The sequence below is a fragment of the Novosphingobium sp. PC22D genome (assembly GCF_002556635.1).
In the GTDB taxonomy this organism is placed as follows: Bacteria; Pseudomonadota; Alphaproteobacteria; order Sphingomonadales; family Sphingomonadaceae; genus Novosphingobium.
In genome coordinates this window covers 1-55,321 of record NZ_MWMO01000018.1, presented here as the reverse complement: position 1 = coordinate 55,321, position 55,321 = coordinate 1, and the positions used below count along the sequence as shown (strand labels likewise).

At 63.4% G+C, this 55,321-nt stretch carries 55 protein-coding genes, 1 tRNA gene and 1 pseudogene (1 of these 57 cut by a window edge); 36 read left to right on the top strand and 21 right to left on the bottom strand.

Going from position 1 to position 55,321, the window contains the following annotated elements; all coding sequences use genetic code 11:
- Together B2G71_RS20275 and B2G71_RS20270 are read left to right on the top strand one after the other, a co-directional pair.
- Positions 1-215, top strand: partial view of a potassium transporter Kup gene (locus tag B2G71_RS20275; RefSeq protein ID WP_098108485.1) — the final stretch only. Its footprint begins 1,750 nt before the window's first position; the window shows 215 of its 1,965 coding nt (coding positions 1,751-1,965); its start codon lies beyond the left edge, outside the window; the stop codon is at positions 213-215.
- A gap of 96 nt (positions 216-311) precedes the next feature.
- Entirely contained in the window at positions 312-1,082 is a 771-nt protein-coding gene (locus B2G71_RS20270; protein WP_098108484.1) for a class I SAM-dependent methyltransferase, read from the top strand.
- 13 nt (positions 1,083-1,095) lie between these two features.
- On the opposite strand, the gene B2G71_RS20265 is transcribed toward B2G71_RS20270, so the two are convergent.
- Positions 1,096-1,488, bottom strand: a complete 393-nt coding sequence (locus B2G71_RS20265; RefSeq protein ID WP_098108483.1) for a nuclear transport factor 2 family protein — start codon at positions 1,486-1,488, stop codon at positions 1,096-1,098.
- A gap of 107 nt (positions 1,489-1,595) precedes the next feature.
- Here B2G71_RS20265 and B2G71_RS20260 point away from each other — a divergent pair, with 107 nt between their 5' ends.
- Positions 1,596-2,552, top strand: a complete 957-nt coding sequence (locus B2G71_RS20260; protein WP_098108482.1) for a TIGR03557 family F420-dependent LLM class oxidoreductase — start codon at positions 1,596-1,598, stop codon at positions 2,550-2,552.
- An 8-nt stretch (positions 2,553-2,560) separates the two neighbouring features.
- Here the strand turns inward: B2G71_RS20260 and B2G71_RS20255 are convergent, their stop codons facing one another.
- The 6 genes from B2G71_RS20255 to B2G71_RS20230 all read right to left on the bottom strand — a co-directional run bounded on the left by B2G71_RS20255 (position 2,561) and on the right by B2G71_RS20230 (position 8,925).
- Positions 2,561-3,220 carry an inner membrane-spanning protein YciB gene (locus tag B2G71_RS20255; protein WP_098108481.1) on the bottom strand — a complete coding sequence of 220 codons (660 nt, stop codon included), beginning with the start codon at positions 3,218-3,220 and terminating at the stop codon, positions 2,561-2,563.
- The gene (gene ftsY, locus B2G71_RS20250) at positions 3,220-4,158 is read right to left on the bottom strand and encodes a signal recognition particle-docking protein FtsY (RefSeq protein WP_098108480.1); all 939 of its coding nucleotides are present in this window, start codon (positions 4,156-4,158) and stop codon (positions 3,220-3,222) included. The genes B2G71_RS20255 and ftsY overlap by 1 nt, the downstream gene beginning before the upstream one ends.
- Complete coding sequence (locus B2G71_RS20245) at positions 4,155-5,339, bottom strand: MiaB/RimO family radical SAM methylthiotransferase (protein ID WP_098108479.1); 1,185 nt, start codon at positions 5,337-5,339, stop codon at positions 4,155-4,157. The genes ftsY and B2G71_RS20245 overlap by 4 nt, the downstream gene beginning before the upstream one ends.
- Positions 5,336-6,154: a diaminopimelate epimerase gene (gene dapF / locus B2G71_RS20240; RefSeq protein WP_098108478.1), complete on the bottom strand. Its 819-nt coding sequence runs from the start codon at positions 6,152-6,154 to the stop codon at positions 5,336-5,338. Before dapF ends, B2G71_RS20245 begins: the two co-directional genes overlap by 4 nt.
- 59 nt (positions 6,155-6,213) lie before the next feature.
- Positions 6,214-7,896 (bottom strand): EAL domain-containing protein, encoded by a 1,683-nt coding sequence (locus B2G71_RS20235; protein WP_240530254.1) that lies wholly within the window; start codon positions 7,894-7,896, stop codon positions 6,214-6,216.
- A 93-nt stretch (positions 7,897-7,989) separates the two neighbouring features.
- Positions 7,990-8,925 (bottom strand): 2-oxoglutarate and iron-dependent oxygenase domain-containing protein, encoded by a 936-nt coding sequence (locus B2G71_RS20230; RefSeq protein WP_098108477.1) that lies wholly within the window; start codon positions 8,923-8,925, stop codon positions 7,990-7,992.
- A 62-nt stretch (positions 8,926-8,987) separates the two neighbouring features.
- On the opposite strand from B2G71_RS20230, the gene B2G71_RS20225 reads away from it, so the two are divergent.
- The 3 genes from B2G71_RS20225 to B2G71_RS20215 all read left to right on the top strand — a co-directional run bounded on the left by B2G71_RS20225 (position 8,988) and on the right by B2G71_RS20215 (position 10,105).
- Positions 8,988-9,401, top strand: a complete 414-nt coding sequence (locus B2G71_RS20225) for an EVE domain-containing protein (RefSeq protein WP_098108476.1) — start codon at positions 8,988-8,990, stop codon at positions 9,399-9,401.
- A gap of 98 nt (positions 9,402-9,499) precedes the next feature.
- Entirely contained in the window at positions 9,500-9,682 is a 183-nt protein-coding gene (locus tag B2G71_RS20220) for a CsbD family protein (RefSeq protein WP_098108475.1), read from the top strand.
- A 177-nt stretch (positions 9,683-9,859) separates the two neighbouring features.
- Positions 9,860-10,105: a hypothetical protein gene (locus B2G71_RS20215; RefSeq protein ID WP_098108474.1), complete on the top strand. Its 246-nt coding sequence runs from the start codon at positions 9,860-9,862 to the stop codon at positions 10,103-10,105.
- A 4-nt stretch (positions 10,106-10,109) separates the two neighbouring features.
- On the opposite strand, the gene B2G71_RS20210 is transcribed toward B2G71_RS20215, so the two are convergent.
- Positions 10,110-11,420, bottom strand: coding sequence for an MFS transporter (locus B2G71_RS20210; RefSeq protein WP_098108473.1), 1,311 nt, complete (start codon positions 11,418-11,420; stop codon positions 10,110-10,112).
- Between the two features lie 118 nt (positions 11,421-11,538).
- Here B2G71_RS20210 and pgsA point away from each other — a divergent pair, with 118 nt between their 5' ends.
- The 3 genes from pgsA (at position 11,539) to B2G71_RS20195 (ending at position 14,302) form a co-directional block, all read left to right on the top strand.
- Positions 11,539-12,132: a CDP-diacylglycerol--glycerol-3-phosphate 3-phosphatidyltransferase gene (gene pgsA, locus B2G71_RS20205; protein ID WP_098108516.1), complete on the top strand. Its 594-nt coding sequence runs from the start codon at positions 11,539-11,541 to the stop codon at positions 12,130-12,132.
- Between the two features lie 68 nt (positions 12,133-12,200).
- Positions 12,201-12,980 (top strand): energy transducer TonB, encoded by a 780-nt coding sequence (locus B2G71_RS20200; RefSeq protein ID WP_240530253.1) that lies wholly within the window; start codon positions 12,201-12,203, stop codon positions 12,978-12,980.
- Between the two features lie 122 nt (positions 12,981-13,102).
- Complete coding sequence (locus B2G71_RS20195; RefSeq protein ID WP_240530252.1) at positions 13,103-14,302, top strand: MFS transporter; 1,200 nt, start codon at positions 13,103-13,105, stop codon at positions 14,300-14,302.
- A 4-nt stretch (positions 14,303-14,306) separates the two neighbouring features.
- On the opposite strand, the gene B2G71_RS20190 is transcribed toward B2G71_RS20195, so the two are convergent.
- The 3 genes from B2G71_RS20190 to B2G71_RS20180 are packed head-to-tail and all read right to left on the bottom strand — an operon-like array spanning position 14,307 to position 17,925.
- Positions 14,307-15,203 (bottom strand): hydrogen peroxide-inducible genes activator, encoded by an 897-nt coding sequence (locus B2G71_RS20190; RefSeq protein ID WP_098108471.1) that lies wholly within the window; start codon positions 15,201-15,203, stop codon positions 14,307-14,309.
- A 9-nt stretch (positions 15,204-15,212) separates the two neighbouring features.
- Complete coding sequence (gene rnd / locus B2G71_RS20185; RefSeq protein WP_098108470.1) at positions 15,213-16,397, bottom strand: ribonuclease D; 1,185 nt, start codon at positions 16,395-16,397, stop codon at positions 15,213-15,215.
- 34 nt (positions 16,398-16,431) lie between these two features.
- Entirely contained in the window at positions 16,432-17,925 is a 1,494-nt protein-coding gene (locus B2G71_RS20180; RefSeq protein ID WP_098108469.1) for a hypothetical protein, read from the bottom strand.
- A 178-nt stretch (positions 17,926-18,103) separates the two neighbouring features.
- On the opposite strand from B2G71_RS20180, the gene aspS reads away from it, so the two are divergent.
- The 5 genes from aspS (at position 18,104) to mltG (ending at position 23,305) form a co-directional block, all read left to right on the top strand.
- Positions 18,104-19,933, top strand: coding sequence for an aspartate--tRNA ligase (gene aspS, locus B2G71_RS20175; protein ID WP_098108468.1), 1,830 nt, complete (start codon positions 18,104-18,106; stop codon positions 19,931-19,933).
- Positions 19,934-20,167: 234 nt separating this feature from the next.
- The gene (locus tag B2G71_RS20170; RefSeq protein WP_098108467.1) at positions 20,168-20,599 is read left to right on the top strand and encodes a VOC family protein; all 432 of its coding nucleotides are present in this window, start codon (positions 20,168-20,170) and stop codon (positions 20,597-20,599) included.
- A gap of 109 nt (positions 20,600-20,708) precedes the next feature.
- A complete protein-coding gene (locus B2G71_RS20165) occupies positions 20,709-20,945 on the top strand; it encodes an acyl carrier protein (protein ID WP_007679564.1) in 237 nt (78 codons plus the stop codon).
- A gap of 126 nt (positions 20,946-21,071) precedes the next feature.
- On the top strand, positions 21,072-22,331 hold the full coding sequence (gene fabF, locus B2G71_RS20160) for a beta-ketoacyl-ACP synthase II (protein WP_098108466.1): 1,260 nt from the start codon (positions 21,072-21,074) through the stop codon (positions 22,329-22,331).
- Positions 22,331-23,305 carry an endolytic transglycosylase MltG gene (gene mltG, locus B2G71_RS20155; protein ID WP_098108465.1) on the top strand — a complete coding sequence of 325 codons (975 nt, stop codon included), beginning with the start codon at positions 22,331-22,333 and terminating at the stop codon, positions 23,303-23,305. The genes fabF and mltG overlap by 1 nt, the downstream gene beginning before the upstream one ends.
- Positions 23,306-23,308: 3 nt before the next feature.
- Here mltG and B2G71_RS20150 read toward each other — a convergent pair whose 3' ends face one another.
- Positions 23,309-23,719 (bottom strand): sugar transporter, encoded by a 411-nt coding sequence (locus B2G71_RS20150; RefSeq protein WP_098108464.1) that lies wholly within the window; start codon positions 23,717-23,719, stop codon positions 23,309-23,311.
- Positions 23,720-23,809: 90 nt separating this feature from the next.
- On the opposite strand from B2G71_RS20150, the gene B2G71_RS20145 reads away from it, so the two are divergent.
- The 3 genes from B2G71_RS20145 to B2G71_RS20135 all read left to right on the top strand — a co-directional run bounded on the left by B2G71_RS20145 (position 23,810) and on the right by B2G71_RS20135 (position 25,935).
- Positions 23,810-24,337, top strand: a complete 528-nt coding sequence (locus B2G71_RS20145) for a 2'-5' RNA ligase family protein (RefSeq protein WP_098108463.1) — start codon at positions 23,810-23,812, stop codon at positions 24,335-24,337.
- Positions 24,338-24,426: 89 nt separating this feature from the next.
- Positions 24,427-24,503 (top strand) — tRNA-Met (locus tag B2G71_RS20140).
- A 178-nt stretch (positions 24,504-24,681) separates the two neighbouring features.
- Positions 24,682-25,935, top strand: coding sequence for an integrase arm-type DNA-binding domain-containing protein (locus B2G71_RS20135; RefSeq protein WP_054733036.1), 1,254 nt, complete (start codon positions 24,682-24,684; stop codon positions 25,933-25,935).
- Between the two features lie 15 nt (positions 25,936-25,950).
- Here the strand turns inward: B2G71_RS20135 and B2G71_RS24610 are convergent, their stop codons facing one another.
- On the bottom strand, positions 25,951-26,196 hold the full coding sequence (locus tag B2G71_RS24610) for a DUF5818 domain-containing protein (protein ID WP_234716087.1): 246 nt from the start codon (positions 26,194-26,196) through the stop codon (positions 25,951-25,953).
- Positions 26,162-26,731: a lytic transglycosylase domain-containing protein gene (locus tag B2G71_RS20130; protein WP_234716088.1), complete on the bottom strand. Its 570-nt coding sequence runs from the start codon at positions 26,729-26,731 to the stop codon at positions 26,162-26,164. The genes B2G71_RS24610 and B2G71_RS20130 overlap by 35 nt, the downstream gene beginning before the upstream one ends.
- 217 nt (positions 26,732-26,948) lie before the next feature.
- On the opposite strand from B2G71_RS20130, the gene B2G71_RS20125 reads away from it, so the two are divergent.
- The 8 genes and pseudogenes from B2G71_RS20125 (at position 26,949) to B2G71_RS20090 (ending at position 37,195) form a co-directional block, all read left to right on the top strand.
- Positions 26,949-27,857, top strand: a complete 909-nt coding sequence (locus B2G71_RS20125; RefSeq protein ID WP_098108514.1) for a toprim domain-containing protein — start codon at positions 26,949-26,951, stop codon at positions 27,855-27,857.
- Between the two features lie 103 nt (positions 27,858-27,960).
- Positions 27,961-30,876, top strand: a pseudogene (locus B2G71_RS20120) (strawberry notch-like NTP hydrolase domain-containing protein); the annotation flags it as partial.
- Between the two features lie 232 nt (positions 30,877-31,108).
- Positions 31,109-32,581: an IS21 family transposase gene (istA, locus tag B2G71_RS20115; protein ID WP_240530251.1), complete on the top strand. Its 1,473-nt coding sequence runs from the start codon at positions 31,109-31,111 to the stop codon at positions 32,579-32,581.
- On the top strand, positions 32,578-33,408 hold the full coding sequence (gene istB, locus B2G71_RS20110) for an IS21-like element helper ATPase IstB (RefSeq protein WP_098108461.1): 831 nt from the start codon (positions 32,578-32,580) through the stop codon (positions 33,406-33,408). The genes istA and istB overlap by 4 nt, the downstream gene beginning before the upstream one ends.
- The gene (locus tag B2G71_RS20105) at positions 33,405-34,832 is read left to right on the top strand and encodes a strawberry notch C-terminal domain-containing protein (protein WP_240530258.1); all 1,428 of its coding nucleotides are present in this window, start codon (positions 33,405-33,407) and stop codon (positions 34,830-34,832) included. Before istB ends, B2G71_RS20105 begins: the two co-directional genes overlap by 4 nt.
- A gap of 59 nt (positions 34,833-34,891) precedes the next feature.
- Positions 34,892-35,305, top strand: coding sequence for an MbcA/ParS/Xre antitoxin family protein (locus B2G71_RS20100; RefSeq protein ID WP_054733039.1), 414 nt, complete (start codon positions 34,892-34,894; stop codon positions 35,303-35,305).
- Positions 35,302-36,018, top strand: coding sequence for an RES family NAD+ phosphorylase (locus tag B2G71_RS20095; RefSeq protein WP_098108460.1), 717 nt, complete (start codon positions 35,302-35,304; stop codon positions 36,016-36,018). The genes B2G71_RS20100 and B2G71_RS20095 overlap by 4 nt, the downstream gene beginning before the upstream one ends.
- A 13-nt stretch (positions 36,019-36,031) precedes the next feature.
- Entirely contained in the window at positions 36,032-37,195 is a 1,164-nt protein-coding gene (locus B2G71_RS20090) for a hypothetical protein (RefSeq protein WP_054725397.1), read from the top strand.
- A gap of 6 nt (positions 37,196-37,201) precedes the next feature.
- Here B2G71_RS20090 and B2G71_RS20085 read toward each other — a convergent pair whose 3' ends face one another.
- Positions 37,202-37,984 carry a phage Gp37/Gp68 family protein gene (locus B2G71_RS20085; RefSeq protein ID WP_098108459.1) on the bottom strand — a complete coding sequence of 261 codons (783 nt, stop codon included), beginning with the start codon at positions 37,982-37,984 and terminating at the stop codon, positions 37,202-37,204.
- Between the two features lie 2 nt (positions 37,985-37,986).
- On the bottom strand, positions 37,987-39,102 hold the full coding sequence (locus B2G71_RS20080) for a three-Cys-motif partner protein TcmP (RefSeq protein ID WP_098108458.1): 1,116 nt from the start codon (positions 39,100-39,102) through the stop codon (positions 37,987-37,989).
- A gap of 276 nt (positions 39,103-39,378) precedes the next feature.
- On the opposite strand from B2G71_RS20080, the gene B2G71_RS20075 reads away from it, so the two are divergent.
- The 7 genes from B2G71_RS20075 (at position 39,379) to B2G71_RS20045 (ending at position 45,834) form a co-directional block, all read left to right on the top strand.
- Positions 39,379-41,367: a ParB/RepB/Spo0J family partition protein gene (locus tag B2G71_RS20075; RefSeq protein WP_054725404.1), complete on the top strand. Its 1,989-nt coding sequence runs from the start codon at positions 39,379-39,381 to the stop codon at positions 41,365-41,367.
- Positions 41,368-41,522: 155 nt separating this feature from the next.
- Positions 41,523-42,464 carry a zincin-like metallopeptidase domain-containing protein gene (locus B2G71_RS20070; RefSeq protein ID WP_098108457.1) on the top strand — a complete coding sequence of 314 codons (942 nt, stop codon included), beginning with the start codon at positions 41,523-41,525 and terminating at the stop codon, positions 42,462-42,464.
- 11 nt (positions 42,465-42,475) lie between these two features.
- On the top strand, positions 42,476-42,898 hold the full coding sequence (locus B2G71_RS20065) for a hypothetical protein (RefSeq protein WP_098108456.1): 423 nt from the start codon (positions 42,476-42,478) through the stop codon (positions 42,896-42,898).
- A 300-nt stretch (positions 42,899-43,198) separates the two neighbouring features.
- Complete coding sequence (locus B2G71_RS20060; RefSeq protein ID WP_098108455.1) at positions 43,199-44,152, top strand: DUF2493 domain-containing protein; 954 nt, start codon at positions 43,199-43,201, stop codon at positions 44,150-44,152.
- A 117-nt stretch (positions 44,153-44,269) separates the two neighbouring features.
- A complete protein-coding gene (locus tag B2G71_RS20055) occupies positions 44,270-44,707 on the top strand; it encodes a DUF6878 family protein (RefSeq protein WP_098108454.1) in 438 nt (145 codons plus the stop codon).
- 10 nt (positions 44,708-44,717) lie between these two features.
- Complete coding sequence (locus tag B2G71_RS20050; protein WP_098108453.1) at positions 44,718-45,146, top strand: hypothetical protein; 429 nt, start codon at positions 44,718-44,720, stop codon at positions 45,144-45,146.
- A gap of 298 nt (positions 45,147-45,444) precedes the next feature.
- Positions 45,445-45,834, top strand: a complete 390-nt coding sequence (locus B2G71_RS20045) for a single-stranded DNA-binding protein (protein WP_098108513.1) — start codon at positions 45,445-45,447, stop codon at positions 45,832-45,834.
- Positions 45,835-45,949: 115 nt separating this feature from the next.
- Here the strand turns inward: B2G71_RS20045 and B2G71_RS20040 are convergent, their stop codons facing one another.
- On the bottom strand, positions 45,950-46,234 hold the full coding sequence (locus B2G71_RS20040; protein WP_239987412.1) for a DUF6437 family protein: 285 nt from the start codon (positions 46,232-46,234) through the stop codon (positions 45,950-45,952).
- A gap of 272 nt (positions 46,235-46,506) precedes the next feature.
- Between B2G71_RS20040 and B2G71_RS20035 the strand changes: the two genes are divergently transcribed.
- Positions 46,507-46,743: a hypothetical protein gene (locus tag B2G71_RS20035; protein ID WP_013832744.1), complete on the top strand. Its 237-nt coding sequence runs from the start codon at positions 46,507-46,509 to the stop codon at positions 46,741-46,743.
- A gap of 102 nt (positions 46,744-46,845) precedes the next feature.
- On the opposite strand, the gene B2G71_RS20030 is transcribed toward B2G71_RS20035, so the two are convergent.
- Positions 46,846-47,040, bottom strand: a complete 195-nt coding sequence (locus tag B2G71_RS20030; RefSeq protein ID WP_054729007.1) for a hypothetical protein — start codon at positions 47,038-47,040, stop codon at positions 46,846-46,848.
- A gap of 435 nt (positions 47,041-47,475) precedes the next feature.
- Between B2G71_RS20030 and B2G71_RS20025 the strand changes: the two genes are divergently transcribed.
- From B2G71_RS20025 to mobF, 3 genes are read left to right on the top strand one after another with little or no spacing between them, the layout of a single operon-like run.
- Positions 47,476-47,799, top strand: coding sequence for a hypothetical protein (locus B2G71_RS20025; RefSeq protein WP_098108452.1), 324 nt, complete (start codon positions 47,476-47,478; stop codon positions 47,797-47,799).
- The gene (locus tag B2G71_RS20020) at positions 47,796-50,147 is read left to right on the top strand and encodes a type IV secretion system DNA-binding domain-containing protein (RefSeq protein WP_098108451.1); all 2,352 of its coding nucleotides are present in this window, start codon (positions 47,796-47,798) and stop codon (positions 50,145-50,147) included. Before B2G71_RS20025 ends, B2G71_RS20020 begins: the two co-directional genes overlap by 4 nt.
- 37 nt (positions 50,148-50,184) lie before the next feature.
- Positions 50,185-53,109, top strand: coding sequence for a MobF family relaxase (gene mobF, locus B2G71_RS20015; protein ID WP_098108450.1), 2,925 nt, complete (start codon positions 50,185-50,187; stop codon positions 53,107-53,109).
- A gap of 48 nt (positions 53,110-53,157) precedes the next feature.
- Here the strand turns inward: mobF and B2G71_RS24605 are convergent, their stop codons facing one another.
- From B2G71_RS24605 to B2G71_RS20000, 3 genes are all read right to left on the bottom strand, one after another.
- A complete protein-coding gene (locus B2G71_RS24605; protein WP_098108449.1) occupies positions 53,158-53,592 on the bottom strand; it encodes a hypothetical protein in 435 nt (144 codons plus the stop codon).
- 2 nt (positions 53,593-53,594) lie between these two features.
- A complete protein-coding gene (locus B2G71_RS20005; RefSeq protein ID WP_098108448.1) occupies positions 53,595-54,239 on the bottom strand; it encodes a S24 family peptidase in 645 nt (214 codons plus the stop codon).
- 204 nt (positions 54,240-54,443) lie between these two features.
- Positions 54,444-55,199, bottom strand: coding sequence for a PIN domain-containing protein (locus B2G71_RS20000; protein ID WP_098108447.1), 756 nt, complete (start codon positions 55,197-55,199; stop codon positions 54,444-54,446).
- Positions 55,200-55,321 lie beyond the last annotated feature (122 nt).

Here is a 55,321-nt window from a genome sequence, read left to right as displayed (position 1 = left end):
TCAAGCGCACCGAGATCTGCGGCGGGCCGTTCGAGATGATGAAGACCAGCTTCTTCCTTTCACGCCAGACGTTGCTGCCCTCGGCCAAGCCCGGCATGGCGATCTGGCGCGAGAAGCTGTTCGCATGGATGATGCGCAACGCGGCGAGCGCGATGGAATTCTTCCGCCTGCCGACGAACCGCGTGGTCGAACTGGGAAGCCAGCTCGAAATCTGAGCCAGCCGCCGACGAAGCGCTGATCGTCATCGACGGATGTCGTTGTCCGCCGCGGGGATTGGCCGCAAGGTGTCGCGATCCGGGAGGAGACCTCGCATGCGCCGTTTGCCCGCTCTTTCGATCACGATCCTGCTGGCTGTCGCCGGCCCGTCCGCTTTCGCCGGGACCGTCCCGCCGGACAGCTTCGTCTCGGCCCTCGCCGATCCGCGCCGCGACGAGCCGGCCCGAAAGCTCGACGACAGCCGCAAGCCAGCCGAGGTGCTCGCCTATCTCGGGCTCGAGGAAGGCATGCGCGCCGCCGACATCATGACGGGCAGCGGCTACTGGGCCGAGATCATGGCGTCGGTCGTCGGTCCCGAGGGTAAGGTGACGGCGTTCGAGCCGGAACAGTTCTACAAGAGCCCTGAAGAGCAGGTGAAGTGGAAGGCGATCGTCGCGGGCTGGCCGGAAGTCGAATGGGTGCGCTATCCGTTCGAGGCCTTTTCGGCCGCGCCCGGCAGCTTCGATTTCGCCATCATCAATCTGAGTTATCACGATCTCTACTGGGAATCGGAGAAATTCGGGATACCCCGCTCCGACCCGGACGCGTTCGTGAGCGCGCTTTTCGCCGCGATGCGCCCGGGCGGCATCGTCGGTATCGTCGATCATGTCGGCCTGCCGGGTGATACCCGCGCGATCGTGGACAAGCTCCACCGCATCGACCCGGCGACGGTGAAGCGCGACTTCGAAAGGGCCGGCTTCGTGCTCGAGGACGCCAGCGAATTGCTCGCCAATCCCGAGGACGATCACACCAAGCTGGTGTTCGATCCGGCGGTGCGTTTCAAGACCGACAGGTTCGTCTACCGGTTCCGCAAGCCCAAGGGCTGATACCGGTCCGGATTCAACTGGCGGCGGCGATGACCGCGAGCGGATTGAGATACTCGGTGTGCTCGATGATCACGCCATTGCGGATGCGCACGAAGATCACGTAGCTGTTCGCGTAGGGTCGGCCGCTGGCCATGGTCGTTCGCGCGTTCGCTGTGACGACGACAAGTTCGGGGTCCTCGGTGCGCAGGATCACCTTGTCGCTGAACACCAGCGGTTCGCGGCCCCGGGCGGACTGCGCCAGCGCCGCGCGCGCCGTCTCGCGTCCGGCGAATTCGGTCGGCAGGCCTTCGGGCATGAACGGCAGGCGCAGCACGAAGTCCTCGGCGACCCCGCCGGGATACTCGTCGAAGTCCCCTTGCGGCATGTGCTCGAGCCACTGGCTCACCTGTTCGACGATATCGGACACGGGGCTCTCCTGAACATTTGTCTCCTGACCCTAGGGGCAGGAGCGCGTTCGCGAACCATCTGCGTTTTCGCGCATTGCCTTAAGCAAGAACGAAAGCGGAGAACGTGATGACGAAATTCGGATACAAGCTCATGACCGAGGAGCACGGGCCCAAGGCGCTCGTCGAGAACGCCGTCCGGGCCGAGCAGGCGGGGTTCGATTTCGTCTCCATCTCGGACCACTTCCATCCCTGGCACGAAGCGCAGGGCCACTCGCCCTTCGCCTGGAGCGTGCTCGGCGCGATTGCCCACGCGACGACGAGGATCGGCATCACCACCGGGCTAACCTGCCCGATCATCCGCTATCACCCCGCCATCATCGCGCAGGCTGCCGCGACCATCGCCGTGATGAGCGAAAACCGCTTCAGCCTCGCCGTCGGGGCGGGCGAGCGGCTCAACGAACACGTCACCGGCGAGCTTTGGCCTTCCACGCCCGAGCGCCACGCGATGCTCGGCGAGGCTGTGGAGATCATGCGCATGCTCTGGTCGGGCGGGGTGCACAGCCATGTCGGCGAATTCTTCTCGCTCGATCATGCGCGTCTCTACGACTTGCCCGAAGAGCCGATCACGGTGACGCTGGGGGTAAGCGGCGCCAAGTCGGCAGCGCTTGCCGCCGAAGTCGCCGACGGAATCATGGCGACCAGTCCCGATGACGGGCTCATCGAAGCCTTCGCCAAGGCCAAGGGCAAGGCGGGGCCCGCCTACGGCGAGGCCGCGCTGTCTTATGCCGCACACGAGGATGCCGCGCTCAAGCAGGCGCACGAACGCTTTGCCTTCAGCGCCTTCGACTGGACGGTGAACAGCGAACTGCGCGATCCCGCCGGCTTCGATGCCGCGAGCAAGTTCGTGCGGCCCGAGGATATCGCCGCCAATGTGCCGTGCGGGCCCGATCCCGAAAAGCATCTCGAAGCGATCCGCCAGTGGGTCGATGCCGGTTACGACCACATCGTCCTGCTCGGCGTCGGGCCCGACCAGGAAGGCTTCATTGCGTTCTGCGAGAAGGACCTCTTTCCCAAGCTCAAGTAGGCTTCAGGTCAGTCGGCGGGCGGGTTCTGGACCATTTCCTTCTCGGCGGCCTCGCCCATGCCGTGCTTCAGCACCATCGGGATCTGCGAGAAGGTGAACACGAACGAGAGGGCGGTGAAGCCCCAGAGCTTGACCTGCAGCCAGGTCCCGAAGCTGACCGAATACATCAGCACGGTGTTGAGGATCGCGAGGAACACGAAGAACACCGCCCAGTTGCGCGAGAGCTTGAGCCAGCCTTCGTCGGTGAGCCCCTCGAACGCCGATTGCAGCAGATAGCGCAGCATCGGCTTGCCCTTGATGAGGCCGATGAACAGCACCGCGGCGAAGAGCAGGTAGATCGCGGTCGGTTTGATCTGGATGTAGAACGGATCGTTGAGCAGGACGGTCAGTCCGCCAAATCCGATGATCAGCACGGTCGAAAGCCAGACCATCGGCGAAACTCGGCCCAGCCGCCATTTCGAGACGATCAGCGCGATCACCGTCGCGACCATGAACGCGATCGTGCCCTTGGTCACCGCGAGCACGACGCCGAGGCCGTTGTTCTCGTCCTCGGGAGCGAAATGCCGATAGACCAGGAAGAACACGAGCAGCGGCCCGAAATCGACCAGCAGGTTGATCCACGAGGACTTGGGCTTCTCGCCCGCTGCGGGAGGCGTGGTTCCGCTCATCACGCGATCCCCACGATGACGCGCGCGACGAGGTCGGGGTCGAACGGGCGCAAGTCGTCGATCTTCTCGCCGACGCCGATGGCGTGGATTGGCAGGCCGTACTGCTCGGCCGCCGCGACCAGCACGCCGCCGCGCGCGGTGCCGTCGAGCTTCGTCATGACGAGTCCGGTCACGCCCGCCACTTCCTTGAAGATCTCGATCTGCGCCAGCGCGTTCTGGCCGTTGGTGGCATCGAGCACCAGCACCACGTCGTGCGGCGCTTCGGGATTGAGCCGGCCGAGCACGCGGCGGATCTTGGCCAGTTCCTCCATCAGCTCGCGCTTGTTCTGCAGGCGCCCGGCGGTGTCGACGATCAGCGCGTCGGTGCCGCGATCAGTCGCGGCCTTGACCGCGTCGAACACGATGCTTGCCGGATCGCCGCCCTCGGGGCCCTTCACGATGTCGACGCCGAGCCGCTCGGCCCAGACAGCGAGCTGGCCGATCGCGGCGGCGCGGAAGGTATCGCCCGCCGCCAGCATCACCGCGTAGTCCTGCTCCTGGAACAAGTGCGCCAGCTTGGCGATCGTGGTTGTCTTGCCCGAGCCGTTGACCCCGATCACGAGGATCACTTGCGGGCGCGGGAAGGCCACGATGTCGAGCGGCTTGGCGACCGGGCGCAGGATCTCGGCGATCTCGCGCGCGACCGCTTCCATCACCGCCCGCTCGTCGGCATCGTGGATGAAGCGTTCCTCGGCGATTTTCTCGCGAATCCGCGCGGCGGCGCGAGGGCCGAGGTCGGACATGATCAGCGCGTCCTCGAGGTCGTTGAGCTGACTCTCGTCGAGGCGCGACCCGCCGACGATCCCGGCGATGTTCTGCGAAAGGCGCTCGGAGGTCTTGCGGAAGCCTCCGAAGACTCGCTGCGTCCAGGCGTCGGTGGCGGGAGGTTCACTCGTCATTGCAGCATTCCTTCGACGACCGCGCGGGGCGTCAGATCGATCAGGGCCGCGCGCGCCGTGCCTTCGGGCAGGCGCACCGGCGCGAAGTTGGCGGCATGGCCGGTCCCGTCGCTCTCGGCAAGCACCGAAAGCGGCGTGCCGACGAGACCTTCGAGCCAGCGCATCCGTTCGGCGGCGACGGCGGCGCGCAGCTCTGCGGCACGCGCCTTTATGGTCGGGCGTGCCACTTGCGGCATGCGCGCGGCAGGCGTGCCCGCGCGCGGCGAATAGGGAAAGACGTGCCCGTGGACGATGCCGAGATCGGCGATCGCCGAAAGGTTGGCGGCATGCATGGCCTCGTCCTCGGTGGGAAAGCCCGCGATCAGGTCGGCGCCGACGGCGAGGTCGGGGCGGGCGGCGCGCAGTGTCTCGACAAGCGCCGCCGCGTCGCGCCGGGTGTGTCGGCGTTTCATGCGCTTGAGGATCATGTCGTCGCCCGATTGCAGCGAGAGATGCAGATGCGGCATGAGGCGCGGCTCGTGCGCCAGCAGGTCGAGCAGTTGCGCGTCGATCTCGGCGCCGTCGATCGACGAGAGGCGCAGGCGCGGCAGTTTCGGGAACCGGCGAAGGATCGCCGCGACGAGTTCGCCGAGGCGGGCATCCGCGCGCAGGTCCGGCCCCCAAGAGCTGAGGTCGACGCCGGTGAGCACCACTTCGCGCGCGCCCGCTTCGAGGTGCAGGCCGATCGTCTCCAGCACTTCGGCGACCGGCCGCGAGCGCGCCGGGCCGCGTCCCTGGGGAATGACGCAGAAGGTGCAGGCGTGGTCGCAGCCGTTCTGGACCGCGACGAAGGCACGCGAATAGGCACCGTCATGACCGGGCTGCGGGCGTGGCACTGGTGCCGGTACGTTCCAGACGCGCGGATCGAGCTTGGCCTGGTTGGGTACGAGGCCGTCGACTTCGGGCATCCGCGCGATCGCCTCGCGCTCGACTTCGGCGGCGCAGCCGGTGACGAGCAGCCGCGCGGCGGGCCGCTCACGCCGGGCGCGGCGGATCGTCTGGCGCGTCTGGCGCATGGCCTCGGCGGTCACCGCGCAGGAATTGACCACGACGAGATCGTCGTCCGGAGCGAGCAGGCCGCGCAGCGTCTCGCTTTCGGAGAGGTTGAGGCGGCATCCGAGCGAATGCACGGTCACGCTCAAGCCGTCGCTCCGTAGTCGGCGGGCTCGAAGGTTCCAGTGAAGCTGATCGTCGCGGGGCCGGTCATGCGGATATGCCCGTCGGCCTGCCAGGCGATCGACAGCGTTCCACCCGGAAGCGTGACCTCCACGTCGCGGTCGGCCAGGCCGCGCCGCATCGCGCCGATCGCGGTCGCGCAGGCGCCGGTGCCGCAGGCGCGGGTCTCGCCGGCGGCGCGCTCCCATACCCGCAGGACGATCGAACTGCGCGTGGTGACGCTGGCGACGTTGACGTTGACGCGGTCCGGGAACAGCGGATCGTGCTCGATCATCGGGCCGAGCGACGCCAGATCGATCGCCTTGGCGTCGGGCACGAAGAAGATCACGTGGGGATTGCCGACGTTGACGGCGGTGGGCGCGTCTAGCACGTCCCAGCCGACCGGCATCGTCAGCGTGTCCATGGCATAGGAGAGCGGAATCGCATCCCAGTCGAAGCGCGGCTTGCCCATGTCGACCGAGATGCCGCCTTCGTGCGGCTCGGTCCGCAGGATGCCGGCGATGGTCTCGATCCGCGCCTTGTCGCCGTGGAGCAGGCCGACGGCGCGCGTGGCGTTGCCGCAGGCCTCCACCTCGCCGCCGTCCGGGTTGAAGATGCGCATGCGCATGTCGGCGCGCTGGGACGGCTCGAGCAGGATGAGCTGGTCGCAGCCGATCCCGGTGCGGCGATCGGCAAGCGCCGCCGCGAACGCGCCGGTCATCGCCGGCACGGCTTGTGCGCGCGCGTCGATCACGACGAAGTCGTTGCCCAGGCCGTGCATCTTGGTGAAGGCGATCGCCATGGCCGCGATCTATGCGCTGGACGGGCGAACGTCCAGTCCGCCGGCGCGTGTTTCAGGTGTCAGCCGTTGCTGACCGCTCTTTGCGGCGGCATGGTCTCTTCGCGGCCGTGCCCCCCGGTTTCGGATTGTCGGGGGCGCGTGACCCGTCCCTTGCTCTCGAGCCAATCGCGCACGACGGTAGCCGGTTGCGGGCGTCCATAGAGATAGCCCTGACCCTTGAGCGGGCCATAGGGCAGCAAGTGCTCCAGCACTTCGCTGGTCTCGATGCCCTCGGCGGTGATCGGCAGCTTGAGACCTTGTCCGAGCATCGCGATCGAATGGACGATCGCGGCGCTGTCCTTGTTCTCGACGATGCTGCTGACGAAGCTGCGGTCGATCTTGATGCGGTCGAACGGCAGGCTGCGCAGTTGCGCGAGCGAGCTATAGCCGGTGCCGAAATCGTCGAGGCTGACGGTGATGCCCTGGTTCTTGAGGCTGGTGATCAGCGAGCGGACCTGCACCACGTTGTCGTGCAGGCAGCTTTCGGTGATCTCGATCTCGAGCCGATGCGGCGGAAAGCGCTTCTCGGTCAGCAGCCGCAGCAGCTTCTGGGCGAACCAGGGGTCGCGAAGCTGCACCGGCGAGACGTTGACCGCGAGGCTGAGCGCCGGGTCCCAATCGCGCGCATCGTCGAGCGCCTGGCTGATCACGCATTCGGACAAGTCTCCGATCGCGCCGATGTCCTCGGCGATCGGGATGAAGATGTCGGGCATGATCAGACCGAAATCGGGCGATTCCCAGCGCGCCAGCATTTCGTATCCGGTCAGCTCGCCGGTCTGGAGGTCGATCTGCTGTTCGTAGTACGGCACGAACTCGCCGCGCGGGATGCCGAGGCGGATGCCGGCCTCGATCTCGCAGCGGAAGCGCATTTCGTCGGCCATCGGTCCTTCGAACCAGTAGTAGCTGTTCCGGCCCTGCCGCTTGGCATGGTACATGGCGATGTCGGCCATCTCGAGCAGGCCGCGCGCGTCGCCTTTGATCGTGCCGCCCAGCTTGGAAATGTCGGAGCGCGCGATGCCGATCGAGGCGGTCACGTCGACTACGACGTTTCCGCAGTCGGTCGGCTGGGCGATGCGGTCGACGAGGCGCGAGGCGACGCGTTCGACGAGCGCGGGAAGATCCGACTTGAAAGTCACCGCCACGGCGAACTCGTCTCCGCCGATCCGGCCGACGATGGCGTCACCCGGCACGCAGCCGGAGATCCGCGTGGCGCACGCGCGCAAGAGGATATCGCCGGTCTGGTGGCCGTTGTAGTCGTTGACCTGCTTGAAGTTGTCGAGATCGATCATCAGCAGCGCGACCGCCGAGCCTTCCTCGGCCGCCTTGGCGATCCGCGCGTTGACGGCATCGTCGAAGCTGCGGCGGTTGAAGAAGCCGGTCATGGGATCGGTCTCGGCGAGCATGCGCGCCTGCTGTTCGGCCTGGCGCCGCAGCGTCACTTCCTCGGCGAGTTCGCGATAGCGGCTCCAGCCGAAGATGATCAGGGCGATGTTGAGCAGGAAGGCGCCGACCAGCGCGCTGTCGGGACCCTTGCCCCGGCCCAGGAACGAGTTCAGCACCTCGGGACCGACGGTGCCGCCGATACCGACGAACAGGATGATGGCGGCCGCGACGATGCAGATCGCGATGACGTCGCGGTCGGCATCTTCGTGGTCGATCAAACGGCCATCGTTGTGCTCGGCTCCTGCCGGGTGCCTGTCCAAGACGCGCCCCTTTCGATTGCGGAGATCGCAATATCTTACGGGGCTGAAATATTCGTTAAGTGCGGGTGGCCTTTCGGACAGGAAAAGAGGGGCTCAGGTCTTGAGCCCGATTTCGCGCAGCCGCTCCTGCAAGTAGTCGTCGGCCGTGATCCGCTCGGGATAACGATCGGGGTTTTCTTTCGTTATACACTGCGGCAGCGTCTCGAAGACGAAATCGCTGCGCAAGTGGACGAAGAAGGGCATCGAATAGCGGCTGTATCGCGCGCGTTCCCCGCTCGGGTTGCGCACCCGGTGCGTGGTCGAGGGCAGGACGTGGTTGGTCAGCCGCTGGAGCATGTCGCCGATGTTGACGACCAGGGCTCCCTCGGGCGGAGCGACCGAGAGCCACTGGCCGTTCTTGCCCAGCAGTTCGAGCCCGGCTTCCTCGGCGCCGAGCAGAAGGGTGATGAGATTGATGTCTTCATGCGCGCCGGCACGGATCGCGCCATCGGCATTTTCGGTGACGGGAGGGTAGTGCAGCAGCCGCATGACCGAGTTGCCGTCCTCGATCGCCGGATCGAACCAGTTTGCCGGCAGGCCGAGGTCGACGGCGATGGCGCGCAGCAGCTCTGCGCCGACCCGATCGAATGCGCCGTAAAGCGCGGTGAAGGTCTCGCGGAAACCCTCGGGCCGCTCGGGCCAGATGTTGGGCGGCATCGTTGTCGCGAGCGGATGGCCCGGCGGCAGGTCGCGCCCGACGTGCCAGAACTCCTTGAGGTCGGTCACGCTCGCGCCCTTGGCGATCTCGGTGCGGAACGGCGTATAGCCGCGCGCGCCGCCCTGGCCGGGGACGTGGTAGCGCATCTTTTCCTCGAGCGGCAACTCGTAGAACGCCTTGGTCAGACGCCAGGCCTCGGCGATCAGGCGCGCGTCGATACCGTGGTCGCGCACCATGGCGAAGCCGTTGCGGCGAAAGCTCGCGCCGATCTCGGCCGGCAGCGCGGCTTTGCCGTGCGCGAGGCTGAGGACGGGGATTTCGGCAAGTTCCATTCTGGCAATGTCCCGTTGGAATCGTCTATCGCGCCGCTCTAGTCAAAAATGAAGGGCGATGCATGGCAAAGAGCTACTGGCTGATGAAATCCGAGCCCGACGCCTATGGCTGGGATGATCTCGTCGAGCAGGGGGAGGGGACCTGGGACGGCGTTCGCAACCACCGCGCCGCGAACAATCTTCGCGCGATGAAGGAGGGTGACGAGGCATTCTTCTATCATTCCAATATTGGCCGCGAGATCGTCGGCATCATGACGATCAGCAAGGCGGACATGACCGACCCCACCGATCCCGAGGGGAAGTGGGCCGCGGTCAAGGTCAAGCCGGTGCGCAAGCTTGCCCGGCCGATTACGCTCAAGGAAATCAAGGGCGATCCGGGGCTGAAGGACATCGAACTCGTCAAGCTCTCGCGGCTCTCCGTCGCGGTGATCACGCCCGAGGAGTGGGACCACATCATCGGCCTGTCGAACAGTTAGAACGCCTTGTCGTCCCAGCGGAACCATCGGTCCGGGAAGATCGTTGGTATTGCAACGGTCCGGCGGATTTTTCGCTGGAAAGACAAGGAGATATTCTCATGGGTGAACTCAAGGACAAGGCCAAGGGCATCGCCAACGAAGTTGCCGGCAACGCCAAGCAGGCTGCGGGCCGTGCGGGCGACGATCCTTACCTCGACGCCGAAGGCCGCAAGCAGGAACGCAAGGGCGAAGCCCAGCAGGCCGCCGGCAAGGTCAAGGGTGCGCTCGGCGACAGCATCTGAGCGAACGCCGACGCAAGCGATCGCATCGCGATCGACGAAAGGCCGCTCCTTCCGGGGCGGCCTTTTCGTTTGCGCGTCCGGTTCCCGCGAAGACCTGGCCATGCGCGCCACGTCCCAATTCGGGATAAGGATGTTGCCGCGCTGGCAGGATGGTAAATAAAGTCTTAATCTGCGGGCATGAGCAGAAAACGCCGTGCCCTTGTTCTTTGCGACGAGACCGCCAAACACCACTACCTGCGGTCGCTTCCGCCCCATGTGCGCCGGGTCGGGGTGAGCGCCAGCGTCGCGAACAGCGCCGACGCGCGGGTGAGCGCTAGCGTCGCGAACAGCGCCGACGCGCGGGTGAGCGCGGCCAGCGACTGGCGCACGTTCCTGGCGGTCTATTGCGTGGGCTTCGTCGCCGTTTCGGCGTTCATCGTCTGACGCGTCAGGCGGCCTGCGCCGCGCGCTCCGCCTTGAACAGGCGATAGCCGAACCACGCCGAGATCAGGCAGCAACCCGCGACGACGAGAAGCTGCTTGACGACCGCGATCCCGATCAGGCTCAGCAGACCGGCGACGATCGCGCCGCCCGTCATCGCGCCCGAGTTGACGATGTTGTTCGCCGCAATGGTCCGCGCGGTCTGCGACTTGGGCACGAAGGTCGTCAGGAAGGCGTAGAGCGGCACGACGAACATCCCGCCCGAAACGGCGATGCCCAGCAGCGAGATCAGCAGCATCGGCGCGAGCGGATGCATGATGAAGCTCGTTACATCGAGCATCTGCGTCCCGTCCGCGACCGTCCAGGCGCTGCATACCGATTCGAAGACGAGGAGGAAGGCGCCCATCGCGATCACCGAGATCGGCGAATACCGCGCCGAGACCGCGCCCTTGAGCAAGGCGTTGATCGAGACCGAGCCGATCGCCACGCCCACCGAGAAGATCACCAGGAACAGGCTCGCGACTTCCTTGCTCGCGAAGAGCACGTTCTTGGCGAGAGGCGTGAACTGGACGAACAGGATCGTGCAGATCGCCCAGAACACGCTGATCGCGACGATCGCGAGGAACACCCGGCGATCGTGCATGGTGCTGTCGATGAGCCGGTAGGACGAGCGCAGGAAGTTGAAGTCGAGCGGCTCGATCTCGCCCTGCGGGGGCGCGGGCGGGACCTTGCGGGCGGTCAGCGCGCCGGCCGCGGCGACCAGCAGCACGACCACCGCCGCGTGTTCGACGCCGATCCAGCCGGCGACGATCGTTCCGGCGAGCACCGCGATATAGGTCCCGGCCTCGACCAGCCCGGTGCCCGCCAGGACTTCCTCGGATTTGAGGTGCTGCGGCAGGATCGCGTACTTGATCGGGCCGAAGAAGGTGGAATGCACGCCCATCGCGAAGAGGGCGAGCAACAGCAGCGGGATCGACAGGGTCTGGATCGCGACGCCTTGCCAGGCGAGCACGAGCCCGACGGCGCCGACCAGCATGATGAATATCTCGCAGACCTTCACGACGCGGATGATCCTGGCCTTGTCGCGCATGTCGGCCAGTTGCCCCGCCAGCGCGGAGAGCAGGAAGAAGGGCGTGACGAACACGCCGGACGCGATCGCGCTGAACCACATCTCCGCGCTCTCGGAGTTGTACACCGAGTAGACGACGAAGAAGACCATCGCGTTCTTGAACAGATTGTCGTTGAACGCGCCAAGAATCTGGGTGGTGAAAAGTGGCAGGAACCGTCGGGCGCGGATCAGCTGAGTCGAGGTCGTCATCAGTCCATTTCAAGCTGTCCGCCCATCCTCGCCGGACACTTAATGCCACCGCGCGGACGCACAAGCCCCGAGCGCGACTTTATTCCGTCGCGAAAAGAGGGCAATGGGGCCCTTCGACATGCTGACCCTGCCCAATCTGCTCACCCTGTCGCGGATATTCGCGGTGCCCTTGCTGGCCTTCCTCCTGTGGTGGCCCGACTGGGAGTTCGGTTACGGACTCGCCTTCGCGCTCTACTGCTCGATGGGCATCACCGACTACTTCGACGGCTATCTCGCGCGCTCGAGCGGCACCGTATCCAAGCTGGGTGTCTTTCTCGATCCGATCGCGGACAAGATCATGGTCGCGGCCGTGATCCTCGTCCTGACGGCGCAGGGCGTGCTGCGCGGGCCATACGTGGGGGACGCGCATGTCGTTGCCGGGCTCGTCATCCTGATCCGCGAGATCGCGGTTTCGGGGCTGCGGGAATTCCTCGGGCCGCTGCAGGTTTCCGTGCCCGTTTCCAAGCTCGCCAAGTGGAAGACGGCCTTCCAGATGATCTCGCTGGGGGCGCTGATCCTCGGCCGCGCGATGCCCTGGTGGAACGTCCCGGTCGACGAGATCCTGGTCAACGTTCCGCATACGATCGGCCTCACCACGCTTTGGGGGGCCGCGGCGCTGACCCTGATCACCGGCTGGGACTATCTGCGCGTCGGGCTCAAGCACATGGACTGAGCCGTCTTGCGGACGATGCGACAATGTCTCGATTGCCGCCCTGGGCCTAACGGACGTAAACGGGCCTCATGATTCGCGCTGAGACGTTGTCAGGGTCCGGCTACCGGCCAGGCTCACCGCGCCAACGCGCGGTCTCGATCGTGCTCTCGCTCGGCGTCATGGCGCTGCTGGCGCTGCTCGCGCTTCTCTTCCAGGCGCATGCTCCCATCGCCAAGCGGCTGCCGAACCTGACGACCTTCTCGACCAGCGACAGCGAATCGGCCGCCGCACCCAAGGCAGAGCAAAAGAAGCCCGAGGCCAAGCGGCCCAAGGTCGTGCAGAAAGAGGCCGAGCCGCCCAAGCTGCCGAAGGCCCCAAGGCTCAGCGACAAGACCGAAGTGCGCGAGGAAGGGCTCGATTCGATCCCCGGCTTCATCAAAATGGACCGCAAGCAGTTCGCCGCAGCGGACATCAGCAAGATGCAGGGCCCGCCCGATACCGGCGGGGGGGCGGGTTCGGACGGCAGTGGTCTTGCCATGCAGGGGCCCGGCGAGGGGCCGGGCGGTGTCCGTCTCTACAACGCCGACTGGTATCGCAAGCCCACCCACGCCCAGCTCGCGACCTACATGCCGCGCAACGGAGCGCGCACGGGTTGGGGCCTGATCGCCTGCCGCACGATCGAGGACTACCGGGTCGAGGACTGCCAGATCCTCGGCGAATCGCCGCGCGGATCGGGCTTCGGCCGCGCGGTGCAGGAGGCGGCCTGGCAGTTCCGCGTGGTTCCGCCAAAAGTGAACGCCAAGCCGCAGATCGGGGCTTGGGTGCGGATTCGGATCGACTATACCGAACGCGGGTCCGAGGCCGGCTAGCGGCGGCAGATTTCGTTGTGCAACTGCGATAAACCGGAGTGCGGCAGGGCTGGTATTCGCGCGGCTTCGCGCCCATCTGCGCTCGCATCGCTTTGTCGCAACGCAGCGTGAAGGGTTGTTTCTTGTCATCGCCGATCGCCCGACGGAGCCCCGGGCTCATCATCTTCGCCTTGTCGGTGGGCGCCTTCGCGATCGGCACGACCGAGTTCGCGGCGATGAGCCTCCTGCCGTTCTTCGCGGCCGATCTCGGTATCTCCGAGCCCGTGGCGGGGCACGTGATCAGCGCCTATGCGCTTGGCGTCGTGGTCGGCGCGCCGGTCATCGCGGTGCTTGCGGCGCGCCTCTCGCGCCGCACCCTGCTGATCAGCCTGATGGCCCTGTTCGCCGTCGGCAACGGCCTCTCCGGGATCGCGGGCAACTATCAGGGCCTGCTGGTCTACCGCTTCATCAGCGGCCTGCCGCACGGCGCCTATTTCGGCATCGCCTCGCTGGTCGTGGCATCGATGGTCCCGCTTGATCAGCGCGCGCAGGCGATCAGCCGCATGTTTCTCGGGCTCACGATCGCGACGATCATCGGCGTTCCGGCGGCCAATGCGCTCGGCCAGCTCCTGGGCTGGCGCGCGGGCTTCCTCACCGTCTCGGTGCTCGCGGTGGCGACGATGACGCTCGTGGCGATCGCGGCGCCGCATGACCGCCCCTCGAGGCACGCGAGCCCGCTGCGCGAACTGGGGGCGCTGCGCAATCCGCAGGTTCTGCTCACGCTGCTTTCGGGCGCGATCGGCTTCGGCGGCCTCTTCGCGGTCTACACTTACGTCGCTTCGACCCTGATCGAGGTGACCGGCGTTTCCGAAGCCTACGTGCCGCTCGTGCTCGGCGTGTTCGGCGTGGGCATGACGGTGGGCAACCTCGCCGCGGGCAAGGCGGCCGACCGCGCACTTGAGCGCACGGCGATCGCGGTCTTCGTCTGGGGGGCGGTGTCGCTGGCGCTGTTCCCGGTCATGGCGTGCAACGTCTGGACGCTCACTCTCGACATGCTGCTGATCGGCTGCGCGGGCGGACTCGGCCCGGTGCTGCAGACGCGGCTGATGGATGTCGCCGGCGATGCCCAGGCGCTTGCCGCCGCCGCGCATCACAGTGCCTTCAACCTTGCCAACGCGCTCGGGCCCTGGCTCGCCGGGCTCGCGATCGCGGCGGGCTACGGCTTCACCGCCAGCGGCTGGATCGGCACGGCGCTCTCGCTTGCGGGACTGGCCGTCTTCCTCGCGGCGCTCGGGCTCGAGCGGGCGGGCTCGCGCGCGCGTTCGCCGGCCGGAGGCTGCTGAAAGCTCAGCCGGCGCGCAGCTCGTCGGCCAGCATCCGGAATTCGTCCGCGCGCGGCGAATTCTTGCGCCAGACGAGCGCGATCTCGCGATTGGCGTTTTCGGAGACCAGCGGCCGTGCGACCACGTTCGTGCCGGTGAGAATACCGGCGTCGAGCGCCATCTCGGGCAGCATCGTCAGTCCCAGGCCATTGTCGACCATCTGCACCAGCGTATGCAGGCTTGTGCCGATCATCGTCGCGCTGGCGCGCAGCTCGGGCCGGTTGCAGGCCGCCAGCGCGTGGTCCTTGAGGCAGTGCCCGTCCTCGAGCAGCAGCAGCCGCGTCTCGTCGATCACTTCGGGCTGGACCTCGGCGGGCGGATCGCGCGGGTCGTCCTTGGGAAAGGCGACGAAGAACGCGTCGAGCTCGATCGTCTCCTTCTCGACCTCGCCGGTGGCGTAGGGCAGGGCGAGCAGCACGCAGTCGGCGCGGCCGTGATGGAGCGATTCGATCGCCGCCGCGCTCGGCTCCTCGCGCAGGAAGAGCTTGAGGTTGGGCCGCTCGCGCCGCAGCCGGGGCAACATGCGCGGCAGCAGAAACGGCGCGATCGTGGGGATCACGCTCATCCGCACTTCACCGGAGAGCGGCTTGCCGCTCGACTGGACGAGGTCGGAAAGCTCCTCGGTCTCGCGCAGGATGCGGTGCGCCTTCTCGACCACCGCGTTGCCCAGCGGGGTGAAGCGCACCGCGCGCTTGGTGCGTTCCACCAGCACGACGCCGAGCAGCGCCTCGAGATCGCGCAGGCCGGCCGAGAGGGTCGATTGCGACACGAAGCAGGCCTCGGCCGCGCGCCCGAAATGCTCGTGCTCGTGCAACGCGACGAGGTATTGCAATTGCTTGAGCGTAGGCTGGTAGACCGTCATGCGCCGGGGCTAGCCGCCGGCGCCCGCGTCGTCGACGTGCGTCATCTTGAGCTTGCCGTTCTCGACCGCGAAGGCGAGCTTGCCTTCGACGAGATCGAGTGCGTCGTGGCCGAAGACGTCGTAGCGCCAGCCTTGCAGAACGGGCAGGTCCTTGCGCACGCCCGCGGCCAGAAGCTCGAGGTCGTCGCTGCGCGCGAGCAGCCGGGCGGCGGCGTCGATCTCGCGGGCGCGGATCTTGAGCAGCAGCTTGAGCAGGTCGGCGACAAGCGCGCCTTCCTTGCCGAGCGGCGCGCCGCGCGGCGCGCGCGGCGGCATCTCGTTGTCGGACAGCGGCTTTGCCGCTTCCAGCGTCGCCATGAGCCGCTTGCCGATCTCGTTGTCCTTCCAGCCCTGCGAGAGCCCGCGGACCTTGGCGAGATCGGCCTGCTTCTTCGGCGGGTGATTGGCGAGGTCCGCCAGCGTCTCGTCGCGGGCGATGCGGCCGCGCGGGATGTTCTTGTCCTGCGCTTCCATCTCGCGCCAGTGGGCGATGGCCTTGAGCCGGCCCAGCATCGCCGCGTTGCGTCCCGATGCCTTGATCCGGCGCCAGGCCTGCGAGGGATCGTTGCGGTAGTTCTCCGGATCGGCGAGCTTTTCCATCTCCTGGTCGAGCCACTCGCCGCGGCCGGTCTTCATCAGCCGCTTGAGGATCTTGGGGAAGATCTTCGACAAGTGGGTGACGTCGCCGATGGCATACTCGATCTGGCGGTCGGTCAATGGCCGGCGCGACCAGTCGGTGAAGCGCGCGCCCTTGTCGATGGTCAGGCCGAGCCACGATTCGACCAGGTTCGAATAGCCGATCTGCTCCGACTGGCTGATCGCCATCATCGCGATCTGAGTGTCGAAGATCGGATGCGGCGTGCGGCCCGTCAGGTTGTAGATGATCTCGACGTCCTGCCCGCCGGCATGGAAGACCTTGAGCACCTCTTCGTTGCCGGTCAGCAAGTCGAGCAGCGGGCTGAGGTCGATCCCGCTGGCCATCGGATCGACGGCGGCGGCCTCTTCGGTGTTCGCGATCTGCACCAGGCACAGCTCGGGCCAGTAAGTGTTCTCTCGCATGAATTCGGTGTCGACGGCGACGAAGTCCGATTTCGCGAGACGCCCACACAACGAGGCCAGGTCATCGGTGCTTGTTATCAGCGGATGAATCTTCATGTGTCAGGCGCGTTACGCCTAACGCGAGGCCGATTCAACTTCGCGTTAGGAAGCGGCCGAAAAGCCGTTGGATCAGGCTTTCCTTTTCGACGTCCTGCGTCTGGGCGATGGACTCGGCAGTCACGAGCTTGTGGCGCAACTGCTTGCCGGTCACATGGATGCCCGGCGGAGGCAGGTGCCAGGCGAGATCGTCTTCGCTGTCCTCGCCATCCTCGATCAGCTCGGCCGGTTCGTCCGAGGCGGGGGCATCGTCCTGCCTGAGCTCGCGCAGCTCATCCTGCCACGACGTGTACTGCGCGCTTGACGCTTGATCCTGCTCGGAATTTTCAAAGTCGTCCGCAGGCCTGCCGGTTTCTGCAGCGTGTGACTGCGGAGGCGGGTCACCCCAGTCGATGGCGCCGAAATCGATCTCCTCGGGCTGCGCCGCGAAGCCGTATTCGTCTTCGTCTTCCTCGTCGTCGTCGTCCGCAGCCTCGTCCGAGTCGCTCAGTTGCAGGAAGCCTTCGGGCAAGGCCTGGTCCGGCGCGGTTTCGGCAGGCGCTTTTGCGATTTCGCCGCTCTCGGCTGCTGGGAGCGGCGGCTCGGCGCCACCGGTTTCGTCCGAATCGACTGCTGGTTCACGGTCGGGTCCGGCCGGCGCGATTTTCGCATCGGGATCGAGCGGTTCGGTTGGCGGCGGCAGATCTGGCTCGGCGGGAGGAGGCAACTCCGCTTCAATCGCATCGATATCCGCCGAGTCCGCCCAGTCCGCCGAGTCCGCCGATGTGGGCGTGGGCGGGGGGGCGACGTCCGCGACCGGCGGCACGCTCGCGGTCACGATGTCGAGCGCGGTGGCGACCGGCGCGTCGAAGCCGGGATAGCTGTCGACGCCCGCCACGAACACGGCGAGCGGGCGGCACATGTCCTCGCGGCGGATCGTTTCCCTGACGCCCGCGTGGATCAGCGCGGCGACGTAGGCGGCGCCGATCGCATAGGCCTGCGCGTCGGCTTCGCTCGTCGGGATTGCCGGGTCCGCGACTCGCGCGCCGAGATCGACGACCGCACCGTAAAGCGCGTGAATGCCGCGAACCGCGAGCGTCTCGTCGCAGGCGTCGGCCGAGCCCTGCCATTCGGCGCCGTAGGAGGAATACCCCTCCATCAAGGCGTCCCTGTCGCATTCCGAGAAGGGGAAGGCGCTGTCGGTGTAGAAACAGGTCTCGACGAAGGGATCGAGGCGCCCTTGCTCGTCGGGGCTCATGCCGATCGCGGCGGGGTCGGCGATCTCGATGCCGATTGCGGTAATCGGATAGCTGTCGCGATCGAGTTCGCGCATGCGATCCTTCAGGCTGCTCCAGCCCTCGATCGTGACGTCGGATGCGCGCGCTTCGAGGAAGGAGGCCGGCAGGGGGCCGTCCGCTCCGCAATAGGGCGCGAGCAGCCCGGCGAGGTGGGAAAGGGCGCGATCGACCTCGTCGTCACGCAGAAGCATCTCGATCTCGCGCAGGAATTCGCGTTCGCCGAGCTCTCCGATCGTGACTTCCGCAAGCATGTCCTACCCATCGCAGCATCTTGGTTGAGCAGAACTATCTCGCAATGGTTTATAGGACCTTACATGGCCCCGCCGGTGCCCGATACTCGGGGTGGTGGCGCTTGGACTGGAAATCCGCTTGCCAGTCGACTAGGGGGCTCGGCTTGCCGTTCAGCTCCATCGTGAAAAGCCGAAGCTCATGACTCATCCCTACCGTTCGCACACCTGTGGCGCCCTGACGGGTGCCGACGTCGGGCAGACCGTCCGCCTTTCCGGCTGGGTTCACCGCAAGCGCGACCATGGCGGCGTGCTCTTCGTCGACTTGCGCGACCACTACGGCATGACCCAGATCGTCGCGGACAGCGACAGCCCGGCGCTCGCGCTGTTCGAGACGCTGCGCGTCGAAAGCGTCGTCACGATCGACGGCGAGGTGAAGGCGCGCGACGCGGCGACCGTCAATCCGAACCTCGCCACCGGCGAGATCGAGGTTTTCGCGCGCTCGGCCACCGTGCTCGGCCGCGCCGAGGAACTGCCGATGCCGGTCGCGGGCGAGCAGGAGTACCCCGAGGACATCCGCCTGCGCTATCGCTTCCTCGACCTGCGCCGCGAGACGCTCCACGCCAACATCATGAAGCGCACGCAGATCATCCGCGAGACGCGCCGCCGCATGGAGGACATCGGCTTCACCGAGTTCTCGACCCCGATCCTCACCGCATCCTCGCCGGAGGGCGCGCGCGACTTCCTGGTGCCGAGCCGCATCCACCCGGGCAAGTTCTTCGCGCTGCCGCAGGCGCCGCAACAGTACAAGCAGCTCCTGATGGTCGCGGGTTTCGACCGCTACTTCCAGATCGCGCCGTGCTTCCGCGACGAAGACCCGCGCGCCGACCGCCTGCCGGGCGAGTTCTACCAGCTCGACCTGGAGATGAGCTTCGTCACCCAGGAAGAAGTCTGGGAGACGATGGAGCCGGTCATGGCCGGCATCTTCGAAACCTTCGCGGAGGGCCGCTCGGTCACGCCCGCGGGCGAGTTTCCGCGCATCCCCTATGCCAAGGCGATGCTCGACTACGGCACCGACAAGCCTGACCTCAGGAACCCGATCGTGATCCGCGACGTGACCGAGGCGTTCAAGGGATCGGGCTTCGGCCTGTTCGACAAGATCGTCGGCACCGGCGGTGTCGTGCGCCTGATCCCGGCGCCCAACACGGCGGACAAGAGCCGCAAGTTCTTCGACGAGATGAACGAGTGGGCGCGCTCCGAAGGCCATGCGGGGCTTGGCTACGCGACGCGCAAGGGCGGCGAATTCGGCGGTCCGATCGCCAAGAATCACGGTCCCGAGAAGATGGCGGCGCTGTTCGACGCGCTCGGTCTCGGTCCGGACGACGGTGCGTTCTTCGCGGCGGGCAAGGAAGAGCAGGCCGCCAAGCTGGCGGGTGCGGCGCGCTCCCGCGTGGGCGAACAGCTCGACCTGATCGAGAAGGACGCGTTCCGCTTCTGCTGGATCGTCGACTTCCCGTTCTTCGAGTGGGACGAGGAAAACAAGAAGCTCGACTTCGCGCACAACCCCTTTTCGATGCCGCAGGGCGGGCTGGAGGCGCTTCAGAACGAAGAGCCGCTCACGATCAAGGCCTATCAGTACGATATGGTCTGCAACGGCTACGAACTGGCCTCGGGCTCGATCCGTAACCAGCACCCTGACCTGATGGTCGCCGCGTTCGAGAAGGTCGGGCTCTCGCAGGCCGATGTCGAGGAGCGCTTCGGCGGCATGTACCGCGCGTTCCAGTATGGCGCCCCGCCGCACGGGGGCATGGCCGCCGGCGTCGATCGTATGGTCATGCTGCTGTGCGGCGTGCAGAACCTGCGCGAGATCACGCTGTTCCCGATGAACCAGCGCGCCGAGGACCTGCTGATGGGCGCGCCGAGCCCGGCGGAGGCGAAGCAGCTTCGCGAACTGCACTTGCGCGTGATCGAGCAGGCCAAGCCCGAGGCGGCGGCCAACCCCGCCAAGGTGGTCGCGCCCGACGCGGGGTAGGCGCGCGCAACCGGAAACGGCGGAGGCCCGCGAGGCAAGGTCTCGCTTGTCTCGCGGGCGGCCGAAGCGTATATTTCTGGGCGTCAGAAATGGGTAGGCCGGCTCTGGTTGAGTCGGTCGCCGTGCAGCCTTCGTAGTGTTGGAGGGCAGCGCGGTTCCAGGCGGCCTTCGGGTCAGCCCCATGGCCTTGGAACCGGATCGGCAGTCGATCCGGCAGGCAATGGAGTGTACCCCATGGACAAGTCTCTCATGCAGCAGATTTCGCTCGTCACCCTGGGCGTGGCCGATCCGGCGCGCGCCAAGCGATTCTACGCCGAAGGCTTCGGCTGGGCGCCGGTGTTCGAGATGGACGATCTCGCCTTCTACCAGATGAACGGCCTCGTGTTCGGCATCTGGGACAAGGCCCAGCTCGCCGAGGACATGCTGCGCCCCGCCGCGGCGCCCGGCTCGATCGCGCTGGCGCACAACGTCGCGAGCCGGGAGGCTGTCGACGCCGCGATCTCGCGGCTTCTGGCCGCGGGTGCGACGCTGCTGCGCGCCGCCGACGCGCCCCCGCACGGCGGCTATCGCGGCTATGTCGCCGATCCCGACGGGCATGCCTGGGAGATCGCCTGGAACCCCGCCTGGGCGATCGAAGAAAGCGGAGCGATTACTTTCGCGCTGTAATCGGGCTCGACGGGCCGGGCCAATCTTGCGCAGCGGACTTGCAACGGCCCTTCCCCCGCATTAGGGCGACTGGCAAGATTTCATCCTCCCATTGAGAAGGGGCCAATACATGAGCGATACCGCCGATCGGGTTAAGAAGATCGTGGTGGAACACCTGGGCGTGGAAGCCGAGAAAGTCACCGAAGACGCAAGCTTCATCGATGATCTGGGTGCGGACAGCCTCGACATCGTCGAACTGGTCATGGCTTTCGAAGAAGAATTCGGCGTCGAGATCCCCGATGACGCGGCTGAAAAGATCAGCACCGTCTCCGACGCGATCAAGTACATCGAAGAGAACAAGGGCTAACGAGCCCGGCTTTGCCGCTTTTCCCCGCGGCGGGAGGCCTCGCGGTTTTTCGCTGGGATAGCGGCAAGAATTTGGCGGGCTCGGCCTCGGGGGAGGCTCGGGCCTGTCGCGTTTCTGGAGATAGCAATGCGTCGCGTCGTCGTAACCGGCCTGGGACTCGTCACACCGCTCGGCGGTGATGTGGAGACGAGCTGGGCGAACATCCTCGCCAGCAAGAGCGGTGCGGGTCCGATCACGAAGTTCGACGCTTCGGACCAGAAATGCCGGATCGCCTGCGAGGTGAAGCCGGCCGATCACGAATACGGCTTCGATCCGAACAAGCGCGTCGATCCCAAGATCCAGCGCCAGGTCGATCCCTTCATCGTCTATGGCATCGATGCCGCGGGCCAAGCGCTCGAGGATGCCGGGCTGCTCGACATGGACGAGCAAACCAGACTGCGCGCGGGCTGCTCGATCGGTTCGGGTATCGGCGGCCTTCCGGGGATCGAGAGCGAGTCCCTCGTGCTCGCCGAGCGCGGCCCGGGCCGCGTGAGCCCGCACTTCGTCCATGGCCGGCTGATCAACCTCATCTCCGGCCAGGTTTCGATCAAGTACGGGCTCAAGGGGCCCAATCACGCGGTCGTCACCGCCTGCTCGACCGGCGCGCATTCGATCGGCGACGCCGCGCGCATGATTCGCGACGACGATGCCGACATCATGCTCGCGGGCGGGTCCGAAAGCACCATTTGCCCGATCGGCATTGCCGGCTTCGCGCAGGCGCGCGCGCTCAACTCGAGCTTCAACGACCGCCCCGAGCAGGCGAGCCGTCCCTACGACAAGGACCGCGACGGCTTCGTCATGGGCGAAGGCGCGGGAGTCGTCGTGGTCGAGGAATACGAGCATGCCAAGGCGCGCGGCGCGAAGATCTACGCCGAAGTCGTCGGCTACGGCCTCTCGGGCGATGCCTATCACGTCACCGCGCCTGATCCCGAGATGGACGGCGCCTTCCGTTCGATGAGCGCGGCGCTCAGAAAGGCCGGGCTCACGCCGGCCGACATCGACTACATCAATGCCCACGGCACTTCGACGATGGCCGATACGATCGAGCTGGGCGCGGTGCGCCGCCTGTTCGGTGATGCCATGGCCAAGGTCTCGATGAGTTCGACCAAGTCGGCCATCGGCCACCTGCTGGGCGGCGCCGGCGCGGTGGAATCGATCTTCTGCATCCTGGCGATGCGCGATCAGATCGTGCCGCCCACGCTCAATCTCGATAATCCGGACGAAGGCACCGACGGCGTCGATCTCGTGCCGCACGTGGCACGCAAGCGCGAGGTGCGCGCGGTGCTGAACAACAGCTTCGGCTTCGGCGGCACCAACGCCAGCCTGGTCATGCGAAAGATCGACTGATGTCGATGCGGCGCGGCTGCCTGCTGGCCGCGCTCCTGGCGCTGGCCATGGCGGTCGCGCTCGGCGTCTTCCTGAGGGGCTGGTTCGGCTCCGGGCCGCTCGAGAAGGATGCCTCGTTCATCGTCCCGTCCGGGGCGAGCCTTGGGGCCGTCTCGGAAAAGCTCGAGGACGAAGACGTGATCGTATCGGCGCGCGGCTTCCAGATTCGCGCACGCCTGTTCGGCGGCGGCGCGCCGATCAAGGCCGGCGAATTCCTCATTCCCGCACACGCCAGCGCGCGGCAAGTGCTCTCGATCATCCAGAGCGACGACGTGATCCGCCGCTTCGTCACCGTGCCCGAGGGCATGCCCTCGATCATGGTCCACGAACGGCTCATGGCGCAGCCGCAGCTTACTGGCGAGGTCGTCGTGCCCGAAGAGGGCTCGGTCCTTCCCGGCACCTATGATTTCGAACGCAGCGAGCCGCGCGCCGACCTGCTGCGCCGCATGCAGGCGGCGATGACCCGCACGCTCGACGAACTGTGGGCCAAGCGCGCCAAGACCATCGCCGTTTCGACCAAGGCCGAGGCGGTCGTGCTGGCCTCTATCGTCGAAAAGGAGACCGCCAAGCCGGCTGAGCGTCGCATGGTGGCCGGGCTCTATTCGAACCGGCTCAAGAAGGGCATGCTGCTCCAGGCCGATCCGACGATCATCTATCCGATAACCAAGGGCAAGCCGCTCGGCCGCCGCATCCGCCAGTCCGAGATCCAGGCGGTCAACGACTACAACACCTACACGATGGTCGGCCTGCCCAAGCACCCGATCACCAACCCGGGCAAGCAGTCGCTGGCGGCGGTGCTCAATCCGGCCAAGACCGAGGCGCTCTACATGGTCGCCGATGGAACCGGCGGCCATGCTTTCGCGAACACGCTCGAAGAGCACAACCGCAACGTGGAAAAGTGGTTCGCGATTCGTCGCAAGCGGGGCGAACTCTAGCGCCTAGCGCAAGGTGCCGTCCGCCGCCTTCCTGCTGGCGTACCAGACCGAAAAGGCGCCGACGGTGGCGATTACCAGCGGGAAGACGACCGTCGAGGCCCCCTTCTTCGCGATCAGGCCGTAGCCCAGGAAGCTCCACCCGAACTGCACAACAACGCCCGCGAGCGAGACCGCGAAAAGCACGGCGGCAACCTTGCGGCGCGCGAGCAGCGCCAGCGCGGCGGCGGTGCCCACCCAGACCGCCACGGCATAGGCCGACCAGGCCCAGGCCGGCATTGCGGCGAAAGCCTCGGCGGTGACGGGATCGCTTTCGGCGAGCGCGTCGAGATCCGCGCCCGCTTGCATGAGGTAGGCGGCGTCCCCCATGAGGTTCCACAAGAGCAGGACGATGGCGACGATCCAAAAAGTGCGCATGACGATGTTCCCCCAAAGACGCGCCCCGCGATACGGGTGCCATGGACCCGCTCGGTTGGCAATCGAGCGCGCGGAACGAGGAGAGGGGGCATGAGCCCGCCGCCCGGCACCTCCCAGGGCGCGCCGCTGCTCGTCTGTGCGCAGATGCCGGGCGATGTCTTCGCCTGGGCGGACGCTTTGCGGCGCGCGCATTTCCCGCCCGAGCGCAACAAGCTGCGCGCGCATGTCACGCTGTTTCACGCGCTGCCGCCGGGCATAGAGCCGGAACTGCGCGAACTGCTCGGCACGCTGGCCGCCGCACCGCCGCCCGATGCGCACGTCACCGGGCTGATGAAGCTCGGCGGCGGCACCGCGCTCGCGGTCGAATCGCCGGGCATGGTCGCGCTGCATGCCGAGATCGCGGAGCGGATGCACGGCTTGATGACCCGGCAGGACGCACAGCCGCTGCGCCTTCACGTCACGATCCAGAACAAGGTCACGAGCGCGGCCGCCAAGGCGCTTCAGGCCGAGCTCGGCCCCCGGCTCGATCACAAGCGTTTCCGCTTTCGCGGATTCGAGCTCTACGCCTACGAGGACGGGCTCTGGCGCTACATCCGCGACTTCCCGTTTCGCGGCTGAAAGGGGCGCGATAGGAGGTTGACCACGTCTGGCCCCGGCCCTAAAGGACGCCGCCTGCCCCGCCGAAAGGCCGGGGCCCGACGATGTGTGGCGGAGTAGCTCAGCTGGTTAGAGCAGCGGAATCATAATCCGCGTGTCGGGGGTTCAAGTCCCTCCTCCGCTACCATTCCTTGATCCGGAAGCTTCCACTAGCTTCCGCATTTTTCCAAAAATCGAAAGAAAAGCAGAGGTTTGCGGGTGATTCGCGTCCGCATGCGCCCATGGTCTTCCACATGCAGCCAGATTTGGTGTGGGGGTATTTTGGGGGTATTTTCGCGGAGTGTCGGAAAGGAGCGATACCCCCAATGCCTCTCACGGAGACTCAGGCCCGAAATTCCAAGCCAAGTGATCGCGCCTACAAGCTGGCCGACGGGGAGGGCCTATTCCTGTTCGTCCAGCCGAACGGATCAAAGTTGTGGCGGATGAAGTACCGCTTCGCAGGCAAGGAGAAGTTGCTCTCGTTCGGCGCTTACCCAGACCTCGGGATAGCTGCAGCGCGTGCCAAGCGCACAGCCGCAAAGGCGTTGCTAGCCGAGGGCAAGGATCCAATGAAATCCAAGGGGGAAGTGATCTCGCAGGAGGGTGCCACTTTCTTTGATGTCGCAAAGCGCTGGCATGAAAATCGAAAGAGCGCGTTGAATGCCGCGCACGCCGAACGCGTCTGGTCGCGCATGGAAAGGGACGTGTTTCCAGCCATCGGCGAGAAACTCGTTCATGAAATCACGGCGCCCGACGTCCTGGCAATGATACGCAAAATCGAAGCAAGAGGCGCGCTCGATATCAGCCGGCGTGCGAAGCAAGGGGTGGGGCAAGTCTTCCAGTTCGCAATCGCGTGTGGCCTGGCCTCGAATGATCCGACGACACATCTGCGTGGGGCGCTAAAGCCGCGACCACGAGTGAAGCATATGAGCCGTCTGCCGCTCAGCGAATTGCCCGCATTCATCGAGAAGCTGCATGCCTACCAGGAAGAGGGCGAACGGCGGTCCTCAATCACCCGTGACGCAGTTCTCTTTGCGCTCCTGACTTGGGTTCGAACGAAGGAGCTCCGCTTCGCCGCCAAATCCGAGTTCGAAGACCTCGGCGGCAAATCACCTGTCTGGCGCATACCGGCCGAGCGAATGAAGATGGGACGAGAGCATTTGGTGCCCCTCTCGCAGCAGGCAACGCACATCGCGAAATCTATGATAGCAGCAGCGCCTGGCGAGTTTCTCTTCCCGGGTAATGGCCCAAACATGCCGCTTTCAGAGAACACAATGATCTACGCGCTCTATCGCCTCGGATACCACAGTCGCCAAACCGTACACGGCTTCCGGGGCTTGGCGAGCACCTGGGCCAATGAGCAGTTGGTCGAGTTCGGCAAGCCGCCCATGTGGATCAGGAAATACCATGAGGATTGGGTCGAACTACAGCTCGCGCATTCGGAGAAAAACGACGTGCGTGGAGCTTACAATGCCGCTGAATACCTGGCTCCTCGGCGCCGGATGATGCAGGACTGGGCTGACTATCTGAGCGGCGGGAAGGTCATCGACATCAAGAAGGCAGGGAAGCGCGCAGCCTGATAACTATGGCTTCGATCAGACCGGTCCAATCCAGTCTGCGCGCAAACGATCTCGACCTGCGACAACCCCCTCGACAATCACCGCTGATCCGACGAATTCGCATTTGGGTTCTTCGCTCTCGATGATCCAGACGACGTCGTCTGTCGTGGTCAGGAACAACCCGCGTCTACCACGGCTCAAAACTCCCGAGACGCGTCTTCGATCCGCGCTCACAACACCCCCCCGTTCAAAAACGCCAATGGCGCAGCACTTCACGCACATAGGCCGGTGTCTCGCCATTGCGAGGAATACCGCCTGCGCGCTCGACGGCACCTGGACCTGCATTGTAGGCAGCGAGGGCCAGATGAACCACCCCGAACTTGTCCAGCATCTGGCGTAGGTATCGGGCCGCACCCAAGATGTTCGCCTTGGGATCGAAGCGATTTGAAACGCCAAGGTCCCGCGCTGTCCCTGGCATCAATTGCCCCAAGCCTGCGGCCCCGGCCTTGCTGATGGCCATCGGATTATATCGTGATTCCGTCCATACAAGAGCGTCGAGAAGGCCGCTTGGTAGCGAGTATTGAGCCTCAGCAGCGTAAACATGAGGAAGGTAGCTTGCCCGACGGAAGCCCGATGGCGCGCTGCTTTGGGGCTTTGGATATCGATAGGGCAGATAGGTTCGACCCGCATCGGTAGCCAGCGGCTCGGACGAGGCCGTTGGAGGCTTTCTCCAAATGCCATGTTCGACGAGAAGGAAGCCATCAGTCCCTTCTGCAACGCGGAAGCCATCGGTCGTCAACTCCGAGGCAACGGTCATCTGAGGGGGCTCCATCTCCTGCGCGTGAGCGGGGAGGACGGACCCAAATCCTGTCGTTGCCCCTGCAACTACTGCCCATTTCAGTCTCATTCCCAAATCCTTTGGTGGTCGAATCGGGAAAGAACATATATAGAACATATGATGTAGGAAAATGAAACGTCAGCGACGCAGAGCGGAGGCTGCGCGGGTGGAGGCACGTTACGATGGAGATGCCCCCATGCACCAACACCGATCATCCCAATTCCAAGGTCTGCAACTGGAAACCCGCGCGCGCAAGATAGTCGAGCAGCTGGGCGGTGCCTGGTCGCGTTCGCGCGGAATGTGCTGCTGTCCGGCCCACGACGACCGCACTCCTTCGCTAAGTATCACACTCGGAAAGCGCGCAATTCTTGTTCATTGCTTTGCCGGCTGCACGAACGAGGCGGTGATAGAAGCCATGGCCGGGCTCGGAATAAGAATTGCGGATCTGTTCGATGGCACGAGTGGTCCGATCGTGGCCGAACCGCGCGAGGAAGTCGCCAATCGCAATGCGCTGAGGCTCTGGCGTGAGGCGTCGACCATCGCTGGCAGCCCCGCCGAGAAGTACCTCGTGTCCAGAGGCATCACGATTTCTTCGCCGGAGCTGCGTTTCCACCCGCACATGCCGCTGGGGCCAAAGGGTGCTGTCCGGTTTCTACCCGCGATGGTGGCAGCCGTGCGCAATGATGCCGGAATTCTGGCGCTGCACCGCTCCTTCCTTGACCTCGACAAAACCAGCTTGGCTTCTTTCGATCAGCCCAGGCGTGCGTTAGGCAGCCCCGGTTCTGGGGCGGTGCGTTTCGCGTACCCGAATGGCGGACGCCTTGGCCTCGCAGAGGGAAACGAAACGGCCCTCTCAGCGATGCAAATGTTCAAGGTTCCCTGCTGGGCGACGCTAGGAAACGAACGCTTCGGCTTGGCCACAATCCCGGAATCGGTGCACCAGCTGTATCTCTTTGTCGACAATCATGCGGGCGGGCACCTTGCTGAAGAGCGTGCGCGAGAGGCCTACGCTTGCGAAGGGCGTCTGATTGTCACCAGGCGTCCGGAGCTAACCGGCGACGACTGGAATGATGTGCTCATGCGCTCAGTCCGAGCTGCGGTCTGAATGTCGGTGAGAGGAAAGCGGGCTTGGGGCCTTGTGAGGCCCCCGGGCGGATCCATCCGAACGGACACCCGGACAAACCCAGGGCCTCTTCAGGAGGTCTCTCATGTCACACGCAAATACCGCTTTCGCATTCTCCGATCCCGCCGAGCTGCCAGTGCTGGCAGCGGCGAGGGCGCTGGCCGCGCGGCTCGTTGCAGATCAAGCAATTTCACGGCTCACTGTGAATGCAACGATGGCCGATCACTTCGGCGGTAGCGACGCCGAAGGACGCTGGTCCGTACGCGATGCCCATGCGGCACTTGAATTGGCGCAGGTGTTGTTTCTGGCGCAGGCGACCGAATTCTCACCTGCAATGTCACCCAGCTTTGCCGATGAGGCTTTCACGCGCCTTGAAGGTCTGGTCCCGACCCAGTCCAACCGTAGCGACGAGCAGATCGAGTGGCAACAATTCGCGACGCCGCCCCGTCTGGCCTGGATGGCTGCAAAGGCATGCGCGATTTCTGCCGCTGAACTGGTTCTCGAACCGTCGGCCGGGACCGGGATGCTGGGCGTATGGGCAGCAAAGGCAGCTGCGCGTCTCGCTCTCAACGAGATATCGCCGCTGCGCCGCGAATGCCTGGGCGCCGTGTTCCCAGAGGCGACAGTCACGGGATTTGACGGGGAACTGATCGACGAACTTCTCAAGCCCGACGTGGGTCCGAGCGTGGTGCTGATGAACCCGCCCTATTCACACGGAATCGAAAGGGGCCACGATAGTCGCACTGGCGATCGGCACTTGCGTTCTGCCTGGAATCGCCTTCTGCCCGGTGGCCGCCTGGTCGCAGTGATGCCCGAATGGTTCGAGCTTCCGAAGTTTCTTGTCGGGATCGCCGGTCCCGTCTCGTTGCGCCTCAACGCGATGATCGAGCGCGGTTTCGTCAAGCAGGGCACCTCTATCGCAACCCGGCTCTTGGTTCTCGACAAGGCTGACGATGGTACCAGCCCGATCATCGCCCAGCCGGCAAACTTTGCCGAGCTTCATCTGCTGATCGATATGCTGCCTGACCGGGTAAGCCTGCCCGCCGAGCCCAGCATCGGCATCAAGCCAGCATTGCCGCTTCGGCTGGTTGCGAACAGGACGAAACCTGTTCCACTTAAGGTCCATCCAACCGCTGCGGCGCCGTCGATCCTGCCGCTTGATTTTACTCCGCTCGAAGCACCTGCGCCGATCGAAAGCCAGGTTGGGCATTATTTGCCCTACCGGCCGAGCCGGATCTCAATTGCAGATGCTGTCCCGCATCCGACCCCCCTGGTCGAATCCGTTGCGATGGGTTCGATAACCGCACCCGTGCCCGAAGTGGTGCCTCAGCTTCCGTCGCGCCTCATTGCTGGGGGCGTCCTATCCGCTGCGCAGGCCGAGACCCTGATCTATGCCGCAAGCGCGCATGCCCGCGATCTGCCGGGACGGTTTGAGCCCGACGACAAGGGCTGTGCCTTGAAGGCGAGCCCCGACGGGCACGCCTACCGCATGGGCTACTTTCTTGGTGACGGAACTGGTGCAGGGAAAGGACGGCAGGTCGCTTCCGTCATCCTCGACCGGTGGGTGAGGGGCGAACGGCGCCACATCTGGATTTCCAAGAACGAAGCTTTGCTCGAAGATGCCCGCCGCGACTGGACCGCGCTCGGAGGCCTTCCCATCGACGTCCAGCCCCTTGGCCAATGGAAGCTCGGTGTCCCGATCGGGATGCGCGAAGGCATACTCTTCGTGACTTATCCGACACTACGCTCGGGCCGCAGCGACGCGACACGGCTCGAGCAGATTCTCGAATGGGCAGGGGAGGACTTCGACGGGCTCATTGTCTTTGACGAAGCCCATGCGATGGCCAACGCCGCTGGCGGGGAAGGCTCACGTGGTAAGGTCAAAGGATCGGAACAGGGCATTGCCGGTGTTCGCATCCAGAATCTGCTGCCGCGCGCCCGCGTGCTCTACGCATCGGCGACCGGGGCATCCGACGTCAATAATCTCGCCTATGCCACCCGTCTTGGGCTGTGGGGTCCCGAGACGGCTTTTGCCAATCGCGAAGCCTTCGTCGCAGACATTCGCGATGGCGGTATCGCTGCAATGGAACTGGTCGCCCGTGATCTGAAGTCACTTGGACTGTACGCGGCGAGGGCACTTTCATTCGCCGGAGTTGAGTACGAGATTCTCGAGCATTGCCTGACCCCCGACCAGGTAGCGGTTTATGACGCGTATGCAGACGCTTGGGCAATCATACATGGCAACCTGCGCGAGGCACTCGAGGCAACCCGGATCGTCGACACTGATAGTGGCGAAACCCTCAATTCAGGTGCCAAATCAGCGGCGCTTTCGGTTTTTGAAGGCACCAAGCAGCGCTTCTTCGCGCAGCTCCTTCTATCGATGAAGTTGCCGAGCCTACTGCCCGCAATCGACGCGGCACTTGCGGACGGCAACGCGGTTGTCGTGCAACTCGTCTCGACCGCCGAAGCCATGCTCAACCGCCGCCTCGCTGATCTCTCCGATGCGGAACGCGAAGCACTCGAAATCGATCTCTCCCCTCGCGAATACGTGGTCGATTACCTCACCAAAAGCTTCCCGGTTCGGCTGATGGCGGTGTTCACGGACGAGAATGGCAATGCCCGGTCCGAACCGATGAGTGATGAGAATGGTGCTCCTGTTCTCTGTCGTTCGGCGCTTGCCGCGCGCGACCGCATGATCGAGCAGCTCTGTGCCTTGCCGCCGATCGCGACGGCGCTCGATGCGATCATCGAACGGTTCGGTGTCGATCAGGTCGCCGAAGTCACCGGACGTACCCGCCGCCTGATCGTCGGACGCGATGGACGCCAGGTGCTCCAGTCGCGCTCTCCGCGCGCCAATGTCGCCGAAACGCGAGATTTTATGGACGGGACAAAGCGGATTCTGGTTTTCTCCGATGCCGGTGGCACCGGCCGCAGTTATCATGCCGACCTTGCGGCAAAGAACCAGATGCGCCGGGTCCACTTCCTGCTTGAGCCGGGTTGGCTGCGGCGCGACAATCAGGGTGCGAACAGCGCGACAATGAAGATGAGAAAGGCGTCGGTGTGTCTGTCGGGACGAGGGGCGTAGCCCCGAGGAGCGGCAGACACACCGACGCAAGCGTCTTTCTTTCCGGGAAGGGCGTGATGGTGATCGCGATCTGCCAGGCCTGCCTTCCCTTGGAAGGGGAGAAGCGGTGCCTGGGAGCCACATCAACGATCATCAGGTGAGATTATATATGAAGATGAGACAGACGATGTCGCCGCGCAGTGCGGCGGCGTGCGCTGCGTTCAGCACGGCGACGGCCTATAGGCTGGAGGCGGATATGCGGCTTCCCTCGCAGAAGAAGGCGCCGCGCGGCCGCCGGCGTCCTGATCCGCTGGCGGGGATCTTCGACGAGGAGATCGTGCCGTTGCTGGAGGCGGCGCCGGGGATCCGGGCGGTTGCGGTGTTCGAGGAGCTGCAGCGCCGTCATCCCGAGCTTCCCGACGGGGTGCGGCGGACGATGGAACGCCGGATCCGCAGTTGGCGGGCGCTGCGGGGACCGGATCGCGACGTGATCTTCCGCCAGGTGCATGAGCCTGGACGGATGGGGCTGTCGGATTTTACCGACATGGCAGACCTGGGCGTTCGAGTGGCGGGGGTGAAGCTCGACCACCGGCTGTATCACTTCCGGCTTTCCTGTTCGGGGTTCGAACATGCCCATGTGATCCTGGGCGGCGAGAGCTATGTCGCGTTGGCGGAGGGGCTTCAGAATGCGCTGTGGGCGCTGGGCGGAGCGCCTCGCGAGCATCGCAGCGACAGCCTGTCGGCGGCGTTCCGCAATCTGGATGCATCGGCGCGCGAGGATCTGACCCGGCGCTACGACGCCTTGTGCCGCCATTACCGGATGGAGCCGACCCGCAATAACCGCGGCATCGCGCATGAAAATGGTACGATCGAGAGCGCGCATGGTCATCTGAAGGCGGCGGTGCGCGATGCGCTTTTGATGCGCGGATCGGCGGCCTTCGACGATCTGCCGGGATATCGGCGCTTCATCGACGAGCTCGTCGCCCGCAAGAATGCGCGCTGTACGAAGCGGATCGATGCCGAGCGGGCGGTGCTCCAGCCGCTGCCGAGCATGCGAACCAGCGATTATGAGGAGGTGCTCGTCATGGTGACCTCCTCGGGCGGGTTTACGCTGCGCAAGGTGTTCTACACCGTGCCGTCGCGGCTGATCGGTCACCGGCTCAGGGTGCGGCTTTATGATGACCGGCTCGACCTCTTCCTCGGCGGCACGCCGCTGTTCACCCTGCAGCGCGGCCGCGCTGACGCCAGCGGGAAGCATGGTCATGTCGTCGATTATCGCCACGTCATCCACGCGCTCCGGCGCAAACCAATGGCGCTTCTGAACCTTGTCTACCGCGACCAGCTCTTCCCGCGCGAGGCCTATCGACGCATGTTCGATCGGCTGCTCGAGCGGCTTGCCGAGCGCATGGCGTGCCGGACGATGGTCGACCTGCTCAGCCTCGCGCATGAGCGGGCCTGCGAAGCCGAACTTGCCGCTGTGCTGGAATCGCTGCTGGCGACGCCGAGAGGCATGCCGGACATGGCGGCCTTGCGTGGGCGGTTCGCGCCCGATCCCGCGTCACTGCCCGAAGTGGTGGTCGAGCTTGCCCCGCTCTCCGCCTATGAAGCGCTGCTCGACGCTCGCGCGGAGGAAATGGCATGAGCATCGACGCCACGAAGCTGACGCTGATGCTGAATGAGCTGCGGCTGCCGACAATCAAGCAACTCTGGCCGACGTTCGCCGAACGGTCCGATAAGGAAGGATGGCCGGCGGCGCGGTTCCTGAGCGCGATCACCGAACTTGAGATCGCCGAACGCGACCGGCGCCGGATCGAGCGCCATCTTGCCGAGGCGAAATTACTGCCTGGCAAGACGCTCGACGCGTTCGACTTCGATGCGGTGCCGATGATATCGAAAGCGCAGGTCATGGCGATCTGCGCCGGCGATGGCTGGCTTGAAAAGGGCGCGAACCTCATCCTGTTCGGCCCACCCGGCGGGGGCAAATCGCATCTGTCGTCGGCGATCGGGCTCGCGCTCGTTGAAAAGGGCTGGCGCGTCCTGTTCACCCGGACATCGGACCTCGTTCAAAAGCTGCAGGTCGCGCGCCGCGAGCTTGCACTGGAAAACGCGATCAATCGCCTCGACCGGTTCGATCTGCTGATCCTCGACGACCTTGCCTATGTCGCCAGGGACCAGGCGGAAACCTCGGTCCTGTTCGAACTGATCAGCACGCGGTACGAACGACGCTCGCTGCTCATTACCGCCAATCAGCCGTTCGGCGAGTGGAACCGCGTCTTCCCCGATCCCGCCATGACGCTCGCCGCCGTCGACCGCCTCGTTCACCATGCCACCATCTTCGAGATGAACGTTGAAAGTTATCGCCGGCGCGCAGCCATCGATCGAAAACAGCATGGCGCGGGGCGTCCCGCCAAGGTCGCGACAATCAAAAATACCGGCGTGTCGCTCCCCGACAATCAACCCGACACATAGCCCTTGTCAGCGACAATCAGACACACCAATACAGCACCGTCGCGGTCAGCGCTTCTCATCCTGATCGTCGCCACCTTCTCACCCAGATCGTCGCGCTACAGGGTTGGCGGGCCGATGCCGCAATTCAGGGCCTTGGCCGTACCAACCGCACCAATCAGGCGTCGGCCCCATTGTTCCGCCCGGTGACCACCGACGTGCGTGGCGAACGTCGGTTTATATCGACCATTGCACGTCGGCTCGACAGTCTCGGGGCACTGACCCGAGGGCAGCGCCAGACAGGTGGGCAGAACCTCTTCGATCCTGCCGATAATCTTGAGAGCACCTACGCCAAGGAGGCGCTTCATCGCTGGTTCGGCCTGTTGTTCGCAGGCAAGCTGGAAGCCGTTACGCTTTCTCGGTTTGAGGAATTGAGCGGGCTCAGGGTCGAAGGGCCCGACGGCGGGATGGTCGATGACCTGCCAACAATCCAGCGCTGGCTCAATCGCATCCTCGCGTTGCCGATTGCTTTGCAAAACGGCATATTTGACGAGTTTCTCGGCCTCGTCGAAGCGCGGATCGATGCAGCACGCCAGGCCGGCACGCTCGACATTGGGGTCGAGACTATTGCGGTAGAGCATTACGAGGTGCTGACCGACACGCTACTGCGCACCGATGCGCTGTCGGGTGCGACTACGCATCTCCTCGAACTCGAGATCGCCCGCGCGCTTAAGCCTTTGCGTCTCGAACGCCTCGACGAGCTCTACGGCTTGTCAGGTGCGCGTCAGCAACTTCTGCGTAATGCGCGCTCAGGCCGGATCGGGTTGCTTGTCCCGGCTCGCAGTCTGCTCACCGACGAAGGTATGCGTGTGGCCCGCTTCGAGCTAGTTCGTCCCTTGAAGCACGGACACATCACTGCCGATCAACTCGAGGAGAGCAACTGGGAAACAGTGGATCCAACCGAATTTCAGCGCCTCTGGCAGGCGGAGGTCGATGACGCCGCCTCAAATCACAAGCGTGAGCGACTGCATCTTGCAACCGGCCTGTTGCTCCCGGTGTGGGACAAACTCCCTTCCGACTATGTTCGCGTCAGCCGGATTTCGGCGCGAGACGGACGCTCGCTGTTAGGCCGGGAGGTTCCGCTCCATTGCGTGCCCGAACTATGCCAGGCGCTTGGGCTTGAAGACGAACATGCCTTTTCGGCAGAGCAAATCGTCGATGCGGTGAACGGGACCGGGCGGCCGATGCAAATCAAAAGCCGCGAAGCGCTCACGCTCAAGCGCAGCCTCGTCAACGGCGCGCAGCGGCTCGAACTGACTGGTTGGTCGGCGTCTCGCCTAGACTGGTACAAGGCACATGGGTGTTTCACCGAGATCATACGCTATCAAACGCGACTTTTCGTCCCGACGACGAGCGCAGTATCGGTCTTGGCGCGACTTGTGGGATGAGATTGTTATCTTGCCAAATGGCATTCAATGTGATATATACTGCCATATGGAGAATGCTCATGTTGGCACTGCAACCCGTTGATACCGTCCCCGATGCCTTCCGGCCCGATCCTATAACTCAGGAGGAAGCAGCGGCGATGTTCCGCGCCGTGCTGAACCTGTTTGGGAAATGGGAACTCACCGACGAGCAGGCAGCGACTTTGCTCGACATGCCGGTTCGCTCCTACCGGCGATGGAAGGCTGAGGGGCCGGGCCGTGTCTCGCGTGATGGTGCGGCGCGGCTCTCCAACCTGATGGGTATCCACAAGGCGCTGAGGATCATTTTTTCCGAAGCCCAACGTGGCTACGCCTGGATCAAGGCAGGTAACGCCGCCTTTGCCGGAGTGAGTGCGCTCGACGTCATGCTTGGCGGCGAGCTGACTGATATCATGCGGGTGCGTCGCTATCTTGATGCCGAACGTGGTGCCTGGTGATTGATCCCAAGGAGATTCCGGTTGCCCAGGTCGAGTGGAAAGGTGCTGTACGGATTATCCGCAGTGCCTTTCCACCGATTGACCTGTTCGAAGACATCGCAGACCCTGCAGATTGGCCGCTGCTGATCTCCGCCGAGCAAAAAACCAATCCTCGCATTATGGCGACGATCGGCAATCTCGATCTGGTGCCGGCTGATCGCCGGGTAGGCGGAAATGGCGCATCCTATCTGATGGCGCCGTTCACGCATGTTAGCACGGACCGGCCAAGTCGCTTCACCGATGGGACCTACGGCGTGCTATACGCGGGGGATACATTCGAAACAGCGCTGTTCGAAACAATCCATCATCATGCCCGCTTCATGACTCGCACTGCCGAAGCGCCAGGTTGGATCTCGCAGTTCCGTGAAATCGTATTGTCAGTAAACGCCGACCTTCGTGATCTCAGGGGCATTGAGCCAGAGGATCCTGCGCTTGATCCCGACAGCTATGTCGCATCGCAAAGCCTCGCTGCAACGCTCAGGGCGAATGGCGCGGAAGGTCTGGTCTATCCGAGCATCCGGCATCAGAACGGCGAATGTGTTGGGCTGTTTTACCCCGACCGCGCGTCAGACCCTATTCAAGGGCGTCACCTAGACTATCACTGGGATGGTACGGGGGTCGACCTAGTTCGAAATGCGGGAACAGGTGCCGTGTTTCGAGTGGTATCTACCTGAAAGGTGGGCAACATTGAACAGCGAGCAAATCGAAACTGTCCGAACCCGCGCCCAGAAGGCGATTTCTCCACTAGAACCAGCAGATTTCAGCATGCGAGCGCCGAAGGGATTTCTCTTCAACGCAAAGCGCACCGATGCCGGGCGGACGCTGCCACCATATTATCTGGTCTACTTTCTTCTTGTCGACTTGCTGGGTTTCACGAATCTAGGTCAGTTCGAAAAGGTAGCCTGGTCAGTCCCGGTGGAATATGATGGGCGGCCCTTCCTTGTGGAACACCGCAAATTTGGATTGGGCGTCTTCGCTGCCAATGTTCCAGAAGACGAAGAAGCGGCTGCCGAAATTGTCAGATTGATCCACAAGGCCACCAAAGCGGCGCAGCCTTATTTCGATTGGAGGGCTGAGCAGGCAGCAAAGGCCTCCCAACTCAATGTCGTCAACCGCTCGCCCGATCTGTTCGAACGGCTAAATTTCTACCTCGATCTTTATGACGACAGGCAACAGCAAGCGGAGGGCCGGAAGGACGAGCGGATTGTCAACCATCTTAGCGATATGAGCTATACGGTAGCCTTTCCGGCAGTCGAGCTCAATCGGGAGGCCAAATGGCTGGGGCTCTCTGCCATCGAATGCTTCTTTAGCTGGACTGAGCATGTCTTCATCCACATCGCCATCCTTCGCGGTAACTGCGCGACAGGGGAGGATGTCACCAAGCTCGCAAAGGCGGAATGGGCCGAAAAGTTCAAAGCAGCGCTGGATATCACCGACCCCACCACAAAACAATTTTACGATCAGCTGGCCATAGTCCGGCGTCAGCTTCGAAACTTCGTTGCCCACGGGGCGTTCGGGAAAGACGGCGAGGCGTTCCACTTCCACTCGAAGGCTGGGGCTGTACCGATGCTTCTGCCTCATCCGCGTGACCGTGCCGCTTTGAAGTTTGGACAGGGTGTCGATTTCGTGGCCGCTGAGGCTATCGCACTTATCCGGGATTTTATCGATCATCTTTGGTCAGGCTCACTCGAGCCCGCAAAGATACACATTCAGGACTTTGGTCTGCCTCTCAACCTGACCAAGGTCGTTAACGGCGACTATGCACGCGCCATGGCTTCAGTCGACGCCATGGAGAGCTATGCCGATTATCAAGTGCACTTGAACGATCGCTACGCCAACATGGATTTTTGATCGATCCTAGACGAAAGCCGCCGCCAATGCCGCCTCGCTACGCAGCGGCTCCTTGGGAAATTCATCCCAAGTTTGGCCGTCAAGCATTCGACCAGCCTTCTTCTTGTTGACGCCGCCCCATTGCTTGAAATGGAAGGCCACACCAGCGCTCTGGCACTGGTCGCGAATCGATCGCACCCAGCTAGGGTTCATCGGTCTTGCACCTGGCCCGCTTTCGCCGCCTGCAATAACCCAATCGATTCCCTGGAGGTTCATGTTCTCAAGCGGCCCAAGCAGGGGCTCTAAGCTCAAAAATTTGATGGCCGCTTTTGTGCGGCGCAGGTGGTCGATGCGATAAAGGTAGTCTGCATTTTCAACGCTTACACCCATCCATACATTTGCTGGCCAGTCCAGCTTACGAGCGAGCTCTTCGAGCCGTTCCGCGCGCTTGGTAAGGATTTGATAGGTGTGCTGTGGAGTTGCCCTCATGGTTTCGAACACGCGCTGCACAAATTTCACGGGCACGGCCTCATGAAACAAGTCGGACATTGAGTTCACGAAAATCATGCGGCCCGTGCGCCATGTGGCGGGCAGCCTAAAGCTTTCCTCGTCAATCCGCACAACGCCGTTCCACTTCGGTCGTCCACCAGACATTCTGGTGGTGCCTGCGTACTTGGGCTGGCCCATGGCTTCGAGCCGTCGCGCCATCCGCATGGCATAGCAATTAGTGCAGCCAGGCGAGACCACATTGCAGCCTGCGACGGGGTTCCATGTCGCCTCTGTCCATTCGATTGATGAATTCGTCGCCATGCTCAGCACCCTTCCTTGAACTGGACCTTCACATGGTCGGGGTAGGTATCCTTGCGACGCTTCCCTTTAGTCGAATACGCCGAGACCCTCTCTGCGGCTTCAAGCGCACTAAGCGCCTCGCGGTAATTCCTTTTGATGTATGGCTTGCCTACGCTGTGTCGCTCATAGATTTCCGTGAGTGACAGGGTTTGTCCCGCGAAATCTTCCAGCAGCATCTCTTTCAGCTTAGACATGGGTTGGACCAGCGAAAACAAAAGCGGCATCGACGCATCAGCAGGTGAATATGTGAGCGACGGGACACCTTCGTCGAGAGTTGAGCTCTCAGCCGCCATAATGTCCTTCATAATCTCATAGCCCTTGAAGTGCTTTGAGACGAAAATCAGCTTATGAGATGTGCGCGTGCCTTCGCTGTTACGGAATGTGAAGGGCAGCACATACTTGCCACCAAGCGACTGAATCTCATTGGCCAGCTCTTCGAGAATGGCAGCCTCTCGCAATTCCGGCGTTAAACCGGGGAGCCTCGCGCGAAGCGTGTCCGCGCGCTCTTCTCCGAACAGCGCATCCATATGCTTTTTTACGCCGGGATTGTTGATCCCCGCATTGATCCGATTGTAATTGAAGAAGAATACACAATCGCAACCCCAATCTTTGATGACGCCCTGGACAATCCTAAGAGAGAGGCCTTTGTAACCGAAAGGATCGACAAACGAGAACGAAGGGACGAGGCGCGTTTCGTTAAAATACGTCGCGGCATCATCATCTACCTCACCACAAGTCACGACGGGTTTATATTTGAGTTTTTCTAGACCCGGGAGGCTATCGATTTCTGTTTGGAGCGTCGAAGTTTTGTCACCATCTGCGTCGTTGAAATAGGCGGTGAGCATTTGTGACATTAGCGGATGATTGATGGCCGTTTGCAATACGAGAAGGGGCGTCGCCGCCGCACCATCCTTGTAGCGGCCTGGGCCGGCATAAAGGTCCATGTAAGCGATCTTTCCGCCGCGCTTCGCAACCGTGGGCATGACGACCTGTGCCCAAGTAGAGAAGTACTTGTTCACGATGCGGGCTTTGACCTCGGATTGATCAGTCCTCTCTTCGAAGAACTTCTGGTTTGCCATGCTTTTTCGCCGCCTGTCGATTGATCATCCATCCAGTAGAACAAAATGCGAACCAATACAATTCGTTTGGCTTGCCATGGGGAAGGTAGTTTCCGTGATGCAACAGCATCGGTTCGATCCTTGGGCCGTGTTCCCTTCTTCCATAATTTCGTTTGGCCGCAGAACGTCACCTGTCTGACCGGCCACGGTGAAGAGAGAGGGAAGGGGGCTTGCTTCTGACTGAGCCGAAGGAGCGTCGATGGTCGATGCCTGTGCTCGCAATCAGGAGTATGTCCCATGATCAAGTCGATCCCGTTGACCAAGTTGGTCCAGTCTCCTCGCAATGTGCGCCGCCACGGTGACCCAGCTGCAGATTCCGAACTGAAAGCGAGCATTGCAGCCCATGGGCTGTTGCAGAACCTCATCGTTCGGCCTGCGGCTCGTGGCAAATTCGAGGTCGAAGCCGGAGAGCGCCGCCGCTGCGCCTTGCTGGCGCTTGCCGAAGAGAGAGTCCTGCCGAAGGGCTACGAGGTTACCTGCCTCGTGCTTGAGGACGATGCGGAAATCGCAGTCGAAACGAGCCTGGCCGAGAACTTCCATCGCCTCGCGATGAACCCCGCCGACGAAGCGCAGGCGTTCGCTGCCCTGATCGAGGCAGGCGCCTCGACGGAAGATGTCGCGCGCAGGTTCGGACTGACGGTCCGCTTCGTCGAAGGCCGGCTGCGTCTCGCGACCCTTGCGCCTGTCGTCTTCGATGCTCTGGCATCCGGTGAAATCACTCTCGATCTCGCCAAAGCTTTCGGCGCGACCTCCGACCAGGAGATTCAGGCTCGCGTCTATGAACAGGCGTCCTCGGGCTATTATGCGCCCAGCGCCGACAGCATCCGGCGCATGGTGCTCTCCGGCACGGTTCGCGGTAGCGATGCTCGGGCCCGTCTTGTCGGTCGCGACGCATATACCGCTGCAGGTGGCCGGATCGAACGCGAACTATTCGACGACGATGACAGCGAGTCCTGGGTTGATGTCGCGCTTCTCGAAACCCTCGCCTCGGAGGAGATGGAGAAACGCGCCAAGGCGCTCGCAGCAGAGCAGGGCCTTGCCTGGGTTAAGCCGACGCTTGACGCCTATGCCAGTCACGATCTTGTGGAAGGCCTCATTCGCCTTCCGGCCGAGCCGGCTCCGTTGACTGACGCCGAACTGGCCCGCCTTGACGAACTCGATGCTTCCTACGACGATCATGCGGCCATTCTCGAGGATGAAGACAGCGCAGAAGAAGCAATTGCTGCGGCCGAGGCGACGATCGAAGCGATCGAGCGCGAATGCCAGGACATTCGGGCAAAGCCCCCGGAGCTGGCGCCCGAACTGAAGGCCAATGCCGGAATGATCCTCGTTCTCTCGCGCGACGGGACACCGGTCCTCCAGCCGGTGTTCTACGGCGAGCGCGATATCGAAGTCGTTGGTGACGACGATGTCGTCGAAGTCGTGGCCAGTGTCGACAGTGATGGCAAACGCCGTGCAGCGCTTTCCAAGCGTCTGATCGACGAACTTGCGATGCAACGTCGTGACGTGCTCGCGCTCCACGTGGCATCGGATCCCGGCCTTTCGCTCGACATCATGGTCTTCACCCTCGCGGATGCCGACACCCACGACTGGCGGTCACGCGCGGCCACGACCCTGCGTGGCGGCGTCCCTGCGGGTCCGATTGTCGGGTTCGAAGCGAAGGATGCGCCGGCAAGCGCATCCCTTGCGGACCTGCGCTCTGGTCTCGATGAGAGCTGGCGATCTGGCGAAGACGCTTCGTCGCGCTTCAAGATGTTTCGGGCACTCGCTGATGAAAGCCGCGCAGCATGGCTCGGCTTTGTCGTCGCTCGCACGCTCGAGGCGAGCCTCAACATGGCAGGCGAACGCCAAATCGCGTTCCAGGATCATCTGGGCAGCGCGATCGGCATCGATATGGCGCAATGGTGGCGTCCGACCGCGGCAAACTACTTCGACCGCGTCTCGAAGCAGGTCATCCTCGATGCGCTCACCGATGTCGGCGGCCTGGAACTGTCCTCGCGCTTCGCATCGGTGAAAAAGGGCGATCTCGCGATGAGCGCCGAGCGCGTCTTCGCGGGGACCTACATCACCGAGGTCGAAGTTCGGGAAAGGGCCCTCGCCTGGGTGCCCGAGGTCATGCGCTTTGCCGACCTGCCGGAAATTCCTGCCGATAACGAAGCGCAAAGTCCCAACGCGGATTTCGTCGCCAACGACGACAATCAACCCCCGAGCGAGTTGGCCGCCTGACCTCCTCCTGACAGGAACGGCTACTCGCCACCGTGAAGCGGTCCTCCGGCACATGCCGGGGGGCCGCTTCCTTCATGGAAAGAGAGCGGAGGGGGCTCCGGGATCTCCGGCACTGACCGACGGAACTGTCGTCAGGCCATTTCAGGAGATCCAACATGGCCTATCGCAAGGGACAAAGCGGCGGAGTGTCGCCTGCGACCCGTATCACCCAAGAAATCATCGCCCGCCTCGAGTCCGGCACGAAGCCGTGGATCAAGCCATGGCGCGGTGTGCCAGTCTCGCGTCCATTGCGGGCGTGCGGCGTCCCTTATCGCGGCATGAATGTATTCTGGCTCTGGATGGTTGCCGATATGTGCGGTTACGCCTCGCCGTTCTGGATGACCTACAATCAGGCCAAAGAACTGGGCGCACAGGTGCGCAAGGGCGAAAAATCCACCATCGCCATATTCTACAAGAGCTACACCAAGGAAGTCGAAGCCCCCGACACCGGCGAAAAAACTGACGAAAGTCGTCGCGTGTTGAAGGCCTATCCGGTTTTCAATGCCGATCAGGTCGAAGGTCTTCCGGAACGTTTCCATCCCGCCGCGACGCTTGAGGTGGTGGAACCCGAGGGCCGTCAGGCTGAACTCGACTCATTCTTTGCCAATATTCCGGCCGTCCTGCGTCATCAGGGCGACGAAGCCTATTATGAGCCGGTAGCTGACCGGGTGACAATGCCGCCCGCGCATCTCTTCTCGGGCTTCGACCACTATTACGCGACGCTCGCGCACGAGCTGTCGCATTGGACCGGCCATGCCAGCCGCCTCGACCGTAATCTCAAGAATCGCTTTGGTTCTGCAGCTTACGCTGCCGAGGAACTCATTGCCGAACTTTCGAGCGCTATGCTTGGCGCTGAACTCGGTCTGCCAGTCACACACTTGGATAGCCATGCGAGCTATATCGAGCACTGGCTCAAGCTCCTGAAGCAGGATGACCGTGCCATTCTCACCGCTGCCGCAAAGGCGGAGGAAGCATCAAGGCTTCTGCTCAAACTCGGAGGACGTGCCTCTGCCGATGATGCCGACGAAGCGTCTGCCGACGCTGCATTGGCCGCCTGAAGGAGGGTGTCATGGGCCGATCAGTCAGTTGCCCCAGCGGGGCCGTTGTGGCCTTCACCGTGCTCGAAGTTGAAGACGACGACGACTGGGACTTCGAATATGAGTGGCTCCGCGAAGATCTGCGCGAGCGCGCAGGGCAGGTATTCCCTTCCCTGATCGCCCACGACGGTTGGCGGGGCCGCGAAGACCGCATCCTCATGCGCAATGCCTATGCAGATTTCGGCGTGTCGGTTTACGCCGGCCTGGTTGCGGTGTGGATTGTCGAGCGTGACGATGGCGCCTATTGGGATGCCGATTGGCGCACGGCCAGATCGCCCAGAGCACAGCGCTGGCTGTCCCAGATCGCCTCGCGCTTTGAAGCGTTGTTCGGCGACTTCGTCTGCCTCGGTCACATGTCGAACGGTGAGGGCGTCTACGCAAAACGGGTGGCCTGAATGCGCCAGTCACTTTGATCGTGGCGAGGTGCCTGTCCTCCCTAACGAAACTTGCTTTAGCACTCATGGCCTGAAGCCATGCGAGAAAGGCCCTGGGCCAGCCGCCAGTCTGCCGCAACCCGGCTTGCGCAGGCCCGAGTTGGCCCGGCCCTGTGGGCCGTTGGCCTGCCCGCGCCAGCCTGCCCAAGCGGGTTTCCCCTGTCGGGTGCGGAGACTGCCTCAAGCTGGCCCTGACGGGCTCTCGCTGGCGCAGCCATGAGCGGGAGCGTCAGCCTCACGCCAGTCAGGAGGACAATACCCATGCACTCATCATTTTCTGACCAACTTGCCGGCCTCGATCTTTCCGGTTTTTCGATTGGTCCTGCCCCTGTTTCCACCAATGACTTTCCGGTCCACGAGGCGGTCGTCCAGACTCTCGAAGCGGTTTGGTCCGATCTCTTTGCAATGGTCACGGGGACTGCGCTGGAGGCCGATGCCGAGGACCTCGGCTGGGCGTTCGTCAACATCTTCCACCGTTCCGCGACCCGCAAATCGACCGCCGTCGACCGCGCAACCGACGAAGTCCGAGCGCTCGTCGCCACTGCAGATGGATCCGAAATTCACACCCATGAACTCGAGACCCAGGTTGAGCGTGCGCAGTGTGCCGAAGGGGCTATGCTCGCTCTCGAAGAGATGCGCGAAGTGGCCGCTGGCCTCTATCTCAACGAGTTTGGCTCCTCGTGGAAGCCCGTGTCGAGTTCGCGCTTCAATCACAGCGCCATGCTGACTTCCGCGCTTGTGGAGGGCCGCGAGTTCGTCCGAGCCCGGTCCGAAGCCAAGCGCCGCGCCGCCATGCCAGAAGGTACGCCGGTGATCTTTGCCGGTGGCCGCACACGCCATCCAAACGAGCAGGACGCTCTCACTTTCGCCAACAACGTCTGGGCTACTCTGGACAAGGTTCACGACCGGGTTCCTGACATGGTTCTTGTCCACGGCGGTGATACCAAGGGCGTTGACCGTCTGGCATCTTCTTGGGCGGAACGACGCAACATCCCGCAAATCAGCTTCTCCCTCGACATGCGCCTGGGCGCGCGCGCAGGCTTCAAGCGCAACGAGCGTATGCTCTCGCTCGACCCCCGTTATGTCGTCGCCTTTCCCGGAAACGGGGTCCTGGAGCGCCTCGTCATCGAAGCCAAATCCCGTCGGATTACCGTCGTCGATCGCCGCGGTCCGCTTGGAACTTCTCCCAAGCGCGCGGCTCAGGATACCGACTGATGCGTCCGGCATCGCGCCAGCGCCATCGGCGCTGGCGCAGCCCTTTAGAGGAAAGAATTCGCCTGTTCTCGTGGGCAAGACGATCTGTCCTTGCCCCCACATTGCAGGAGAAATCTGATGACTGATTTTCAGGCGATCATGGCGGATTTTGCTGTCCGCCAGGCCGAGCGCGCGGCGCAGGCACAAAGTGAAATCCAACGGCTCAAGGCAGCTATCATTGCCCCGCTGCGCAATGCCGAAATTGCCCGCGTAGAAATCCGTTTCGATGGGTGCGGCGACAGCGGTGCAGTCGAAGAATGCGTCTTCTCTGACGCCGTCGGGGCGAGTGTTCCGTGTCCCGAAGTGACGATCGACTGTGCTGGAGAAGGCGGCGACCAGAGCCTCAATTCCACCCTCGAGCAACTGACTTACCTTGCTCTCGAACGCCATCATCCCGGATGGGAAATCAATGATGGTGCCTGCGGCGAACTGGTCATCGACGTGGCTACGCCGAGTTTCGTTCTGGACTGCCAGCTGCGTTACACGGCGACCGACGACCATTCGACTGATCTCTAGGAGAGGTGCGATGGCTCATTGCTACTATCACGCCCTATCGTCGGTCCGGAAATGGGGAGGGGTGGTGGAAGATTACCTGCCGCTCCACCAATGGTTTGACCAGTCGAAGACGATCTTTGCTGATCCGCGGCACCGGGCCCTTCGGCATCATGCCGAAGGCATCTTCATGCTCGAAACGCTGTTCGGTTCTACCATCGTCAACGCCGACAGCCGTGTCGTGCCCGTTCGCCTTGTAGGCGAGCAGCACGTCCGCGAGGACTTGGGTACGATTCCTTCCTTTGCGGATTGGGGGCGCCTAATCACCCCCCAAGACTGGATGCTGCGCGGACATCGTCTGGACGAGCCTATGCCGCTAGGCACTGTGGAGACTGGTGCTGGCGGCGCGTTTTCAGGACGTCATTCGTCGGCTTCGGGAGGAGCTTTCGTAGTCGAGATATGAGGTCGCCTTCGAGGCAGGCGAAGTCAGGGGGCACGTCGCATCCCGATAGTACGAAAAGTCATGGCTTGGCCTGTGCAATGCACTCGGGACCAACCCGGCCTGTAAGCAAACCTTTCCTGAAGCATCCCCGTCGAGACGCGCAACCCCGATCAGGTCCGGCCGAGTTGCCGGGCTGCGCCCGGCTGCCCGCACCACCCGAACCAGATCGAGGTTTCCCTTCGGTGCGCTTCGCCGTGGCCGCTTCCTAGTCGGGTTTGCAGCCGGGATGGACCCGGAATGCTCGATCAGGAGAAAGACCATGACCAATCTCGTTATCCTCGTTGGCCGCATCGCTCGCGACCCCGAAACCCGCACTACCCAGGGCGGCACCAGCATCACCTCGATCTCGGTCGTCACCGACCGTCCCGCCCGCAAGGACGGCAAGACCTACAAGGACGAAAACGGCTACACCGCCAAGGACAGCGAATTCCACCGCGTGACCTGCTTCAACGGTCTCGGCCAGAACGTCGCCAAGTACTGCACCAGGGGCCAGCTCGTGACGGTCGAGGGGCGCATCCACTATACGCAGTGGGAAGACCAGGACGGCACCAAGCGCTACGGCTGCGAGATCATCGCCGACAAGGTGGACTTCCTCACCAAAGGCCGGGCGTCGAACAATGAGGGTGCGCCCGACATCGACGAGGACTGAGTTCCTCCCGCATATGACAAGGCTCCGATGGTTCGCGCCATCGGGGCCTTTTTTGTGCTCGCTGCTTGGACGGCGGGGCGGGGCATCGAGCCCACACCCCGCCGCAGTTGAAGTGTCAGGCGGGGGAGAGCCGCTTGAGAGCATCGTCGATCCCGATGGTGAGAGATGCGCGGATGAGCTGCTTCAATTGCGCAGGTTCGATAGTCTCGGCTCCGCATTCGAGAAGAACCTTGCCCAGTTCGCCGGCTGCTTCATCTCGGAGCCTGGCCTCCTGTGCATCGAGTTCGTCGCGCTGTTCACGCAGTTTCTTGAGCGCATTACGCGCGCTCGGTTTGGACCTGGCCATCAGATTGTCCTTTCGCTGGCCGTTGGTCCCCTCCACGCGCGACAGTGCCAGCATGGGGCCATGTAGGAAAACGGTTTTTGCCGCGATGCCAGTGCTTTTCACGCTGACGTTGGAGAGGTCTCTCTCGCAGAAAGTCCAAGTGTGATGCGGGCTTTGGGGCCGCGTCAAGGACGGCGGGGCCCCACCATTTTTACCGGGCAAGCCCGGCAAAAATCGTTTCCCCCATCGCCGCTTCGCGGCCGCGCTATGCGCGGTCCCTGACCCGGCCCGTCACCCACATCCTCGCAGCTCCTGATGCGACGCATCGAACATCAGGAGGAAAGATCATGTACGCTTCACTGAACATCGCGCAGGGTTCATTCCAGGCAGATCAGGCAGCTTTCGTTGCCGCACTCGACAAGGCCCATGCCCGGTCCCTTCACAGCTACTTCACCCAATATGTCCTGACCGATGGTGAGGCAGGTTACATCGCGGTCGATGAGGGCGATTATGGCGCACTGCCCAAGGCCATGCTGGACCGGGTCATCGACACAGTGCCCGGAAAGCTGAGCGATGAATTCTGATGCCACACACAAGGAGGAAGTCCGTCAGGGCTTCCTCCTTTCTTTTTGCTCGGGTCCCGTATTGTCGCTCCCGTAGGTTTCGCGCGAGCATTCCCTGCAGCATCAGTCCTCGGCGTTAGACGCATCGAATTCCTCCAGCCGATCGGGCATGTCGAGCACCTTCATGGCCGCTGCTGAAATGGCCTCGGCCTTCGTCGGAAAGGCTTCTGCCGAACTGATCGACACGCCACTCGAATAGGTAACGGTTGCCTGGAAACCGTTGCCTTTGGGCGTCGCGCTCAGTGTTACATCTGCCATAGCCATGCTCCTGGTGGGGTGCCCGCGACACCATTCTTCCTGCTGGCGGACTCGATCGATCTTTAACACAATCGGCAATCGAGCGGCATGGTATTCATCCCTTGGTTTTGGGACTTCAAAACCGCCGATCCCGTGCTGGTCATGACACTGGAACCTACCATCTAAGCAGGGGACGGAAGAGCACACCGTACGCGACGGGTCGCAAGTTTCAAATAGCTGATATGAAACGTGAAAATGGCGATTTTTGCCTGATGTCGCAATGTGCTGCAAAGTGGCTACAGCGCTGAATTGTCTTGCCGCTGCATGACAAGGGCGGGGAAGGGCGCAGGAATGCGCCAGTCTTCTTGTTCTTGACTTGTTCTGCATATTCATGCATTGTCTGTTTCGCCTTTCGCAGCGTGTAACCGGGCTCCGCAACCACAAGGAGTCCGCGTCATGGCGCGGTCGATCAGTCTTCAGGTTCGTGTTTCCCCCGATCTCGCCGCGCGATTGCGCGCGCATTGCGCATCGCATGGCGTATCTCTCAGCGAGCGTATTCGTACGCTGATCCTCGACAGTCTCGATGGGTCCGGCACCGCGGAACGGGACCGGATGGTGCGCCGCACGTCCCGGCAAATGGTCTTCGTCATGATCGGCGTGGACGCACTCCTGGCGGGGCATCCCGACCCCGACCTGCGGGGGCGTTCGCACCAGGCTTATGCGCGCAAGTGTCGCGAACTCGGCATCGTCTCGGTGCCCGGCGAGGGAGACGAAGCATGAAGCGCAACCTCGTCAATTTCACCCGCGGCAGCCAGCTCCTGGGGCACTTCGGCTTCATGTTCGCCGCAGGGCTCAAGGGGCCCGTCATCATCGCGCTCGTGGTCCTGTCCTGGACGTCGTGGTGGATGATCTCCTCGCAGCTTTCCGACCATGAAACCTACCTTGCCTGGATGCGGATCTATGCCGGGACCTACACCTTCATGGAGTTCGATCCCGAAAAGCTGGTGGCGATCCGCACGGCGCTCGGCGGCTCGATCGAGATGCCGATCGCGATCGTCCACAAGTATCCCCCGGTGCTGCGTGCCTGGGACCACCTGACCGCCATTCTCGCATCGGCCCTGTGGCGCGCTTCGCTCGGACTCGTTCCGGCTTTCGCATTGTTCTACTGGTTCGCGGCAAGGTTCGGCAGCAAGTCGAAGGCGCGCAAACATGAGCGCGGCGCGCAGCTTGTCACGCTCCCCGAGCTCGCCCAGGAAATCGCGGCCTATAACCGCGAGGAGCGCGACCGCGAACGCGACGCCGCGCTGGGCTGGCGCTGGCGACTGACCGCACCTTCGGAACTTACCCGCGTCCTTCCCTACCGGCCCTCGCATCTGGCCGGCGTTGCCTATCCCTGGCGGCTCGAGCAGAGCCACGCGATGCTCATCGGGACCACCGGCATGGGCAAGACCGTCGCGATGGGCGAGATGGTCGAGGAAGCACGGGCGCGCGGGCAGCGCTGCGTGATCTTCGATCTGACAGGCGCCTATATCGAGCACTTCTTCGACGCATCGCGCGATGTCATACTGAACCCGCTCGATGCCCGCTGCCCTGTCTGGAGCCTCTTTGCCGACTGCCGGACTGAGGGCGAATTCTGGTCGGCGGCCGAGGCGCTCGTGCCCCATGATGGAGGCGGTGAAGCCCAGTTCTGGGTCATCGCCGCGCGCGCGCTCTTCGTCGAATTCTGCCTCAAGCTCGTCGCGCAAGGACAGGGTTCGAATGCCGCACTCGCCGACCAGCTGATGACTGCCGATCTAGCCAAGGTCCACGCCATGATGCGCGGGACGATCGCCGATCCGCTGACCGCGCCCGAGGCGGCGCGCATGGCAGAATCGATCCGCGCGGTATTCAACGTGAACGCCAAGGCCCTCAAGCTCTTGTCACGCGAGGGCCGGACCTTCTCGATGCGAGACTGGATCGCCGAGGGTGACGAAACCGCCGGATCGTTCGTATTCATCTCGGCGCGCTACGTCGACATGAGCGTGTGCTCGCAGCTGCTCACGCTCTGGCTCGATACCGCGATGAATACGCTCATGGCGCTCGACCGTTCGAGCGAACTGCGCCTCTGGTTCTTCATCGATGAACTGGGCGCTCTTCATCGCCTGCCCGCACTCGAGAAGGGGCTGCAGACCGCCCGAAACTATGGCGGCGCAATCGTCACCGGGATCCATGCCTATGCCAAGCTCAAGGAAGTCTACGGCGAGAACATGGCGATGACCTTGTCCTCGCTTGCCCGCACCAAGCTCATTCTGGGAACCGCCGATCGCGAGACCGCCACCTGGTGCTCCGACTTCATCGGGCACCGCCAGGTCCGTGATATGGAAGAGGGTTATACCTACGGGTTCAACAACGCGCGCGATGCCGTGAGCCTCACCCCGCGCAAGCACATCGAGCCGCTGCTCTTGCCCGACCAGTTGATGAACCTCTCGCGGCTTCGGGGCTACATCAAGTTCCCCGATGGCTTCCCCGCCGCACCGATCCGGCTGACGCCAGTGTCGAGGCCGAAACTGGCCGAGCCCTTTATCGGGCGCGCGCAGGACCGGCCTTCAGCCCGTGCCGCTGACATCCCGGGTGCCGAAGAGGCCTCCGATCCTGCGAGGCCCGTCGAGGGCAATGCACATCCGGCTTCGAACGACGATGGCGTGGGCAAGCCGACGGTCCCGAAGCAGGCCGAATTCGACCTTCACAAGGCCCGTCCTGGGAAGGCCGAACAGACAGAGATTGAGGGTCAGGGGCGCGCGGACGATATCCATCCAAAGGACACGCGGATGGCTGACCCGAAGGCCTCAGGGCACACTGACGATTTCAGGCATGTGGAGGAGAATGCTACTGGCAAACCTGACCGGCCGCCGCTTGCGCCACGCGAACCAGGAAAGGCTTCTGCTAACCCCAAGGGCGAGGAACAGGTCCGCGAGGCACAACTTGCCAGGCGCTCCGATCTGCCGAAGTCAAGTCCGGGCGAGCAGCCCTGCGAGCGCGATCCCCGACGCGTTGCACAGCGCCGCATGCTCTTCGAGGATGGTTTGCCCGAGCAGGCCGATCGGGACGAAGCCGTCCGCGATCTCGGCGACTTCGAGATCGAGCCATGATCGGCGGGGTTCGTGGCAATGACAGGCAGCCGGGCCCATGCTTTCGGTAGCCAATGTCCGCACTGCGGGCGGCGCTGCGAACTACTTTGCCGCCGACAACTACTACACGCGCGCCGATGCCGACCGCTCGGGCGAATGGTTTGGCAAGGGGGCAACCTTGCAGGGCCTCAGGGGCCGGATCAACGCGCGTCAGTTCGAAGCCGTGTTGAAGGGCTGGCTCCCCGATGGGAGCCGGGTTGGAGCCGAGGGCAGGGCGCACCGGGCCGGTACCGACCTCACATTCTCGATGCCCAAGAGCTGGTCGATCCTGGCGCTGGTCGGCGGAGATCATCGTATTCTCGAAGCTTACAAGGATGCCGTGCGCGAGACGCTATCATGGGCGGAGAAAAACCTTGCGGAAACCCGCATGGAGGTGCGCGGTAAGGAGAAGGCAGTACGCACCGGCAATCTGATCGCCGGCCTCTTCCAGCACGACACCAACCGCAATCAGGAGCCCAACGCCCACATCCATGCCGTCGTCGCCAATGCCACGAGGGGCCGCGACGGCAAATGGCGCGCGCTGCGCAACGACAAGCTCTGGGAGCACAATACGCTCCTCAACGCCGTGACCATGGCCTGCTTTCGGCTGTCGGTCGAACGCCTGGGTTATGAGATCGCCGAGTTTGGCAAGCACGGCAATTTCGAGGCGGCGGGCGTGCCGAGGGACGTGCGCGACGCCTTCAGTTCGCGCCGCGCCGAAATCCTCGAGAAGCTCGAGACCATGCATTCGCGCAGCCTCGAAGCGCGCATGACCGCAAACCTCATGACCCGCGCGGACAAGGGGCGTGTTGAAGATCGTGATGCCCTGGCCGCGACGTGGCGCGACATGGCCAAAGGATTTGGTTTCGATCCCGGAAGCGTGATCGCGCGCGCCAATGCGCGCGCCGCGGATCGATTTGGCGAACAACCAGCGGTGCGCAGCCTGACGCAGGAACTTGGGACGCGCGCTCGCGCGCTGGGAAGCGCGCTGATGGAACGCCTGGGTCTTTCGCAAGGTGATCTTCTGGTGCCGCCCGACATGGGACGGCGTTCTCCCGAAGCGATTGCGGCGGTGCATGCTGTCGCCTCGGCCATCCGCCATCTGGGCGAGCGAGAAGCCGCGTTCGCGCGCACGGCGATCTACAAAGCCGCGCTCGATTTCGGGCTCCCGACGGCATTGCCGGAGGTCGAGAAGCGCGTCGACGAACTGCTCAAGCAGGGTTTGCTGGAGCGGGGCAGGGGAGCCGACCGCGATCTCGTGACCACGCCCGATGCGCTGGCCAGTGAACGCGGCATCTTCGAAGCGGTCGAGACCGGCCGAGGGGCGGTCCGCCCCCTCCTGGCTCCCGACATCGCCGGTGAGCGTCTGCAGGCGCTCTCGCAGATTCGTTATGGTCTCTCCTTGAACCCCGGACAGGAAGCGGCAGGACGCCTGCTTCTCGCGACCAGCAACCGGATCGTTGCGATCCAGGGGGTCGCAGGAGCCGGCAAGAGCACGGTGCTGAAGCCCGTCGCCGACATTGCGCGCGAGGAGGGAGGTGCCGTGCTCGGGCTCGCAGTGCAGAACACGCTCGTCCAGATGCTCGAGCGCGATACCGGCATCCCCGCGATGACGGTGGCGCGTTTTCTCAAGCAGTACGCGCCCTTGCTCGATGGATCGGACAAGGCTGCGCTCGCCAAGGCCCGGGCGGACATGCGCGGCACCATCGTCCTTCTCGATGAAGCCTCTACGGTCGGCAATGCCGACAAGGAGAAGCTGGTCCGGATCGCCAATACCCTTGAGCTGGGGCGGTTTGCCAGCATCGGCGATCGCAAGCAGCTCGGGGCCGTGGATGCCGGTAAACCCTTCGATGTGATGCAGAAGGCGGGCGTCGAGACCGCCACGATGAACCGCAATCTGCGTGCCCGCAACGATGCGCTGCGCTCAGCGCAGTCAGCCGCGCAGGGCGGTCACATCGAGGAAGCGCTGCGGTTCCTTGGATCGAATGTGGTCGAGGTCGAAAATGGCGCGGCGGTAGAGGCTGCAGCGGCATGGCTCAGTCTCTCGCCTGCCGAACGTGAAACGACGGCGATCTACGCCTCAGGGCGAAAGCTGCGGAGCGAAGTCAATGCCGCAGTTCAGACAGGTCTCAAAGCGAACGGCGAACTGGGTACCAACCCGCTCAAGCTCGAAACGCTCGCACAAGTCAACCTGACGCATGAAGAGCTGCGATACGCGAAGAGTTACGCGGTCGGAACGGTTGTCGAGTTCGACAGGCAACTGCGTGCACAAGGGCTGCAGAGAGGCCTCCAAACCGTCGCCGCGAGCGATCCGGCTTCCGGGATCGTCCGGCTCGTGGACAGGAGAGGCAAGGAACGCGAATTTCGGCCCGCTCGGATGCGAACGCAGAAAAACCGCGATCCGCTGCGCGTCTACGAGATCAAGCCCCTCGAAATCCATGAAGGCGACCGGATTCGCTGGACCTCGACCGACCACGATCGCGGTCTGCTCAATGCTGACCGGGCGCAAGTCTTGCGGATCGAGGGCGGGAAGGTGCTCATTCGCACCTCGCTCGGGATCGAGCAGCAGCTCGAAGCGGGGGATCCCATGCTGAGGCGCCTTGATCTCGCTTACGCACTCAACGCGCACATGGCGCAAGGGCTCACCTCGGATCGCGGCATTGCGGTCATGGACAGCCGCGAGCGCAACCTTGCAAACCAGCAGACCTTTCTCGTCACGATCACGCGCCTGCGCGATGGACTCACGCTTTACGTCGACAACGCCCAGAAGCTGGAAAAGGTAGTCGAGCGCAATCCCGGGATGAAGCGATCGGCGCTCGAAACCGTCGGGCTGCTGCGTGAGGCGGCGGCGAGCGGCCTCGCCAGGGGGCTGGGGCAAGGCCACGAGCGGCCGCTTCCCGAGCGCGAGCGTACGATCGTCAAGCCGTTCGAGATTGGCATCTGATCCGGGTGCATTTTGCCTGTCAGACGCGGCTGTCACTCTTGCGGCGGTTCACTTGCCGCATCGATGCTGGCCCCAGAAGCGCCGCCATTTGAGGACAGTGCCGCTTCTCACCATCATGCAGGAGAGGTCCTGTCCCCCGGGCAGCGTGCACCAGGCGCCCGTGCGGTTGCCCTTGGCAGGCCCGGTCGAGACGCAGCGAAGTCGTGGTCCATTGACGAGGACGTGTCCGGTTTCGGCTCGCCCCCTGGGCCCTCCCAGGATTGCAACGAGCGCATCACGCGCGGCCTCGGCGCTCGCCCTGGGGCAGGGCTGGTAGTCGCGGCAGGCGCCATCGATTTCTCGCGCGGCGATCCCGGATAACCGTACGTGGGGACCTTCCGCGCACCAGATAGGACCATCACCATCCCAGACGCGGATCGGTGTGCAGGTAAAGACCTGGCCTTCTTGTATGACCGCTACCGCGACTAGAAATGTAAACATCATGGCTATTGAAGCTGGCGTCCGAACCACAGGACGCGACCGACCACATCGACCGAACGCCGCTCAAGCCCGCGCCAGCTGGGATAAGCCTTGTTGTCACTCACCACTGAAATCCGCCGGCCTTGCGGCTCGATCGCAATCCGTTTGACGTTGAGCGCATCGTCCATGCGCAGCACATAGATACCGTCGCGAAGCCGCGCGTGACCATCGGCCTGGTCGACCATGACATCATCGCCGTCGCTCAGCGTCGGCTCCATGGAATCGCCCAGAACCCGGATGATCGACAGGTTGTTGGCCTTGCTGGCCGTCATCTGCCGCAGCCAGCGTTCCTCGAACCCGAAGTGCGAGCATCTAGCCTCGTGGTCAGCTATCGAGCCGTGGCCGGCGGAAGCTTCGACGTCGAGCACCGGAACCTGGACGAGGTCTGACTGGATCCGGGATTGCTGTTCGGAGCCTCCCAGAATGGAAGGATCGACGCCAAAGAAGCGCGAGAGCAGTTCGCAGTCACGCTGATCCAGCGTACGCGGGCTGCCGCGGCGGATGAACTGCTGAATGTAGGCAGCGTTTCGGCCGAGCAGGCGCGAGATCGAGGCGTAGTTGCAGCCTCGTTCCCTGATGAGCCGGTCCAGGGTTGATCGAACGTCGGTCATGGTTGTGCCTTGACGACAGGAAATAGGAAGGCTTCCTACATACTGACGAGAATGAACAAAGCAAGAACATTCTTTGCGGATTTGAGGCAGGGCACGCCTGAATTGCTGCCGTTCATCCAGCCAGAGTCGATCGCTGAAACCAGCCGTCCGTTCACGTTATGCAGATTGCCTTAGCAATCGAAGCGATTGGGCGCTGACACGCTACTAGGTATCCAGGAAGTCCCATTCGCTGCCAGTGACCCAGCGCAATGCGCTCAGCTTGCCGTTGAGCATCCCCCACTCGAAATCGTCCCAAGGGCCGAGGTTCTCTTCGCCAATCTCTTTTCTAGTCCGCTCGCCAGCAGCCAGCGCGGTCTCCAAAGTGCCGCGCGTGATCTGGTCTTGGCGGTAATAGCCCTTCTCGGTCTTGCCCAACTCGTCGACGATCTCAATCTCGCCACTCTCGACGCGGTCCATCAGATTGAGATGGCGGTTGTACCAGATCTGCCGGAAAAGCATGTGTTCCGCCTCCAATATCTGGCTCAAGCTGCGTGGCTTTTCCTCATACTCAAACTCCCACTTCAGTTCTTCCATCCAGTCAGGAGCATAGGCGTTCAGCACCTCCCCGAGGGCGAGGGCATATGTGGAACCCTCCGTCGCGAATAGGTCGCCGATATCGGGATGCGGCGCTCGCTCATCCCCGTGCATGTCCGAAAAGTCGTGCTTATTGTGGGTCACGAGGGCGAGGTGTTCTTCGTCGCCTCTGCCAGCCAACATGTCGCGATAGATTTCCAACAACACGGCATCCGCCATGCTATTCTTGTTTTTGTGAAACGGGCAGAGCTTATCGATGGCGCGCTGCGCGGCCCTGATCTTCACGTCATCTGAAGTCTGAATGATCGCCCCGCCGGTCAACAGCTTCTCAATGCGGTCGATGTAGGAATTGGCATATTCTCCCTGTTTGCCGATGCGGTAATCCATGTCGCCCAACTGTTTGAGCAAGGCGTCACGGCCTTCTTCTCCACCAGAGGTGGTGCCGGTTTCTTGGACAGGATGCTAAGCTACTCCCGAGCTGATGGATTGGTACGGGAATGAAGACGACG

Bases quoted from the DNA above. Each gene is read 5' to 3' on its own strand.
- B2G71_RS20270 (WP_098108484.1), top strand. From the start codon at position 312: ATGCGCCGTTTGCCCGCTCTTTCGATCACGATCCTGCTGGCTGTCGCC.
- B2G71_RS20260 (WP_098108482.1), top strand. From the start codon at position 1,596: ATGACGAAATTCGGATACAAGCTCATGACCGAGGAGCACGGGCCCAAG.
- B2G71_RS20255 (WP_098108481.1), bottom strand. From the start codon at position 3,220: ATGAGCGGAACCACGCCTCCCGCAGCGGGCGAGAAGCCCAAGTCCTCG.
- ftsY (WP_098108480.1), bottom strand. From the start codon at position 4,158: ATGACGAGTGAACCTCCCGCCACCGACGCCTGGACGCAGCGAGTCTTC.
- dapF (WP_098108478.1), bottom strand. From the start codon at position 6,154: ATGGCGATCGCCTTCACCAAGATGCACGGCCTGGGCAACGACTTCGTC.
- B2G71_RS20230 (WP_098108477.1), bottom strand. From the start codon at position 8,925: ATGGAACTTGCCGAAATCCCCGTCCTCAGCCTCGCGCACGGCAAAGCC.
- B2G71_RS20225 (WP_098108476.1), top strand. From the start codon at position 8,988: ATGGCAAAGAGCTACTGGCTGATGAAATCCGAGCCCGACGCCTATGGC.
- B2G71_RS20220 (WP_098108475.1), top strand. From the start codon at position 9,500: ATGGGTGAACTCAAGGACAAGGCCAAGGGCATCGCCAACGAAGTTGCC.
- B2G71_RS20215 (WP_098108474.1), top strand. From the start codon at position 9,860: ATGAGCAGAAAACGCCGTGCCCTTGTTCTTTGCGACGAGACCGCCAAA.
- B2G71_RS20210 (WP_098108473.1), bottom strand. From the start codon at position 11,420: ATGACGACCTCGACTCAGCTGATCCGCGCCCGACGGTTCCTGCCACTT.
- pgsA (WP_098108516.1), top strand. From the start codon at position 11,539: ATGCTGACCCTGCCCAATCTGCTCACCCTGTCGCGGATATTCGCGGTG.
- B2G71_RS20200 (WP_240530253.1), top strand. From the start codon at position 12,201: ATGATTCGCGCTGAGACGTTGTCAGGGTCCGGCTACCGGCCAGGCTCA.
- B2G71_RS20190 (WP_098108471.1), bottom strand. From the start codon at position 15,203: ATGACGGTCTACCAGCCTACGCTCAAGCAATTGCAATACCTCGTCGCG.
- rnd (WP_098108470.1), bottom strand. From the start codon at position 16,397: ATGAAGATTCATCCGCTGATAACAAGCACCGATGACCTGGCCTCGTTG.
- B2G71_RS20180 (WP_098108469.1), bottom strand. From the start codon at position 17,925: ATGCTTGCGGAAGTCACGATCGGAGAGCTCGGCGAACGCGAATTCCTG.
- aspS (WP_098108468.1), top strand. From the start codon at position 18,104: ATGACTCATCCCTACCGTTCGCACACCTGTGGCGCCCTGACGGGTGCC.
- B2G71_RS20170 (WP_098108467.1), top strand. From the start codon at position 20,168: ATGGACAAGTCTCTCATGCAGCAGATTTCGCTCGTCACCCTGGGCGTG.
- B2G71_RS20165 (WP_007679564.1), top strand. From the start codon at position 20,709: ATGAGCGATACCGCCGATCGGGTTAAGAAGATCGTGGTGGAACACCTG.
- fabF (WP_098108466.1), top strand. From the start codon at position 21,072: ATGCGTCGCGTCGTCGTAACCGGCCTGGGACTCGTCACACCGCTCGGC.
- mltG (WP_098108465.1), top strand. From the start codon at position 22,331: ATGTCGATGCGGCGCGGCTGCCTGCTGGCCGCGCTCCTGGCGCTGGCC.
- B2G71_RS20150 (WP_098108464.1), bottom strand. From the start codon at position 23,719: ATGCGCACTTTTTGGATCGTCGCCATCGTCCTGCTCTTGTGGAACCTC.
- B2G71_RS20145 (WP_098108463.1), top strand. From the start codon at position 23,810: ATGAGCCCGCCGCCCGGCACCTCCCAGGGCGCGCCGCTGCTCGTCTGT.
- B2G71_RS20135 (WP_054733036.1), top strand. From the start codon at position 24,682: ATGCCTCTCACGGAGACTCAGGCCCGAAATTCCAAGCCAAGTGATCGC.
- B2G71_RS24610 (WP_234716087.1), bottom strand. From the start codon at position 26,196: ATGTGCGTGAAGTGCTGCGCCATTGGCGTTTTTGAACGGGGGGGTGTT.
- B2G71_RS20130 (WP_234716088.1), bottom strand. From the start codon at position 26,731: ATGACCGTTGCCTCGGAGTTGACGACCGATGGCTTCCGCGTTGCAGAA.
- B2G71_RS20125 (WP_098108514.1), top strand. From the start codon at position 26,949: ATGCACCAACACCGATCATCCCAATTCCAAGGTCTGCAACTGGAAACC.
- istA (WP_240530251.1), top strand. From the start codon at position 31,109: ATGAAGATGAGACAGACGATGTCGCCGCGCAGTGCGGCGGCGTGCGCT.
- istB (WP_098108461.1), top strand. From the start codon at position 32,578: ATGAGCATCGACGCCACGAAGCTGACGCTGATGCTGAATGAGCTGCGG.
- B2G71_RS20100 (WP_054733039.1), top strand. From the start codon at position 34,892: ATGTTGGCACTGCAACCCGTTGATACCGTCCCCGATGCCTTCCGGCCC.
- B2G71_RS20085 (WP_098108459.1), bottom strand. From the start codon at position 37,984: ATGGCGACGAATTCATCAATCGAATGGACAGAGGCGACATGGAACCCC.
- B2G71_RS20080 (WP_098108458.1), bottom strand. From the start codon at position 39,102: ATGGCAAACCAGAAGTTCTTCGAAGAGAGGACTGATCAATCCGAGGTC.
- B2G71_RS20075 (WP_054725404.1), top strand. From the start codon at position 39,379: ATGATCAAGTCGATCCCGTTGACCAAGTTGGTCCAGTCTCCTCGCAAT.
- B2G71_RS20070 (WP_098108457.1), top strand. From the start codon at position 41,523: ATGGCCTATCGCAAGGGACAAAGCGGCGGAGTGTCGCCTGCGACCCGT.
- B2G71_RS20065 (WP_098108456.1), top strand. From the start codon at position 42,476: ATGGGCCGATCAGTCAGTTGCCCCAGCGGGGCCGTTGTGGCCTTCACC.
- B2G71_RS20060 (WP_098108455.1), top strand. From the start codon at position 43,199: ATGCACTCATCATTTTCTGACCAACTTGCCGGCCTCGATCTTTCCGGT.
- B2G71_RS20055 (WP_098108454.1), top strand. From the start codon at position 44,270: ATGACTGATTTTCAGGCGATCATGGCGGATTTTGCTGTCCGCCAGGCC.
- B2G71_RS20050 (WP_098108453.1), top strand. From the start codon at position 44,718: ATGGCTCATTGCTACTATCACGCCCTATCGTCGGTCCGGAAATGGGGA.
- B2G71_RS20045 (WP_098108513.1), top strand. From the start codon at position 45,445: ATGACCAATCTCGTTATCCTCGTTGGCCGCATCGCTCGCGACCCCGAA.
- B2G71_RS20040 (WP_239987412.1), bottom strand. From the start codon at position 46,234: ATGCTGGCACTGTCGCGCGTGGAGGGGACCAACGGCCAGCGAAAGGAC.
- B2G71_RS20035 (WP_013832744.1), top strand. From the start codon at position 46,507: ATGTACGCTTCACTGAACATCGCGCAGGGTTCATTCCAGGCAGATCAG.
- B2G71_RS20030 (WP_054729007.1), bottom strand. From the start codon at position 47,040: ATGGCAGATGTAACACTGAGCGCGACGCCCAAAGGCAACGGTTTCCAG.
- B2G71_RS20025 (WP_098108452.1), top strand. From the start codon at position 47,476: ATGGCGCGGTCGATCAGTCTTCAGGTTCGTGTTTCCCCCGATCTCGCC.
- B2G71_RS20020 (WP_098108451.1), top strand. From the start codon at position 47,796: ATGAAGCGCAACCTCGTCAATTTCACCCGCGGCAGCCAGCTCCTGGGG.
- mobF (WP_098108450.1), top strand. From the start codon at position 50,185: ATGCTTTCGGTAGCCAATGTCCGCACTGCGGGCGGCGCTGCGAACTAC.
- B2G71_RS24605 (WP_098108449.1), bottom strand. From the start codon at position 53,592: ATGATGTTTACATTTCTAGTCGCGGTAGCGGTCATACAAGAAGGCCAG.
- B2G71_RS20005 (WP_098108448.1), bottom strand. From the start codon at position 54,239: ATGACCGACGTTCGATCAACCCTGGACCGGCTCATCAGGGAACGAGGC.
- B2G71_RS20000 (WP_098108447.1), bottom strand. From the start codon at position 55,199: ATGGATTACCGCATCGGCAAACAGGGAGAATATGCCAATTCCTACATC.